Here is a 51913-nt window from a genome sequence, read left to right on the forward strand (position 1 = left end):
GGGTCCGCTCCTACGAAAAACGTCACCCGTTGCGAGGCCGTCGCGGTTTTCGCAGGAGCCGTCCCACGGTCGGCCCTGCATGGCCGACCGGCTCCACGGGCGGCGAGCCGTGCTCGCCGAAACCCCCGCTCCGCCCCTGCATGCGATCCGGTCAGCGTCCGTGCTCGAAGAAGTGCAGCAGCCGTTGCGGCAGCCAGTCGAGATGACCTTTCGGTGCACCGCTCACGTAGCCGACGTGACCCCCCTGCGCGGTGTATTCGGGCAGTACGTCTGACGACAGCATCTGCGGCGTGGCCAGCGACCAGTCGGGCACCATCGGGTCGTTCAGCGCCTGCAGCAGCAGAAGCGGCACGCGCACCTCGCGCAGCAGCGGGCGCGCCGAGCAGCGCGTCCAGTAGTCGTCGGCATCGCGGAAGCCGTGCAGTTGCGAGGTGACGGCGTCGTCGAAGGCCTTGATCGACGCGCTGGCGGCGATCGCTGCGGCATCGAGCACGCCTGGAAACAACGCGGCCTTGTGCAACGCACGCGGCTTCATCGTGCGCAGGAAATACTGCGTGTAGATGCGGTTGAAACCCTGGTCAAGCGCCCGGCCGGCGGCACCCAGATCGACCGGTGCGCAGACCGATGCCGCGCTGCGCAGCCACCGCGATGCGCCGTGGCCCTGCTCACCCAGCCACTTGCACAGCACATTGCCGCCGAGCGACACGCCGACCGCATGCACCGGCTGTCCCTGCATGCGCGGCACGACACGCGGCAGCAGCCAGTCCAGTTCGGCACTGTCGCCCGAATGATAGGCACGCACCAGCCGGTTCGGTTCGCCGGAACAGCCTCGCGCATGTACGACCACGCCGTTCCAGCCGCGCGCATCGACGGTACGCATCAGCGCCCGTGCGTAGTGGCTTTCCGAACTGCCTTCCAGCCCGTGCAGCAGCATCACCAGCGGTTGCCGCGCACGCCGCGGCAACCAGTCCAGATCGATGAAGTCGCCGTCGGGTGTGTCGATGCGCTCGCGTGCCAGCGCCGGCAGCGGTGGCAGGATGAAGCGGGGCCAGATGGTCTGCGCATGGCCGCCGGGCAGCCAGTGCGCGGGGCGAAAGCGGGGCGGCGACACGCTCAGTGGAGGATTTTCGGCGGGCCCGCCGTCTCCTGTGCTGCCGGCGCGGCGGAAGCGTGGTGCAGCACCATGTGCCAGCCGAGCGGACCTCGCAGATAGACGTTGGTCACGATGAGCAGCGGGCGCGACGCGCGGTCACCCGCAGCGCTGCACTGTTCGTTCAGGCTGTGGATGGACTGCAGCACGCCCTGCATGATCTGCGCGTTGATCACCTGTACATCGACCCGGGTACCGGCGAACACGCGCCGCCAGGCGTCGCGCACCTTTTCATAGCCGCTGGCGCGCGGGCAGCCGGCGAGCGCGCAGATGATGTCGTCCTCGTCGCCCCACACCGCCATCATGGCTTCGATGTCGCCCCGCGCGCGTGCTTCGTAAAAGGCCGCTTCGGCTTCCTGAGGCGTCGCGAAAAAAACCTTGCGGGGCATTTCCATGGGCGGGGGGTCAGTGGCCGGCGGGCGCCGGGCCGTTGTAGCGGTAGCGTGTGCCGCAGTAAGGGCAGGCGGTCTCGCCGGTCCTGGTCACGTCGAGGAAAACACGCGGATGACGCGCCCACAGCGGTGCGCCGGGCAGCGGACAGTGCAGCGGCAGATCGCTCGCACCCACTTCGACGTCGCGCGCGCGGTCGCGGCTGGAATCACTCACGGCTTGGTTCATGGCAGATGTGCTCCCGGTTCAGATCTTGGTCAGCCAGCGGTGGTACTCGGGCGCGCGGCCATTGACGATGTCGAAGAAGCGCGCCTGGATTTTCTCGGTGACCGGACCGCGCGTGCCGCTGCCGATGACGCGGTTGTCGAGTTCGCGGATCGGTGTCACTTCGGCGGCGGTGCCGGTGAAGAAAGCTTCGTCGGCGGTGTAGATGTCGTCGCGGGTCAGTCGTTTCGACACCACCTGATAACCGAATTCGGCGGCGATCTCGATCACCGACGCGCGTGTGATGCCAACCAGTGCCGAGGCGATTTCCGGTTCGTAGATCTTGTCGTCCTTCACCACGAACAGGTTTTCGCCCGCACCTTCGGCGACGAAGCCATCGACGTCGAGCAGCAGTGCCTCGTCGTAGCCGAGGTCGGTCGCTTCCATGTTGGCGAGGATGGAATTGGCGTACGTACCCGAGTACTTGGCGCGGCACATCGATACATTGACGTGGTGGCGCGAGAAGGACGAGGTTTTGACCCGGATGCCCTTCTTCAGGCCGTCCTCGCCCAGGTAGGCGCCCCAGGGCCAGGCGGCGATCGACACATGCACCGAGGCGCCGCGCGTGGAAATCCCCATCTTTTCCGAGCCGAAGAAGGCGATCGGCCGGATGTAGCAGGATTCCAGCTTGTTGGCGCGCACCACTTCAAGCTGCGCTTCCATGATTTCCTCGCGGCTGTACGGCATCTTCATCATGTAGATGTGCGCCGAGTTGAACAGCCGGTCGGTGTGTTCCTTCAGGCGGTAGATCGCGGTACCGATTTCGGTGTGGTAGGCGCGCACACCCTCGAAGACGGCCAGACCGTAATGCAGCGAGTGGGTCAGTACGTGCGTGGTGGCCTCGCGCCAGGGCACCATCTTGCCGTCGTACCAGATAAAACCGTCGCGGTCGGCCATCGACATGAGAAACACTCCAGAGGATTGCGATAAGCGCGCGATTTTAGCTGATGCGCGCAGTACGGCGACGGTCATCGCAGCGGCTCGCGTTAAAATCCACCGATGAGCGAACGCATATGGAAGCCCAATGTCACGGTGGCCGCCCTGATGGAGTACCGGGGCCGCTTCCTGATGGTGGAAGAGGAAACGTCGAAGGGGCTGATGCTGAACCAGCCGGCCGGTCATCTGGAAGAGGGCGAGTCGCTGGTCGAGGCGTGTGCCCGCGAAGCGATGGAGGAAACCGCTCATCCTTTCGTGCCGCAGGCGCTGGTCGGTGTCTATCAGTGGCGCCGGCCCGACGGCGAAGTCACCTACCTGCGCTTTGCGTTTTCCGGCGAAAGCGGCGAGCAGATCGCCGGCCGCGCGCTGGACGACGGCATCGTGCGCGCCTTCTGGATGACGCCCGAAGAGATCGAAGCGAGTCGCGAGCGCCATCGCAGCCCGCTGGTGTGGGCGTGCGTCCAGGACTGGCTGGCCGACGTGCGCCTGCCACTGGCGGTCGTACGGCACTTTTCCTGATGCGGCGAGTGCTGGCGGGTGTGCTGCTGTGCAGTGCGCTGCAGGTTCAGGCGGCGCCGGGCATGGCGCAGGGCCTCGAATTCGACATCTGCTACAACTACGGCTGCCTTGTCGTGCAGACGGTCAGTCTTGCGCCCGAACAGCGCGCCGTGCTGGTCGGTGAAATGCTCAAGGCGAGCGATGCCGCTGGCGAACGCGCGCAGCTGGAGTGGGTGATCGCGCGCATGTACCGCTGGGCCGGCGAGCAGTCGCCGATCGGCGCCGACCGTGCCGGCGACTACCTTGATCTGGGCGCCGACGGGCGCATGGACTGCATTGATCACGCGCACACCACCACCGTCATGCTCGAACTGCTGCAGGAAGCGGGCGCGCTGCGTCACCATCGGGTGCTGGAGATCGCGCGGCGCACCAGCTGGGTCATCATGCAGCACTTCACCGCGGTGATCGAAGACACCGAAAGCGGCCGACGGTACGCGGTCGATACCTGGTTTCGCGACCACGGCGAACCGCCGGTCGTGATGGACATGGAACACTGGAAGAATGGGGGATATCCGGATGACTGGAATGCACGGCGCTGAAACAACGGCCGAACCGGGTGAAACCGTGGTCGTGGGCATGTCGGGCGGCGTCGATTCGTCGGTGTCGGCGCTGCTGCTCAAGCGCGCCGGCTACAAGGTGGTCGGCCTGTTCATGAAGAACTGGGAGGACGACGACACCGACGAGTACTGTTCGACCCGGCAGGATCTGATCGACGCCGTGTCGGCGGCCGACGTGATCGGCATGGACCTTGAAGTGGTCAATTTTTCGGCCGAGTACAAGGACCGCGTGTTTTCGAGTTTCCTGCGCGAATACCAGGCCGGCCGCACACCCAACCCCGATGTGCTGTGCAACGCCGAAATCAAGTTCAGCGCCTTTCTCGACCACGCCATGCAGCTCGGCGCGAACCGCATCGCCACTGGGCATTACGCCCAGGTGCGCGAGTTCCAGGGCCGCTTCCAGCTGCTCAAGGGCGAGGACGGCAACAAGGACCAGAGCTATTTCCTGCACCGGCTCAACCAGGCGCAGCTGTCGCGCACGCTGTTCCCGGTTGGTCACCTGCCCAAGCGCGACGTGCGCCGCATCGCAGCCGACGCGGGGCTGGCCAATGCAGGCAAGAAGGATTCGACCGGCATCTGTTTCGTCGGCGAGCGGCCGTTCCGCGAATTCCTGCAGCGTTACCTGCCGGTCACGCCGGGCGACATCCGCGATCTTGATACCGACCGCGTGCTCGGCCGCCACGAAGGCCTGATGTATCACACGATCGGTCAGCGCAAGGGGCTGGGCATCGGCGGACTCAAGGGCATGGCGGACGACGCCGGTGAGCACGACGCGTGGTACGCGGTGCGCAAGGACATGGCCAGCAACGTGCTGTACGTGGTGCGCGGCCATGATCACCCGGCACTGCTGTCCGGACGGCTGGTGGCGGGCGACCTGTCATGGGTGTCGGGCGATCTGCCGCACACGCACTGGGTGTATGCGGCAAAGACCCGTTACCGGCAGGCAGATGCGCCGTGCAGCATCGACGCGGTCGATGATTCGCGCTGCGACATCGCGTTCGCCGAAGCGCAGTGGGCGGTGACGCCGGGCCAGAGTGTGGTGGTCTACGAGAGCCGGGTCTGTCTGGGCGGCGGTGTCATCACCGCTGCCGGCAAAGCGGCCTGAGCGGTTCGTAGTGGCCTGCTTGGCGCTTGCCTTTGCCTCTGCCTTATTCGACCGGTACGGTTTCGGCGAGTGACGGGCGCTGCATCAGTTTTTCCTGCAGCCTGGCCAGATTCGCGTGACGCTCGCGCCAGTCCAGTTCCGGAAAGCGGAAGTCCAGATAGCCGAGCGCCGAACCCACCGCGATGTCGGCCAGCGAAATGCTGTTGCCATGGCACCACGCGCCATCGCCCAGGTCGGCCGCCAGCGTGTTCAGTGCGCGATCAATCTTGCTGCGCTGGCGTGAAATCCAGCTCGCGTTCTGTTCGCTGACCATCCGGCGCACTTCCAGCACGATGGCCACCGCAGCATCCGTCATGCCGTCGGCCAGCGCCTCCCAGCGCTTGACCAGCGCGCGTTCGCGGGCGGTGGACGGCAGCAGCTTGTTGTTCGGCGCCACGCCGTCGAGGTACTCGACGATCACGCGCGAATCGAACAGACAGGTGTCGTCATCAAGCACCAGCACCGGAATCTTGCCCAGCGGGTTCACATCCGGGACGCCCGTGCCTTCGAGCCAGGGCGAGTCGAGCACGAATTCGCAGTCGATCTTCTTTTCTGCAAGCACCACGCGCGCCTTGCGCACATAAGGACTGGTGTAGGAACCGACGAGTTTCATGGACAGCACCGATGGAAGATCACCCGAGTATAGCGTCCGGGCCGTTCCCGCAAGGCGGGGTCCTCGTGCGGTGCATGATAAAATTCGCGCCGCGCTGCCCGGGCAGATCTACTCCGTGGCCTTCCATTCCTTCCTTCCCGCAGGTTCTTCATGAGTGCCCACACCCTCACCGCGCTGTCGCCGCTGGACGGTCGTTACGCCGCCAAACTCGATCCCTTGCGAGGTCATTTCAGTGAGTTCGGCCTGATCCGCAACCGCGTACGCGTCGAAATCGCGTGGCTGCGCGCACTGGCTGCGGATGCGCAGATCGGCGAAGTCGCCGCCTTCTCGCAGGCGACACTGGACGAACTGGACGCCGTCGTACGCGATTTCAGCGTCGAGGACGCCGCCGCGATCAAGGCGATCGAGGCGCGCACCAATCATGACGTGAAGGCGATGGAGTACTGGCTGAAGGACCGGCTGGCGAACAACGCCGAAGTGACCGGTGTATCCGAATTCATCCACTTCGCCTGCACGTCGGAAGACATCAACAACGTGTCGCATGCACTGATGCTCAACGAGGCGCGCGCCGACACGCTGCTGCCGGCGCTCGATGGCGTGATCGCGTCGTTGCGCGCCATGGCACACGAATTCGCCGCGTTGCCGATGCTGTCGCGCACGCACGGCCAGCCGGCCAGCCCGACCACGCTGGGCAAGGAAATGGCGAACATCGCCGCGCGCCTGATGCGCGCCCGCACGCGCGTCGCCGCGGTCAGCCTGACCGCCAAGTTCAATGGCGCAGTCGGCAACTACAACGCCCACCTGTCGGCTTATCCGGACGTCGACTGGTCGCAGTTCAACCGCGTGTTCATCGAATCGTTCGGGCTGGAATTCAATCCGTACACGATCCAGATCGAGCCGCACGACGCGATGGCCGAACTGTTCGACGCCATGTCCCGCGCCAACGTCATCCTGCTCGACGCGGCGCGCGACTTCTGGATGTACATCTCGCTCGGCTACTTCCGCCAGAAGCTGAAGGCCGGCGAGATCGGCAGTTCGACCATGCCGCACAAGGTGAATCCGATCGACTTCGAGAACGCCGAAGGCAATCTGGGGCTGGCCAATGCGCTACTGCGTCATTTGTCGGACAAGCTGCCGGTGTCGCGCATGCAGCGCGATCTGACCGATTCGACCGTGCTGCGCAATATGGGCGTGGCCTTCGGCTACACCGTGCTGGCGCTGGATTCGCTGGCGCGCGGGCTGGGCAAGCTGGTAGCCGAGCCCGATACGCTGGCCGCCGATCTCGACGCCTGCTGGGAAGTGCTGGCCGAGCCGGTGCAGACCGTGATGCGCCGCTACGGTGTGGCCAACCCGTACGAACAGCTGAAGGAGCTGACGCGTGGTCGGGGCATCACGCGCGAAGCGCTGCAGACGTTCATCGGCGGTCTCGATATTCCGGCGGCGGAGCGCGAACGCCTGCTTGCGCTGACGCCCGCCAGCTACATCGGCGACGCGGCCCGTCTGGCTGCCGCTATCTGAGGAACATCATGAGTTTTGCCGCAACCCTCAAAACCCTGCCCGGCGTGTCGCATCTGGCGGCGCTGCAGTTGATCGATGCCGCCGGAGAAGTGGTCGCGACAATCGAAAACAAGCCCGGCCAGGCGGGGTCGCTGGCGGTGTACAACCACCTCGCGCAGTTGCATGGCGCGATCACGCCGGATGCATCGAAGCAGGGGCTGGACCTGTATGGCGAGCACACGGTCGATGCGCGCGCCAATCCGGGCAAGCACCCGAACATCGACCGGCTGATCGTGCTGGTCGAGGGCGATCAGACCTTGCGCGTGAAGCAGGTGTTCGCACAGCCCTGAGCGGTTCTTTCGGCGGGGTGCAGCGGATGGCATTCATCCGCCGGTGCAGTCACGTGGATTTGGGTCAGTTGTTGGGCATCGCTGCGCTCACCCCAACCTACTTGACGCACCTCCGGAGCCCGCCTCGAGCGCAGCGACGCATGTGCGAGCGCCGCGATGCCCACGGCGACACCCCGTAGGTTGGGGTGAGCGCAGCGATGCCCAACAGCTCAGCACCGTACGTCAGCACGAACGCCGCGCCGCCCACCGGGCGGCACCCGCAGGTTGGGGTGAGCGCAGCGATGTCCAACAGCGCAGCACCGTACGTCGGCGCGAACGCCGCGCCGCCCACCGGGCGGCACCCCGTAGGTTGGGGTGAGCGCAGCGATGCCCAACAGCTCAGCACCGTACGTCGGCACGAGCGCCGCGCCGCCCACCGGGCGGCACCCGCAGGTTGGGGTGGGCGCAGCGATGCCCAACAGCGCAGCACCGTACGTCGGCACGAACGCCGCGCCGCCCACCGGGCGGCACCCCGCAGGTTGGGGTGAGCGCAGCGATGCCCAACAGCGCAGCACCGTACGTCAGCACGAGCGCCGCGCCGCCCACCGGGCGGCACCCCGTAGGTTGGGGTGAGCGCAGCGATGCCCAACAGCTCAGCACCGTACGTCGGCACGAGCGCCGCGCCGCCCAACATGTTCAAGATCAGGTTCACTGCGGGCCGTCATCCGCCGGAAAGGACAGTGATGTCCGGCGGGCGTTGATTCGCCGCTCATGCGGAAGGTGCTCATTCAACGCGGGCCCGAATGCGTATGTGCTCCCGCATCCATTCCCCAGCGCGGTTGTCGAATCAAGACAGCAGTGCTTGATGGCGGACGAGGTGGCGACCCCTCACGAGACCGCGCACCGTACGCACCAACCGCGCTTTTCAAGCGGCCGGGAGGCGATTCAGACTACCGCTTCGTCCTTGCGCTTCGGCGGCTTGATCAGCTGTTCGCGCTTGACACCCAGCCACATGGCCAGCGGGCAGGCGACCAGCACCGACGAGTAGATGCCGAAACAGATGCCGATGGTCAGCGCGACCGCGAAGTAGTGCAGCGCTTCGCCGCCGAACAACAGCATCGACAGCACCATCATCTGGGTCGAACCGTGCGTGATGATGGTGCGCGAGATCGTGCTGGTGATCGCGTTGTCCATGACTTCGGCGACTGACAGCGTGCGCTTGCGGGCATTGCGGAACACCTCGCGAACGCGGTCGAACACGACCACCGACTCGTTCACCGAATAGCCCAGCACGGCCAGCACGGCCGCCAGCACAGGCAGCGAGAACTCCCACTGGAAGGCGGCGAAGAACCCGAGGATGATCACTACGTCATGCAGGTTGGCGATGATGGCCGATACGGCGTAGCGCCATTCGAAGCGCATGGCCAAGTACGCCATGATGCCGCAGATGACGAACATCAGCGCCAGCGCGCCGTCTTCGGCCAGTTCCTTGCCGATCTGCGGGCCGACGTATTCGACACGTCGCAATTCAGGCTTCGGACCGTCGCCTGCGCTGAGCGTAGCGATCACCTGCTGGCTGACCTTGGCGGAATCGACGTCCTTGACCAGCGGCAGCCGGATCAGCACGTCGCGTGCTGTGCCGAAATTCTGCACCTGCGGTTCGCTGAAGCCACTGTCGGTCAGTGCCTTGCGCACGCCCTGCAGGTCGGCGGCTTCGCTGTACGAAATTTCCATCAGGGTGCCGCCGGTGAATTCCACCGACAGATGCAGGCCGCGCGTGGCCAGGAAGAACACGGCCAGCAGGAAGGTGATGAACGAAATGACGTTGAACACCAGCGCCTTGCGCATGAAGGGGATGTCGCGCCGGATGCGGAAGAATTCCATGACTGTTCAGATTTCCTTGGTGGCGGCTCAGAGGTTGGCGCCCGGTTTCCACACGGTGCCGATCGACACTTTTTCCAGCTTGCGGGCGCGCCCGTACACCATGTTGACGATGGCGCGTGACACGACGACGGCGCTGAACATCGAAGTCAGGATGCCCAGGCAGTGCACGACGGCAAAGCCGCGCACCGGTCCGGACCCGAAAACGAGCAGCGCGATGCCGGCGATCAGCGTCGTGATGTTCGAATCGAGAATGGTTGCCCAGGCGCGCTCGTAGCCGGCGGCGATCGCCGCCTGCGGCGTGACGCCGTTGCGCAGCTCTTCGCGGATGCGCTCGTTGATCAGCACGTTGGCGTCGATCGCCATGCCCAGCGTCAGCGCGATGGCGGCGATACCCGGCAGCGTCAGCGTGGCCTGCAGCAGTGACAGCAGCGCAATCAGGAACAGCAGGTTGGCCGCCAGCGCCGTGGTCGAGATGAAGCCGAACACCGCGTAATAGAAGATCATGAACACGGCGATCGCCACGAAGCCCCACAGCGTCGAATCGAAACCCTTTTCGATGTTCTCGGCGCCGAGCGAGGGGCCGATGACCCGTTCTTCGATGATTTCCATCGGTGCCGCCAGTGCGCCCGAGCGGATCAGGATGGCCAGCGTGTTCGTTTCCTGCGGCGAGAACTGGCCGGTGATCTGGAAGCGGTCGCCGAATTCGCCCTGGATGGTGGCAACCGAAATCGCCTCGCCGCGGCCCTTTTCGAACAGCAGGATGACCATCAGTTTCTTCAGGTTTTCGCGCGTGACCGTGCGCATGATGCGGCCGCCGGTCGCGTCGAGCTTCACTGCCACGGCCGGGCGGTTCGAATCGTCGAACGAGGCCTGGGCGGTTTCGAAGCGTTCGCCGGTCAGGATGACCTGCTTCTTCACCGGCACGTTCGAAACGCCGCCGCTGCGCGAATTTTCCGGATAGACCTCCAGCCCTTCCATGTTGCCGCTGGTCATCGCCTCCTGATCGACCAGCCTCACTTCCAGCGTGGCGGTGCGGCCGATCAGGTCCTTTGCCTTGGCCACGTCCTGCACGCCGGGCAACTGCACGACGATGCGGTCGGCGCCTTGCTGCTGGATGATGGGTTCGGCCACGCCCAGTTCGTTCACGCGCTTCTGCAGCGTCAGGATGTTCTGCTTGATGGCCGATTCACGCAGGTCCGTCTCGGCCAGTTCGCTCATGCGACCGGTGTACAGATAGTCGGCACCGGATTGTCCCGGCGTCCACACCATTTCGGGCAGCGCCTTTTCGGCTGCGCTGCGCGCGGCATCGCGACCGACCGCGTCGCGGAAGCGCAGAACGATGGTGTTGCCCTCACGCGAAATGCCGCCGTGGCGGATGTTCTTTTCGCGCAGCTGGGTGCGCAGGTCGGATGACATCGAATCCAGCCGCTTCACGATTGCGCCCTGCATGTCGACCTGCAGCAGGAAGTGCACGCCGCCGCGCAGGTCGAGGCCGAGATACATCGGCAGTGCGCCGACCGAACGCAGCCAGTCCGGTGACTTCGACAGCAGGTTCAGCGCCACCACGTACTTGCCGTCGGCCGGATCCGGATTGAGCGCCCGTTCAAGCACGTCGCGAGTTTTCAGCTGGGTGTCGGTGTCGGCCAGGCGCACGCGCACGCCGGTGGTGTCCAGCGTCAGACCCGTGTGTGCAATGGATGCGTCCTTCAGCGTCGATTCGACCTGCGTCATCAGGGCAGCGTCGATCTGCACGCCGGTGCGCGCGGTCGATACCTGCACGGCCGGCGCCTCGCCGAAGAAGTTCGGCAGTGTATAGACCAGGCCGAGTATCAGCGCCACGATCACCAGCGCGTTTTTCCAGATCGGATAGCGGTTCATTGCGGATTCTGAATGAGGAGTGGAAGGCCGGCAGGTCTGCCGCCGGCCGCAGCCGGACGGATCAGCACGGGATCAAAGTGCCTTCAGCGTGCCCTTGGGCAGCACCGTGGCGATCGCCTGCCGCTGCACGGCGACTTCGACGTTCGGCGCCAGCTCGACGCTGATGAAGTTGTCGCCGACCTTGGTGATGCGGCCGGCCATGCCGCCCTGGGTGACCACTTCGTCGCCCTTGGCCAGCGCTTCGATCAGCGCCTTGTGTTCCTTTGCGCGCTTCATCTGCGGGCGGATCATCAGGAACCACAGAACGACGAACATCAGCAGGATGGGCAGCAGTCCCATCAGGCCACCGGTGGGGTCGGCGGCGCCTGCAGCCTGAGCGTAAGCGGGGGAAATGAACACGTTGGACTCCGTTTGCGCGAATGGTAAAGCGCGCGAGTATATCAGCCGGGCCCGGACCGTCCCGGGCCGACAGATTTGCTCACACTCCGCGCTGCCGGTCGGCGAGGAAGGCGGCGGACCAAGGCGCGTAACGGCCGGTTTCGATCGCTTCGCGCGCCTCGCGTGTGAACTGCTGGTAGAAGTGCAGGTTGTGCAGCGTATTCAGCCGTGCGCCCAGCATTTCGTTGCAGCGGTGCAGGTGGTGCAGATAGGCACGTGTGTAGTGGGTGCACGTGTGGCACTCGCAGGACGGGTCCACCGGCCCCGTGTCGTCCTTGTAGCGCGCGTTCTTCAGCTTGATGTCGCCGTAGCGCGTGAACAGCCAGCCATTGCGCGCATTGCGGGTGGGCATGACGCAGTCGAACATGTCGATGCCGTGCGCGATCGCATTGATCAGGTCCTCCGGCGTGCCCACGCCCATCAGGTAGTGCGGTGCATGCTCGGGCAGTTTCGGCGCGGTGTGCGCGAGGATGCGCTGCATGTCGTCCTTGGGCTCGCCGACCGACAGCCCGCCGATGGCGTAGCCGTCGAAGCCGATGCTCTCGAGCGCGGCCAGCGACTCGTCGCGCAGCGTTTCATGCATGCCGCCCTGGACGATGCCGAACAGCGCGTTGTCGTTGCCCAGCGCGTCGTGTGCGTCGCGCGATCGCTGCGCCCAGCGCAGGCTGAGCCGCATCGACGCCGCCGCCTGATCGAGATCGGCCGGGTAGGGCGTGCACTCGTCGAAAATCATCACCACGTCGGAATTCAGGTCGTGCTGGATGCGCATCGACTCTTCCGGCGTCAGCAGCAGCTTGTCGCCATTGATCGGGCTGGCGAAGCGCACCCCGTCCTCGCTGATCTTGCGCAGTGCGTCGAGCGAAAAGACCTGGAATCCCCCGGAGTCGGTCAGTATCGGCCGGTCCCATCCCATGAAACGGTGCAGCCCGCCGTGCTTTCGGATGACCTCGGTGCCCGGGCGCAGCCACAGGTGGAAGGTGTTGCCGAGCACGATTTTCGCGCCCATGTCCTTCAGCTCCGCCGGGTCCATGCCCTTGACCGTGCCGTAGGTGCCGACCGGCATGAACACGGGTGTGTCGACCGTGCCGTGGGCGAGGGTCAGGCGGCCGCGCCGGGCGAGGCCGTCGCGCGCGTGCAGATCAAACTTCATCGTGGTCCTTCATGCGCGCCGGAATGAACATCGCGTCACCGTAGCTGAAGAAGCGGTAGCGCTGTGCCACCGCGTGCGCATACGCGGCGCGGACACGCTGCCGCCCGGCCAGTGCCGACACCAGCATCAGCAAGGTTGACTTCGGCAGGTGGAAATTGGTCAGCAGTCCATCGATGACGCGGAATTCGAAGCCCGGCGTGATGAACAGGCGGGTGTCACCGCTGCAGGCGGCGAGCGGCCCGGGCGCGCAGGCGGCGGCCGCCGATTCGAGGCAGCGCAGGCTGGTGGTGCCGACCGCGATCACGCGTCCGCCGGCCGATTTCGTGTCGGCGATGGCCTGTGCAGTGTCGGCCGACAACTGGAACTGTTCGCTGTGCATGCGGTGTTCCGCCAGATTGTCGGTGCGTACCGGCTGGAAGGTGCCGGCGCCGACGTGCAGCGTGACATGGGCACGCCGCACGCCGCACGCGGCGACCGCGTCAAGCAGCGCATCGTCGAAATGCAGGCCCGCAGTGGGTGCCGCCACCGAACCGGTTTCCCGTGCGTAGACGGTTTGATAGCGCTGTTCGTCCGCATCGGCGGCGGCGCGCTCGATGTAGGGTGGCAAGGGCAATCGCCCGTGGCGTTCCAGCAGTGCGGTCAGCGGTGTCTCTCCCAGGCTGCGCAGACGGAAGAATTCGCCGTCACGTCCGAGCACCTCGAAGTCAAAGGCATCTTCCATGCGCAGGCGGCTGCCGGCACGCGGCGTCTTGCTGGCGCGGACTTGCGCCAGGGCTTCGTATTCGCCGGTCAGCCGTTCGATCAGCACTTCGATGCGGCCGCCGCTGTCTTTCGTTCCGTACAGCCGGGCATGCATCACGCGGGTGTCGTTGAACACCAGCAGGTCGCCCGGCTCCAGCCACCGGGGCAACTCGCGGATGCGGCTGTCGGTCAGCGACGCCGGCCCGACGACCAGCAGGCGACTGGCGCTGCGCTCGGGCAGCGGAGCCTGGGCGATCAGGTCGTCGGGCAGGTCGTAATCGAAGTCGGACAGGGTGGGCACGGAAAGCGGCACAGGGTCGACCTGAAAGGCAAAGCCCGCGATTGTAGCGTCCGTCAGGCTTGCGCAGCGACCGGCCGGACACGCATAATCCGCCGCTCTTCCCTGCCGGGATGGCGGAATCGGTAGACGCAGCGGATTCAAAATCCGCCGCCGCAAGGTGTGGGGGTTCGAGTCCCCCTCCCGGCACCAACAAGCGCCAAGCTATAATCGCGCGATTTTTCGGGCGCTTTTCAATCCGTGCAGGTCTTTCGCGCAATCCCTTCTGCGGCCGATGCGCCGGTCGTCCTGACCATCGGTAACTTCGACGGCGTGCATCTGGGCCATCAGGCCCTGCTCGCTCAGCTCGTCACGCGTGCGCGCGAAGATCGTCTGCCGGCAGCGGTGATGACGTTCGAGCCGCATCCGCGCGAGTTTTTCACGCACGAGCGACGGCCGACCCGGCTGACCAGCCTGCGCGAGAAACTCGAACTGTTTGCCGAAGCCGGGGTGGACAGGGTGTACGTGTGTCGTTTCAATGCGCGGTTTGCGGCACTGAGCGCGCAGGCCTTCATCGACGACCTGCTGGTGCGCGGTCTTGGCGTGCGTCACCTGATCATCGGCGACGACTTCCGTTTCGGGCGGGGTCGGGAAGGGGATTTCGAGCGCCTGCGCGCGGCCGGCCAGCAGCACGGCTTTTCACTGGCGACCATGGCCACGATATCGGTCGATGGCGAGCGGGCGTCCAGTTCCGCGGTGCGCGGAGCGCTGGAACACGGTGATCTGGTGCGTGCCGAAGCACTGCTCGGGCGCCCCTATGAAATCAGCGGACGCGTCGAGCACGGGCAGCAAATTGGCCGCCAACTCGGTTTTCCGACCGCTAACGTGCAGATCAGGCAGCGTTCGCTGCCGCTGTCCGGGATATTCGCGGTCACCGTGACCGGCGCCGGTCTGCTGGGTGCGCAGGGCGCGGCCAGCGTGGGTGTGCGACCGACCATTGCCGACGGCCTGCGACCGACTTGCGAGGTCCACCTGCTGGACCGCACTGTCGACCTGTACGACCGTCGCGTGTCGGTGCGCTTCCGGCACAAGATGCGTGACGAGATGCGCTATGAAGGACTGGATGCACTGCGCGAAGCGATCGCGAAGGACGTGGCCGATATCCGCCACTGGTTTGCTGTACACACTCTCTGAAGGCTGAACATGGCTGATTACCGCTCGACGCTGAACCTCCCCGACACGCCGTTCCCGATGCGTGGCGACCTGCCGAAACGCGAGCCTGGCTGGGTGAAGCAGTGGCAGGACAGTCAGCTGTATCAGCGCATCCGCAAACAGTCGGCCGGCCGGCCGCAGTTCGTGCTGCACGACGGCCCGCCGTACGCCAATGGCGACATCCACCTCGGCCACGCGGTCAACAAGATCCTGAAGGACATCATCGTCCGCTCGATGACGCTGCATGGTTTCGACGCGTCCTTCATTCCGGGCTGGGACTGCCACGGCCTGCCGATCGAACACCAGATCGAAAAGAAGCATGGCAAGTCGTTGCCGCCGGCCGAGGTGCGCAAGCTGGCGCGCGCCTACGCGGCCGATCAGGTCGAGCTGCAGAAAAAGGGCTTCGTGCGGCTGGGCGTTCTGGCCGACTGGGATCGCCCGTACCGCACGATGGATTTCCAGAACGAGGCGGGCGAAATCCGCGCGCTGAAGGAAATGGTCACGAAGGGCTGGGTGTACCGTGGCCTGAAGCCGGTGAATTGGTGCTTCGACTGCGGTTCGGCGCTGGCCGAAGCCGAAGTCGAATACCAGGACAAGGGCAGCCCGGCGGTCGATGTGGGGTTCCAGATCGCCGACGCCTGCCGTCAAATGCTGGCGGATGCCTTCGGACTCGACGCACTGCCGGCCGGCAAGGTGCAGGCCGTGATCTGGACCACGACGCCGTGGACGATTCCGGCCAACCAGGCGCTGAACGTGAATGGCGAGCACACCTACGCACTGGTGCGGACGCCGAACGGCCACGTGATCGTCGCGCGCGATCTGGTCGATAGCTGTCTGGCTCGCTTCAAGCTCGACGGCGAGGTGGTTGCCACCGCGCAGGGCACTGCACTGGCGGATCTGCTGTTCCAGCATCCGTTCTACGTCCGCGATGTGCCGGTGCTGCTCGCCAGTTATGTCGCGCTGGACGCGGGCACCGGCATCGTGCATTGCGCGCCGGCCTACGGGGTCGAAGACTTCCAGACCTGGACGGCGCACGGGCTGGCGACCGAGGAGGTATTCGGTCCGGTGCAGGCCAACGGCGTCTACATCGATGCCCTGCCGCTGTTCGGCGGCATGCACATCTGGAAGGCCAATCCGGTCATCGTCGACACGATCGCCAAGGCGGGTGCGCTGCTGTCGCATGAACAGATCACGCACAGCTACATGCACTGCTGGCGCCACAAGACGCCAATCATCTACCGCGCGACGGCGCAGTTCTTCGTCGGCATGGACATCCGCCAGCCGGAGTCGTACACGCTGCGCGAATGCGCTGCGGCGGCGGTCGAAGCCACGGCTTTCTATCCGGAGTGGGGCAAGGAACGTCTGGCGGCGATGATCGCCAAGCGCCCGGACTGGTGCATTTCGCGCCAGCGCAACTGGGGGGTGCCGATTCCGTTCTTCCTGCACAAGGAAACCGGCCAACTGCACCCCGACACGCCGGACCTGATGGAGCAGGTGGCGCTGCGCGTCGAACGCGACGGTGTCGACGCCTGGTTCAACCTCGATCCGGCCGAGCTGCTGGGCGATGACGCGGCGCATTACGACAAGCTGACCGACACGCTCGACGTGTGGTTCGATTCCGGCACCACGCACTGGCATGTGCTGCGCGGCTCGCACCCGGACGGCCGGCGCGGTGATGGGGGACCGGTCGCCGACCTTTACCTCGAAGGCTCCGACCAGCACCGCGGCTGGTTCCAGTCGTCGCTGCTCACCGGTTGTGCGCTGGACGGCCACGCGCCGTATCGCGCGCTGCTGACGCACGGCTTCACGGTCGATGCCAGCGGCCACAAGATGAGCAAGTCGGCTGGCAACGGCATCGAGCCGCAGGAAATCGGTGACAAGCTCGGCGTGGAAATCCTCCGTCTGTGGCTCGCGTCGGCCGACTATTCGGGGGAATTGTCGATCTCGAAGGAAATCCTCGACCGCGTGGTGGAAACGTACCGCCGGCTGCGCAATACCGTGCGTTTCCTGCTGGCCAACATCGCCGACTACGATCCGGTTGCGCACAAGCTGCCGGTGGCCAAGTGGCTGACCATCGACCGCTACGCACTGGCGCTGACGCGTGACCTGCAGGAGCGTGTCGGCAACGATTACCTCGCCTTCGAATTCCACAAGATCGTGCAGGCGCTGCAGCACTTTGCTTCGGAAGATCTTGGCGGCTTCTACCTCGACATCCTGAAGGACCGGCTCTACACGACAGCGCCCGGCTCGCATGCCCGCCGCTCGGCGCAGGGTGCGCTGTGGCACATCACGCAGACCCTGGTACGCCTGATGGCTCCGATCATGCCTTTCACGGCGGAAGAAATCTGGACCGTGCTGGCCGAAGCAGGCAAGAACGGCCCGTACGCGGCAGATCTCGACAGCGTCATGCTGACCACGTGGAATGCGCTGCCGATGCAGGCGGATGAAGCCGCCCTGATGGAGAGCTGGGGGCGCATCCGCGCACTGCGTGCAGAATCGGCGCGTGTGCTCGAAACGCTGCGTGCCGAAGGCGGCATCGGTTCTTCGCTTCAGGCCGAAGTCGAAGTGCGCGCTGCTGGCGCGGTCTACGACGATCTCGCGGCGCTGGGCGACGATCTGCGCTTCGTGCTCATCACCTCCGGGGCGACGCTGGTCAAGGTCGAATCGGACGCGGAGCAGGGCGTCAGCGCGGTGGCGAGCGCGCAGGTCAAGTGCGGGCGCTGCTGGCACTATCGCGCCGATGTCGGCAGCAACCCCGAGCACCCCGAACTGTGCGGCCGTTGCGACAGCAATCTGCATGGCGACGGGGAAATGCGCAGCCACGCCTGACCACCATGACTGCGCGTTTTGCCGGTTGGCTGGCCGTCGCCCTGTTTGTCGTGGGGGCGGATCAGCTGACCAAATACCTGATCACGGGGTGGTTGTCCTACGGCCAGCGCTGGTCCGTGACGTCCTACTTCGATCTGGTGCTGGTGTACAACCCGGGCGCCGCATTCAGCTTTCTGGCCGACCATTCCGGCTGGCAGCGCTGGTTTTTCATCGTGCTGACGTCGGCGGTGTCCATCTGGCTCATTGCGCTGATGCGCCGCCATGTCACCCAGACCGTGCTGCCGCTGGGGCTCGCCTTGATACTGGGTGGCGCCATCGGCAACCTGATCGACCGCGTGGTGCTGGGAGCGGTCGTCGATTTTCTGTATTTTCATGCCGGGAGCCACGGCTTCCCGGCGTTCAACGTGGCCGATTCGGCCATCACTGCGGGTGTCGTACTGATGCTGATCGATCAGTTCTGGCTGGTGTCGCGCGCCGCCCGTGCGGAGAAGCAAGCATGACTGACAAGATCAAACCGGACAGCCTGGTGACCCTGCATTACCGCATGGCCGTGCCGGAAACCGAAAGGGCCGTGGTACGCGTGAGCACCTTCGATTCCCGGCCTGCGACCCTGCAGCTGGGGCGCGGCGAGCTGGCGCCGGCACTCGAAATCTGCCTGGTCGGCCTGGCGGTCGGCGATCACGAGGTGTTCGAACTGGAAGCCGGCGACGTGTTCGGTGATCATAGGGAAGATCTGGTCGAGCGTTTTGCGCGCGCCGACCTGCCGGACGATGTCGCACTGGCGGTGAATTCCATCGTCGAATTCATGGGCGAAGACGGCAACAAGTTTCCCGGCCTGGTGAAGGAAGTGGATGACAAGTCGGCGCTGATCGATTTCAATCATCCGCTGGCAGGGCGGGCAGTAAGCTTCGAGGTGCAGATCATCGGCATCCTCTGACGGAGGAAACATGGAAATACTGCTGGCCAATCCGCGCGGCTTCTGTGCCGGCGTCGAGCGGGCGATTGCGATCGTCGAGCGGGCGCTCGAGCAGTACGGTGCGCCGATCTACGTGCGGCACGAAGTGGTGCACAACAAGTTTGTGGTCGACAGCCTGCGTGCCAAGGGCGCGATCTTCATCGACGACCTCGAACTCGTGCCCGAGGGCGCCACGCTGATCTTCAGCGCACACGGTGTGCCGCGGGCGGTGCGCCACGACGCGGCGTCGCGCGGCCTGCGGGTGTTCGACGCAACCTGCCCGCTGGTGACCAAGGTGCACGTTGAAGTGGCCAAGATGCGGGATGCCGGCCGTGAAATCGTCATGATCGGGCACAAGGGGCATCCTGAAGTCGAAGGGACGATGGGTCAGACGGACGGTGGCATGTATCTGGTCGAAACCGCTGCGGACGTCGCCTTTCTGAACGTCAAGGACGCCGGCAAGCTTGCCTACGTCACGCAGACCACATTGTCGGTGGACGACGCGCAAGTCATCGTCGAGGCGCTGCGGGCCCGCTTCCCGGACATCGTCGGTCCGAAGCGCGACGATATCTGCTACGCGACGCAGAACCGGCAGGACGCTGTGAAATTCATGGCACCGCGCAGCGAACTGGTACTGGTCGTCGGGTCACCGAACAGCTCAAATTCGAATCGCTTGCGCGAGGTCGCGGAACAGTTCGCCGTGCCGGCCTATCTGATCGACAACGCGGCGCAGATCGATCCGTCCTGGCTGGCCGGTCTCAAGCGCATTGGTGTGACCGCCGGGGCGTCGGCACCGGAAGTGCTGGTCGATGAAGTGGTGGCGCGTTTGCGCGAACTGGGCGCCGCCTCGGTTCGCATGCTCGAAGGCGCGCCGGAAAACGTGAACTTTCCGCTTCCGAGAGAACTGGTGCAGGGCTGACCGACCTGTTGATTGGCGCGGACGGGCCCGCTTACATATACTGGAACCATGAAAACCACGTTGAACCGCGAACAAACGATAGATCTGCTGCGCAAGCACGGGGTCAATCTGACGCAGCCGCGTGTAGACATCGCCTGCGTACTGTTTTCCCGCATGGAGCATCTTTCGGCGGACCAGATCCTTGGGATGGTGAACGAAACCTCTTCGTCAGCCTCGAAGGCAACTGTCTACAACACGCTGAAGCTGCTGCGTGATTCCGGGCTCATCCGCGAGGTCATCGTCGACCCGACCAAGGTGTTCTTCGATCCGAACACCGAGCCGCACCACCACCTCTATGACATCGTGACCGGCTGCCTGACCGACATTCCGCAGCACGTGCTGCGCGTTGATGGCATGCCGTCGCTGCCGCCGGGCATGGTCGCCGATGGCATGGATATCGTCGTCCGCATGCGCCCGTCAGCCGCTGCCGTGTGACCGCTGCACCGATCCGTGCATTCTTCCCCGTTGCGTGCAGGTTCTCATTGATTTGAGTCGTGCCAACGGCTAACATGCGCGCTCTTTTTCGCCGCTGTAGCTCAGTTGGTAGAGCAGCGCATTCGTAATGCGAAGGTCGCCAGTTCGATTCCGGCCAGCGGCACCAGTAGAATCAAGCAGACAGGCCAGTTCCCCGGAACTGGCCTTTTTGTTTTGTGTCACGCGAATACTCGGCAGACACGTTGGAGCACAAAATCAGGCTGTCTGCCTTCCATCGAACCCAAGAAAAAAGGTGGTCGCGGCTATCGGCCACGACCACCTTTGTCTGACTGTGCATGGAGTGCGACCGCGGATGGTCGCGGGAGGCGATTCCGGCGTCAGGCGCGGAGCTCTTCGCGGATCATGGTGGTGCCGGAGATGGGCTGGTTGTTGCTGCGTACCGATGCCGTGACGTAGTGCATCGGCGCAATTTCATGGCGGAACAGATAGGACAGCACGCGACCGGGGTTCCAGGTATCGGGCAGCGCGATCAACACGGAATGTGCAGCATCGACATCGAGCGCGTTGTGCACCAGCCAGGCGCCGATCTGTTCGCGCAGCAGGAAGCGGGTTTTCAGCGGACTGGTCGCCAGCGTCATGCCCGGCGTCTCGGCCAGGCGTATGGCGAGCGAACGAGCGAGCGGAATCCAGTCGGTTTCGACGCGTTGTCCGTGGCAGGCTGCCAGCGCGGCATGTTCACGCTTGAGCACTTCGCACAACAGGGCCGCCAGCTCGCCGGCTGTCCAGTTGCGCAGACCTGCCGCTGCAACGGGCTGACCGTTGGCCCCGATTTCGGAGTGGCGCGACGCATTGGCCGAAAATCTCGGCCATGCCGCGTTTTCCCGCGCGGAGCGCAAAGCCGGCTCGTCACGCTGTTGGCGCGACGCCGACGCGCCTTCGTTCAAAATTGCACCCATGGCATACCTTTTGAGTTGTTGGTTCGATGGTAATGCTGCGATGTGTCATTCTTCAGAACTTAGGTCACCCGGACTAAGGGTTAACCCGGCCTGCTTCTTCAGTGCCAAAAACCCTGTCAGCGCCTTTTGCCCGGTCACAGGATCTTCGGCTCAGCCGCATGCAGACTGACTTTGCCGCGATGTTCAATCGTTGCGAACCCTTGTTCAAGGCAGTGTTCGAACGACTGCCCTTGCTGTTATCGACACGGAAGTTAACAAATGAAGAACTCTTTTTCGCGCGCCATCCATCTGCGTGACTACAGCGCGCCCGCCTGGTGGGTGGATACCATCGACCTTGACGTGTCGATCACCGACAACGGCGACACGATGGTTGGCGCAGTCATGCTTGTGCGGCGCAACGAAAACGCACCCCGGGCCGATCTGGAACTCGACGGCGAGGCGCTCGAGTTGATCGACGTCCGCGTTGACGACGTCACGCTGGACAACCCGGTCAGCCTGCTGAAGGACGGCCGGCTCGTGCTGACCGGTCTGCCGGACAGTTGCCGGCTGACCACCCGGGTGCGCATCCGGCCGGACGTCAATACGACGCTGTCCGGCCTGTTCCGCTCGAAGGACGGTTACTTCACGCAGTGCGAAGCCGAAGGCTTCCGCCGCATCACGTATTTTCCGGATCGGCCCGACGTGATGTCGCGCTACACGGTGACCCTGCATGCCAGCCGCGAACGTTTCCCCGATCTGCTGGCCAACGGCAATCTGGAAGCCAGCGGCGACGAGGCCGGAGGCCGTCACTGGGCGCGCTGGGTCGATCCGTTTCCCAAGCCGTGCTACCTGTTCGCCATGGTCGCTGCGAAACTCGACCGGCTGGACGACCGCTATACGACCGCCTCCGGGCGCGAGGTCGATCTGGCGATCTATGTCGAACCGGGCAAGCTCGACCAGTGCGATTTCGCGATGCACGCGCTGAAGAAGTCGATGCGCTGGGACGAGGAGCGTTTCGGCCTCGAACTGGATCTCGACCGCTACATGATCGTCGCCGTCGGCGACTTCAACATGGGCGCGATGGAAAACAAGGGTCTCAACATCTTCAATACGAAGTACGTGCTGGCGCGGCCCGACATCGCCACGGATGTCGATTACATGAACATCGACCGCGTGGTCGCGCACGAGTATTTCCACAACTGGACCGGCAACCGCGTGACCTGCCGCGACTGGTTCCAGCTGTCGCTGAAGGAAGGCCTGACTGTGTTCCGCGACCAGGAGTACGGCTCCGACATGTATTCGCGCGCCGTGCAGCGCATCCAGGAGGTACGCGGCCTGCGCGCGGCGCAGTTTCCGGAGGATGCCGGCCCGATGGCGCACCCGGTGCGTCCGGCCAGCTACGAGGAAATCAACAACTTCTACACCGCCACGGTCTACGAGAAGGGGGCCGAGGTGGTGCGGATGATCCACACGCTGCTCGGCGAAGACGGTTTCCAGCGCGGCATGAAGCTTTATTTCGAGCGCCATGACGGGCAGGCGGTCACCTGCGACGCCTTCGTATCGGCCATGCAGGACGCGAGCGGCGTCGATCTGTCCCGATTCCGTCGCTGGTACGAGCAGGCGGGCACGCCGACGCTGAAGGCCGCCGCCGACTTCGATGTCGCATCCGGCCGCTATCGCCTCACTCTGGCCCAGGACAATCCGCCCACCGCCTACGAGAAGCGTCTGGCGCAGGAAGGCATTTCGCTCGAGCGGGGCCCGCTGCACATTCCGGTTGCCGTCGGCCTGCTGTCGCCGGATGGCCGCGAAATCCTGCCGACGACGGTGCTGTCCCTGACCGAAACGTCGCAGACCTTCGACTTCGACCTGTCGACGCATCGCCTGACTCAAGCGCCGCTGCCGTCGCTGCTGCGCAATTTCTCGGCGCCGGTGACCTTGCTGTTCGACTGCCCGGACAGCACGCTGGCCACGCTGATGGCGCATGACAGCGATGAGTTCAACCGCTGGGAAGCCGGCCAGCGGCTGGCCACGAGGCTCATGCTCGCCGGTGTGGCGACCGTGCAGTCGGGCGGCGTGCCGGAGGTGCCAGCGGTGCCAGCGGTGTTCGTCGACGCCTTCACCGCCACCCTGGGCAAGGCGGAGCACGATCCGGCCTTCGCCGCCGAGGCGCTGGCGCTGCCGTCGGAAATCTGGCTCGGCGACCAGATGACGGTGATCGATCCGGATGCCGCACACCGGGTACGCCGGCTGTTCCGCCGTACGCTGGCGCAGGCCTTGCGCCCGCAGTTCGAGGCGCTGCTCGATTCGCTTGCCGTGACCGGACCGTATGTGCCCGACGCCGCGGCGATGGGCCGGCGTGCGCTGCGCAATCTTGCGCTGGGCTATCTGATGGAACTGGACGATCCGGCGCTGCAGTTGCGCGCGCTCACGCAGTTCCGCGACGCCGACAACATGACCGACCAGTCCGCGGCGCTGACCCTGCTGGCGCACAGCGAAACGCCGCTGCGCGAGATCGCGCTGGCCGAGTTCCTTGCGCGCTGGAAGCACGAAGCGCTGGTGGTGGACAAGTGGCTTACTGTGCAGGCGACGTCGCCGGCGGTCGGCACGACGGCACGCGTGCGCGAACTGATGGCGCATGAGGCATTCGACCTGAAGAATCCGAACAAGGTGTATGCGCTGGTGCGCACCTTCTGCGCCGCCAATCCGCTGCATTTCCATGCGGCGGATGGCTCGGGCTACAGCTATGCAGCCGGCGTCATCCGCGAGCTCGACCCGGTGAACCCACAGGTCGCCTCGCGCGTGGCGCGCGCCTTCGACCGCTGGCGCCGCTTCGATGACGGCCGCCAGGCGCATGCCCGAGCCGCGCTGGAAAGCATCGCCGCGCAGCCGGGTCTGTCGCCGGACGTCGCCGAGGTCGTCAGCCGGGCTCTGGCTTGAGCGCAGACGAAAGATTCAAGGGACATTACGCTGTTGGCGCTTCACCCGGCACCCTGAATCCTGCTGCCTGCATCGGCCTCAATCCGTAGCGATCATCGCCTCGAAGGCCAGCGCAGCCGGGCTGAGCGGACGGCGTGGCAGGCGCAGGCGATAGAGCTGGCGGCTCAACTGCACGCCGGGCAGCGTCAAGGTGGCGACCTTTCCGAGCGCGATCTGGTCGGCCGAACTGACCCGTGGCACCATCGAAACGCCGCCGCCGGCGGCCACGGTCTGGATGACGGCTTCCGTGCTGCCGGCTTCGATCAGTCGGGCAGGGCGGATGCCCAGCTTGTCCAGCCAGCGATTCACGACTTCGCGCGTACCTGAGCCGGGTTCGCGCACCACCCATGTGGCTTGCGACAGCGCCTCGACCGTGACCTCGCCGGCTTTCGCCAGCGGGCCGTCGGGCGGCGCGACGATCAACAGCGCCTCTTCGCGCCAGGGGCGTGATTCGATGCGCTCGTCTTCGACCGGGCCTTCCACCAGCGCGATATCGACCTCGCAGGCGAGCAGGCTTTCGGCAATGGTCTGGGTGTTGGCGCTGGTCAGGCTCAGCGACACGCCCGGATGCGCCTGGGCGAAGTCGGCCACGTAGCCGGGCAGCCAGTAGGCCGCCACGGTCATGCTGGCGCCGATACGCAGGCGGCCACGCTCCAGATCGGAATAGGCCTGCAGCGCTTCGAGCGCTTCGCGCTCCATCGCGAAGATGCCCACCGCGTACTCGAACAGCACCTGGCCTGCTTCGGTCAGCGAGACCACGCGCGCGCCACGTTCGATCAGCACCACGTCGAGCTGGTCTTCCAGCTCGCGCAGCGCCTTGGAGACCGCCGGCTGGCTGACGCCCAGATGTTCGGCTGCGCGGGAAAAGCTGGTGTGCTCGCCGACAGCGTGGAAGATGCGCAGAAGGTGCAGGTTCATTGCGGGACAGTCGATGGACAAGCCCGCATTGTTTCACATCGGTGCACGCGAAAAGGCCCGCGTGACGCGGGCCTCGGAAGGTCGCTGCAGACCGGCGGCGGTTCAGCCGGCCATCTGAACCGGAATGTGCCCGCGCTGGTTCACGATGCGGTTCTTGCCATCGACGTACACCAGCTTCGGTTCGAAGCGGGCCAGTTCGACTTCGGTGTATTGCGCGAAACAGGCAATGATCAGCAGGTCACCGGCTGCCGCCTTGCGGGCCGCCGCACCATTGACCGAAATGATGCCGGTGCCGCGTTCCGCGCTGATCGCATACGTCGAGAAGCGCTCGCCGTTGGTCACGTTGTAGATATCGATCGCCTGATATTCGCGGATGTCTGCCGCGTCGAGCAGGTTCTGGTCGATCGCACACGAACCTTCGTAGTGCAGTTCGGAATGGGTGGTCGTGACACGGTGCAGCTTGGACTGAAGCATGGTGCGTTGCATGGGCGCTCCTTCGATATCGCGCTGTTTCAACCACTGCACGTGCCGCAGCACGCACAACAGAGCGCTGCTGGAACACCACCGGCCCGGTGTCCATGGACTCCGGAGCGCATTGTGGCGACCTACACTTCCAGGTTGTCGATCAGGCGCGTCGACCCGAGCAGGGCGGCGGCCACGATCACCAGACTGGATTCGTGAGCGGACGGCGATTGTAGGTCGGCTTGTCGTCGCACTGCAACATATTGTGGAGACCAGCCACGGGCCTCAAGAAACGATGAGGCGTCATGCTCTATCCGGGCGAATTCCCGGTCTCCGGCGCGCAGTGCATCACGCGCCGACGACAGCGCTTCGTACAGTTGCACCGATTGCGCGCGCTCGGCCGCCGACAGATAGCCGTTGCGTGACGACAGCGCGAGTCCGTCGTCGGCGCGCAGCGTCTCACCGCCCACGATGGCGATCGGCAACGCCATCTGGCGCACCAGCTGGCGGATCACCATGAGCTGCTGGTAGTCCTTCTTGCCGAACACCGCCACCTGCGGCTGCACGATGTTGAACAGCTTGGCGACGACGGTGGCGACGCCGGTGAAGAAGCCTGGCCGGAAAGCGCCTTCGAGCAGGTCGGCCAGCACCGGGTCGGGCACGACGCGCAGGGTCTGCGGCTGCGGATACAGCTCGGATTCGGATGGCGCGAACACGTGCGCCACGCCCGCCGCCTGCATGCGGGCGCAGTCGGCATCCAGCGTACGCGGGTAGCGATCGAAATCTTCGTGCGGGGCGAACTGCAGGCGATTGACGAACACACTGGCCACGACGATGTCGGCCAGCGTGCCGGCCTGCCGCATCAGCGAGGCGTGGCCTTCGTGGAGATTCCCCATCGTGGGCACGAAGGCAATGCGCGCGCCTTGCGTGCGCAGTGGGTCAAGCGCGGCGCGCAGGCCGTCTATCGTCGGGTGTATCTGCATGGCGGTCCGGCGTGGCGAGGAGGAGTGCGAAGGCGGTCTCGGCAGGCGTGCTCAGTAGGCGTGCTCGGGGCCGGGGAAGCTGCGCTCCTTGACCGCGGCGATGTAGCGGCCGAGCGCGTCCTGCACGTCGTCCGCGCCCGGCATGAAGTTGCGCACGAAACGCGGGCGCCGGCCGGGGAACAGGCCGAGCACGTCATGCAGCACGAGCACCTGGCCGTGGCAGTCCAGCCCGGCGCCGATGCCGATCGTGATGAAGCGGCGCGCCGCCGTGACTTCCGTCGCCAGCCGGGCCGGCACCATTTCCATCACCAGCATCGAGGCGCCGGCGTCGTCGAGCAGCGCGGCGTCGGCCTTCAGTCGTTCGGCCGATTCGGTGGTCACGCCCTGCGCGCGGTAGCCGCCGAGTTGATGCACCGACTGCGGCGTCAGGCCGAGGTGGGCGCATACCGGCACGCCGCGCTCGACCAGGAAGCGCACGGTGTCGACCATGTGCGCGCCGCCTTCCAGCTTCACCATCTGTGCGCCTGCCGTCAGCAGCTTCACGGCATTGCGCATCGCCTGCTCGCGGCTTTCCTGATAGCTGCCGAACGGCATGTCGCCGATCAGGAAGGCGCGACCTTCGACATTGCGCAGTCCGCGTGCCACGCAGCCCGTGTGGTAGGCCATCTCGTCGATGGTGACCGGAAGAGTCGTGTCGTGGCCCTGCAGCACATTGCCGAGCGAGTCGCCGACCAGCAGCACGTCGGCACCGACGGCGTCGCACACCGCTGCGAAGGTGGAGTCGTAGCAGGTGAGCATGGCGATCGGTTCGCCGGCGGTGCGCATGCGGGCGAGGGTATTCAGCGTGACCGGGCGGCGGGCCGGGTCGGTATCGCGGACATAGGTCATGTGGCGTATCCGAAAAATTCGCGGAAGGAGCGCATCTGGGTCAGTCGTTCGACCAGCAACGCGAAATCGTCATCGTTGTCGACCGGATTGAGCTCCTCCGCATTGACGATGAACAGCGGACTCGCATCGTACTGGTAGAAGAAGCGCGCGTAACGCTCCACCACGCGAGCCAGGTAGCTTTCGCTGATGCGCCGCTCGGCGTCGATGCCGCGCCGGCGCACCCGTTCGGCCAGCGTATCGGCGTCGGCCTGCAGGTAGATGACCAGATCCGGCGCCGGCGCCTGCAGCTTCAGCGCGGTGAAGATCTGCCGGTACAGCGCGTACTCGTCATCGGTCAGGTTCATCGACGCGAACAACGGGTCCTTGTCGATCAGGAAATCGGCCACCAGTCGGCCGGAAAACAGGTCGTCCTGCGCCACCTCCCGCAGCTGTTCCATGCGCTGGAACAGAAAGAACAGCTGGGTCTGCAGCGCGTAGCGCTCCATGTTCTGGTAGAAGCGGCCGAGGAAGGGATTTTCTTCCGGCTTTTCGAACAGCGTCGGCGCCTGCAGGTGTTCGGCGAGGCGCCGGGCGAGCGAAGTCTTGCCAACGCCGATGGGCCCTTCGACGACGATGTAGCGTGCTTTTTCCAGCATCGGTGCGGTATTCCGGTCGGAAGGTCGGGTCAGCGGAAGATGAAATACACCGCGCCCAGCATACACAGCGCGGCCCACAGGTAGTCAAGCTTGAACGGCTCGTGCATGTAGAAGATCGCGAACGGCACGAACACCGACAGCGTGATCACTTCCTGCATGATTTTCAGCTGCCCGAGCGTCAGCTGGGTATGGCCGATGCGGTTGGCCGGCACCTGCAGCAGGTACTCGAACAGCGCGATGCCCCATGAAAACAGTGCCGCAATCCACCATGGCCGATGATTCAGGTCGCGCAGGTGGGCATACCAGGCGAAGGTCATGAAAATGTTCGACAGCACGAGCAGACCGCCGGTCTGCAACCAGACAGGCAGCTGCGGCATCGTCATTCAGGCGCGACCTGGCTGCTGCCGTTCGGCTTGCGACGGACGCGACGACGCTTCTTGACCGCCTCTTCCGGCCTCAGCATGGCTTCCCGCGTCGGGCCGTCGGCGTCGGCAAATGCGGTCCACCAGTCGGCCAGTTCCTGCGGCACCTCGCCGGAGCCGGCGCGCAACAGCAGGAAGTCGTAGGCAGCGCGGTAGCGCGGCAGTTCGAGCAGACGGAATGGCCGCTTTCCGGCGCGCGCGTCAAAGCGCGGCTGCAGCGACCAGATGTCCTTGATATCGGTGGCGATGCGCCGCGTGATGGCGAGCTTTTCCGCCTGCTGATCGAGCACCACGGTCATCGCCTCGAACATCGCCGGAATCGACGATTCGCCGGCGGCCTTGCGTTTTTCCCAGTCGGCCAGCACCTCGTGCCACAACAGGGTGGCGAACAGGAAGCCGGGCGAGATCGATTTGCCTTCGCGTACCCGCTCGTCGGTGCGCTCCAGCGCCAGCATGACGAAACGCTCGCCCATCGGCTGTTCGAGGATGACGTCGAGCAGCGGCAGCAGGCCGTGATGCAGGCCATCCTCGCGCAGCTGGCGCACACAGCGCACGGCGTGACCGCTGGTGAGCAGCTTGAGCATTTCATCGAACAGGCGCGCCGGCGGTACGTTTTCGAGCAGGCTGGCCATCGAACGTATCGGATCGCGCGCGTCCGGGTCGATCACCAGCCCGAGCTTGGCCGCGAGGCGCACCGCGCGCAGCATGCGGATCGGGTCTTCGCGATAGCGGCGTGGCGCTTCGCCGATCATGCGCAGCGTCTTCTGCTTGAGGTCGGCCACACCGTGGTGGAAGTCGATGACGGTTTCGGTCGCCGGATCGTAATACAGCGCATTCACCGTGAAGTCGCGCCGCGCCGCGTCTTCTTCCATGGTGCCGAACACGTTGTCGTGCAGGATGCGACCGTGTTCGTCGGTCACCGCTTCGGAATCGCCGCGGAACGTGGTCACCTCGATCGTGTCGCGGCCGAACATGACATGCACGATCTTGAACCGGCGCCCGATCATGCGCGCCCGGCGGAACACCGCCGTCACCTGTTCCGGTGTCGCGCTGGTGGCGACGTCGAAGTCTTTCGGCACGATGCCGGCGATGAGGTCGCGTACCGCACCGCCCACCACATAGGCCTGATAGCCCTCGGCCTGCAGCCCGTCGCACACCCGGCGCGCGGCCGGCAACAGTGCGTCGCGCGAAATTCCGTGCTGGGCAATCGGGATGCTGACCGGGCCGCTCGGGCGCTTGGCATGCGGGCCGGTGGGGTCTTCGGGGCGCCGGAATATCCGGCGCAGCAACTTTCGGATCATCAGTAGTGGGACTTTCTGGCGCGGCCCGCGCCGGGCGCTTGGATAATCGACGCGCCATGTTAACGCAAGCCGGCACGCGTCAGTCCGCCGTGTTGCATGTCGATCGACAGGCGCGCTACCATCCGCGCCGATGAACGCCACTCGCTCCAATTTCCGCCTGACCCTGCTGATCGCGATCTTCGCGGTCTGCGCGCAGGCACTGCTGCCGACGCTGATGCGCTGGCAGCAGTCGGTCGACCCGACCGCGATGACGGAAATCTGCACCGTGTTCGGTGTTCAGGCGCTGGCCGAGGATGGCACGCCGCAACCGGTCAAACCGGGGCACTGTCCCTGGTGCATGGCGCAAACCGCTTTCGCGCTGCCGGTGCACGCCTTCGACGCGGTGTTCGCACGCCACGCAGAATCCGAGCCGCCACCGGCGCGGCTCGCTCCCGAATTTCCGACCTTCACGCCGCTTGCGGCGTCTCCGCGCGCGCCGCCCCGGCACGCCTGATCCCCGCCTGATCTGCCGGTGACGCGCGGCCCTGCCGCCGCGCGCACTGTCTTCCGACCTTGTCGCGCCCCTGTCGCGCGACCGCATCACGGAACATCCTTCATGCAATCGACCTTCGTGGCCGCTGCGCGCCTGTTCGCGTTGTCGCCCCTCGCCATTGCCGTCAGCAGCCTTGCGATGGCGTCCGACACCACGGTTCAGCTGCCGGAGCAGCGCATCGAGGCCCGGCGCATCCTGTCCACGACGCTGGCCGACCTCGAATCCGCCCGGGCCGCGATGGCGCTGACGCCCGGCGGTGCGAACGTGATCGATGCAGAATCCTTTCGCGATGCTCGCGTGTCGACCTTGCAGGACGCGCTCGGCTACAGCGCGGGCGTGTTCGTGCAGCCGCGTTTTGGTTCGGAAGAGTCGCGCCTGTCGATCCGCGGCTCCGGCCTGCAGCGCACTTTCCACCTGCGCGGGATCAAGCTGATGCAGGACGGTGTGCCGATCAATCAGGCCGATGGCGGCGGCGACTTCCAGGTGCTGGAGCCGCTCGCCACGCGTTACATCGAGGTGTGGCGCGGCGGCAATGCGCTGCAGTACGGTGCGAGCAGCCTGGGCGGTGCGATCAATTACGTATCACCCACCGGGCACGACGCACCCCGCCTGACCGTGCGCGCGGAAACCGGCGCCTTCGGCTATCTGCGCAGCCAGCTCGCCACCGGCTTCGTCGCCGGCGACATCGATGGCTATCTCAGCCTGTCCAGCTTCACGCAGGACGGCTTTCGCGATCATGCGCGGCAGGACACGCAGCGCGTCGTCGGCAATATCGGGCTGCGCATCGCCCCGTCACTGGAAACCCGCTTCTTCATGCAGGCCGCGAAAAGTGATTCGGAACTGCCGGGCAATCTGACGCGCGCGCAGCTCAAGGCCAATCCGCGCCAGGCGGCGCCGGGCAATCTCACCGGCGACCAGAAGCGCGACATCGACCTGTGGCGCGTGTCGAACCGCACCGTGTGGCTGGCCGGTGACGGCCTGCGGGTCGAACTGTCGGCCTACTACGCCGACAAGGACCTGTTCCACCCCATCTTCCAGGTGCTCGACCAGCGTAGCAAGGACTTCGGCGCCGAGCTGCGCGTCGTGTCCGAAGCGACGCTGGCCGGTCTGCCGCATCGTCTGGTTGCCGGTGTCGGCGCGGCGCGTGGCGACACCGACGATGATCGCTTCGTGAACGTCGCGGGCCGTCGCGGCGGGCGCACCAACAAGCTCGATACCAGCGCGCGCAATCTCGAAAGCTACGTCGAAAGCCAGCTCACCTTCGCGCCGGCATGGACGGCGGTGGTCGGCACGCAATACACACATGCGCGCCGCAAGAGCCGCGACCTGTGTTTCGCCGGCGGACCGCTGACCTGCGCCGGCGGCGACGAAAGCTTCGCGCGCACCTTCGACGGCTGGAGCCCGAAGCTCGGCGTGCGCCACGACGTGTCGCCCTCGATGCAGGTGTTCGCCAACGTGTCGCGCAGCTTCGAGCCGCCGTCATTCGGTGAGCTGACCGGCGGTGCGACGGTGATCGACTCGCTGCGCGCACAGCGTGCGACCACCTGGGAAGCGGGCAGCCGCGGCGAATTCGCATGGGGGCGCTACGACGTCGCGATCTACCACGCGCGGGTGACCGACGAGTTGCTGGCCTACACGCTCAACCTGGGCGGCGCACCGGTCAGCACCACGCTGAACGTGCCGAAGGCGATCCATCGCGGCATCGAGTTCGCGGCCGACGGCCGTTTCGGCGCCGGCTTCGAATGGCGCCAGGCGCTTCTGTACAACGACTTCCGCTTCGACAACGACCCGCTGTTCGGCGACAACCGGCTGCCCGGTGTGCCGCGCACGCTGTTCCGCGGCGAGCTGGGCTACCGCTTCCACGCGGCGCCCGGCGGTCCGCTGAAGATCGCCGCCAGCACCGAGTGGTCGCCGCAGCGCTACGCGGTCGACATGGCCAATACCGAATTCGCCGACGACTACGCCCTCTTCGGCCTGCGCGTCCAGCAGCAGGTCGGCAAACAGCTTTCGTGGTTCATCGAAGGCCGCAACCTGTCCGACCGCCGCTATGCCGCGACCACCAGTGTCGTGCGCGACTTCAGTGCGCTGGCAGCCGGGGCACGCAATGTCTATCTGCCGGGCGACGGCCGCGCCGTCTATGCCGGCATCGAATGGAAGATGTGACATGAATCGATATCTGAACGGCCTGGCATTCGCGCTGCTCGGTCTGCCGGTCGTGGCCGCGGCGCATGTCGTGCTGGAGCAGCAGACGGCGCCTGCCGGCAGCTACTACAAGGGCACCTTCCGCGTCGGGCACGGCTGCGAAGGCTCGCCGACCACCGCCATCACGATACGTCTGCCCGAGCCGATGGCCAGCGTGAAACCCATGGTGAAGCCTGGCTGGACAGTCGTCGTGCGCACCGAAAAGCTGGCGCAGCCGCTGATGCATCACGGCAAGCCGGTCGGCGAGGCGGTGGTCGAAGTCAGTTGGACCGGTGGCCCGCTTGCCGATGCGCACTACGACGAGTTCGCGCTGATGATGAAGCTGCCGGACGCGCCCGGACGGCGCTGGTTCAAGGTGATGCAGCAGTGCGAGCATGGCGCGAACGACTGGTCGCAGATTCCCGCCGAAGGCCAGGGCATGCGTGATGTGAAGATGCCGGCGGCGCTTCTCGACCTGCTGCCTGCGGAAGCCCGTCCGCATCACTGAGCCGATGCACCGATACGCGCGCCCACCTCGCACCGCACGCCTGCTCAGGCTGGCGTGGGTGCTGCTGTGCGCGTTCGTTCTGCAGTTCGTCATGTCATCGCTGGGTGGCGCCCTGCGCGTCGCCACGCCATTCGACGAAATATGCAGCGTGTCTGCAGCGGACGCCGGCGACATCCGGGGCGGCCCGGACAACATGGTGTCGCACGGACAGCATTGCGCGCTGTGCGTCTCGGCTTTCGCGCTGTCACCCTCGCCGCTGCCATTTCCGCTCACCGAATCCGGTCAGTCCGACGCGCCGATCGCGCGTGCCATCGATACCGGGCACCGGATCGAAACCGGTGCGCACTGGCAGCCGCGCGCGCCACCACCGCTCTCCTGATTCACCTGCCAAATCGTCCGGCACCGACCTCCGGCTACTGCCTGAGGATGGATGTCGTGCGCTTCCGTGCGCTGAAGCCAGCACTGCGCAGCGCACCTGCAATCATCAAGGAGAGTACTTTTCATGAAGAACAGAATCATCGTGGCCGCGCTCGCCGGCCTGTTTTCCGCTTCGGCCTTCGCCCATGTCAGCTACAGCACGCGCGACTTCCTCGCCAATGGCGTGCAGGCGGGCAATACCTGGACGCTGTCGAACCAGCGCGTCACGTCCGATTTCGGCTGGGCCGATGGCGCCGACGCCGACTGGGGTGACAGCCACCGCCTGCGCTGGGCGAAGTTCACGCTCACCGAAGCATCGGTCGTCACGCTGACGGTCAGCGCATCGAGCTTCGACTACCTCAGCGGCGGCAACACGCTGATTGCCCTGGGTGACCTGACTCCGGGCTTTTCGCTGTACAGCGGGCTGGCACCTGCTGCGGCCTTCGAAGGCGGCGACCATCCGGACTACCTCGCCAATCATCCGGGCTTCCTGCCCACGCTGAATCCGAACTACCTCGGCGCCGGCATCACCGGAACGCGTGAAGGCGCATTCAATGCCAGCGGCGATTTCTGGCTCGGCAACAAGCTGGCCGAAGTGGGCGCGTCCGGCTGGGCGTCGGCCCGGCTGGGCTATATCGGTCAGGCCGTGGATGGCGCTGGCGTCGACGTCAACGGTGACAAGGTGATCGACATCACCGGCGACGGCAGCGCAGACGGCACCGTCTCGGCCACCTTCACGCTGGCCGCCGGCAGCTACAGCCTGATCGTGGGCGGCGCGCGCTATGCCAGCCCGTATATCGACTTCGACGCCGGTACGGCGCAGCGCGGCTTTTCGGCAGCGCTGTCGGTCACCGCCGTGCCCGAGCCCGAAGGCTGGGCGCTGATGCTCGCCGGCCTCGGCCTGATCGGGCTGATCGCGCGCCGCCGCACCACGCTGATCTGAGTTGATTCGCACTGCCGGTTCAAGCACGCGGATCGGGCTGACCGATCCGCCTCATACATTCGAACGAAAGGAATACCCATCATGAGAAATGCACTTTCACGCAGTTTCGTCGCCGGCATCGCAGTTGCCGCTGCATTCGCGCCTTCGGCCGCGAGTGCTCACGCCAGTTTCGAAGACCATGCCGTCACCGTCCAGTACGGTCTCGACCTCGGACTCGGTGCGGGCTTCCAGGCACTGCAGACCTTCGTGGTCAGCGTCAGCGATGCCGTCGAAATACCGAAGATCAGCCTCAATTCGGCCGGTACGTCTTCGTGGAGCGTTGACATCTTCGACAGCGGTCTGGCTTTCACTTACACCGGCAGCATCGATTTCATGAATTTCGGTTCGCCCGAATTCATCGGCTTTCGCGTGTTCGACGCCGCCAACGTGCTCGAACCGATCGAATCCGCCACGATCAGCAACACCGGCTACGTCAGTGGCCAGAGCGGCAACCTGATCGAGGGCTTCGAGCCGTCGCTGCATTTTTCGCATGACGAAAACAGCCTCTGGCTGAACCTGAACGGGTCGATGTATCACCACGTCGCAATGCCCGGCATGGGTGATCCGTTGCGCAACCAGATCCGCGTCGCCGTGGCGTTCGAACATGAAGTGAGCCCCCCGCCGGTACCGGAGCCCCAGACCTGGGCGCTGCTGCTGGGCGGTCTCGGCCTGACGGCTTTCGCGGCGCGCCGCGCGGCCCGACGCAGCTGACAAGAAGCCGCTCTCCGGAGCGCCATTCGGCGTGCCGGAGAGCGACCCATATCGATGACATCCAACCTTTCCCTGCGGGCGCGCGGCCTGTGCCTGCTGCTGTGGTCGACTGCTGCCGCTTCGCAGACGGTCGCGCCGACGGTCAGCATCACCGCCACGCGCTCCGATGGCGCGCCCGACACCGTGGTCGACCTGCGTGAAGTGCCGCGTTCGCACAGCGATGCATCGGAGCTGCTGCGCGACATCACCGGCTTCAACATCAGCCGGGTCGGCGGCACGGCCGGCAGCGCCTTCCTGCGCGGACTCGGCGGCGCGCGCCTGCCCATCGTCGTGAACGACGCCGTTGCCGATGCCGCCTGCAATCACGGCATGGACCCGGCGACCTCCTACCTGCAGCCCGACAGCTATGACGTGCTGACCGTGGTCAAGGGGCCGAACACCGTGCAGTTCGGCCCGGCGCTGTCCGGTCAGATACGCGTGCAGCGCCTGCCGCCCGAGCCGGGGCAGGGCAGCCGGCTGAGGGCGGCGGTCGGCCGCAGCGGTTTCGACCGGCTTGACCTGTCGGCGGAATACAGCTGGTCGGGCGAGCAGTTCTGGCTGCGGGCCGGTGCCGTACGCAACGATTCCGATGATTACCGCGATGGCGCGGGACGCCGCTTCCAGTCGTTCTACACACGGTATTCGACAACGCTTGCGGCGGGTGCGCGGCTCGGCCCGGACACCGACGTCGAAGTCGATATCGAAAATGGCGACGCGATCGCCGGCTTTCCGGCTTTCCACATGGATGGCACGCGCTTCAAGCGCTCGGTCTGGGGCGCGAAACTCACCCATCGCAGACCCGGCCGCACGCTGTCGGCGCTGGAGTTTTCGGTGCGCTGGCAGCACGTGAATCATTTGATGGACGATTACACCTATCGCCCGATCAAGCCAGTCGAACTGGTGCCCGGCTTTCTCGACCAGTTCCCGACGCTGCTGATGCGTCAGGACTACACCGGACGTACGGCCCGCCTGAGTGCTCGCTTTGATCTCGATGCGGCCACCGATGTGCTGGCGGGCGCCGATGTGCGCGAAGACGAGCATGAAGGCGACAACTTCCGCACCACGCGTACCTGTTTCACCGGCACCGACAACTGTCCGCTGTCGACCGCATCACTGACTTCGTTCTACCGCCTCGATGCGCGCACGCAGGGCGCGTTCGCCGAAATGACCCATCGTCGCGACACCGTCACGCTGCGTGCCGGCCTGCGCGTCGATCGTCTGCACACGCAGGCGGGTGAGCTGCGCAACTTCCTGGGTACCCAGCTGTTGCCGGGCAGTGGCGAGGAACGTACCGAAACGCTGCGCTCCGGCTTCCTGCGGCTGCAGTGGCAGATCGATCCGTCGCTCGACGGCTTCATCGCCTTCGGTGTCGCACAGCGCGCCGCGTCGAACCTGGAGCGGGCAAGTTTCTCCGCCTTCCACATCGACGCCGAAACCAACCGCGAAATCAACGCCGGGCTGAACTGGCGCGCCGGCGACACACATGTCGCCGTGAATGCCTTCCACAGCCGGATCGGCGATTTCATCCTGGCCGAGCAGGGCATCACCGCACGCAATGTGGACGCGCGTCGTGTCGGTGCCGAGCTGGACGCGCGACTGCGCGTCGTCGGCGATCTGCACGCTGTGGGTTCAGTGGCATGGACTCGGGCGGACAACCTGACGCAGGACGTTCCGCTCGCCCAGACCTCGCCGGCGGAGGTGCGGCTCGGACTCGAATATCTGCGTCCCACGTTCAGCGTGAGCGGCGGTGTCCGACTGGTGCAACGGCAGGACCGTATCCATGCAGGCTTCGGCAATGCGCTCGGTACCGACCTCGGCGAGACGCCGGGCTTTGCCACGATGCGCCTGATGGCGAGCTGGCAGGCAATGAAGGGCGTGGTGCTGAGCGCCGGCGTCGACAACCTGTTCGACCGCAACTACGCCGAACACATCAGCCGCACCGGCGGCTTTCAGCCGGCCGGGCTGGTGCTGACCGAAAGGGTGAACGAGCCGGGGCGGCTGGCGTGGCTGCGTGCGCGCGTCGACTTCTGAGCGGCGAGCGGTGGGTGGTTTGCCCGGTTCTCGAACCCTTGAACACGCCGCTTTGGTTGTGGAATCGGCAGCGGTACTGACACCTGGAACTGGGGCGGGGCACCGGTCAGGTCGGCGATTACCTATGTACGGTATCGAACGGTCATAACTACAGATTTTTGGGATATTCGGGGAGCTAAGCACGACGAGTAAGTCATGTTTTGCAGAACGACACTCCGGGGGATCGAGACATGTTCGCACTTGACTACGCGCACGAGAACCAACTGCTGGCCTCTCTGCCCGATGAAGAATTACAGCTTTTGACGCCGCATCTCGAGTGGGTGGATCTGCCGCTGGGCAAGGTCATCCACGAGTCCGGAATTCCCCGCAAGTTCGTCTATTTCCCGACCAGCGCCATCGTCTCGTTGCTCTACACGACGGAAGGCGGCGCGTCGTCGGAGATCGCGGTCGTGGGCCGTGAAGGTGCGGTGGGGATCTGCGTCTTCCTGGGGGCGAATCCATGCCCATCCGCGACGAGGTGTGCAGCGCAGGCAGCGGCTACCGGCTTCGCGCAGAGGCCGTCAATGCCGCATTCGAACGCTCCGATCGTGTCCAGTACCTGATGCTTTGCTACACACAGGCACTGCTCACGCAGATCAGCCACACGGCAATGTGCAACCGCTACCATTCGGTGGATCAGCTCCTTTGCCGCTGGCTTCTGCAAAGCCTGGACCGCCAGCACGGCAACGAGCTGTTGATGACTCAGGAATTGATTGCCAACATGCTGGGCGTGCGCCGGGAGGGTGTCACCGAAGCGGCGCTCAGGCTGCAGGCTGCCGGCATCATCCACTACGCGCGCGGCCATATCTGGGTGCTGGACCGCGCCGGTCTCGAGGCCCGCGCATGCGATTGCTATCGCGTGGTGAAGCGCGAATACGATCGCCTTCTGCCAGCCGTCCAGGCGGCCTGATTGCTTCAGGGTTTCTTCGCTGGCATACGCTGGCAGCCCGCCCTGTGCATCAGAGTGATGCCGGGATCCTCGGGCGCGCTTGTGCGACCCTCATGCGTGCGCACCGGGCAGGTCCTCCTGTCGGCAGACATCGTGACGAACACCGACAGCCGCTTCGTCGAATACCCGTCAGACGAGGCTCTGCAACACGTTCCACAGCGCCGGGACCCGGGTTGTGCGTTCCGCGGTTCGACTTCCCGGGGCGTTCCCGACACCGACAACATCATTCCGGCGCTTGCCGCGACAGCCGAAGGACCCAGATGGCGAACCCCTGGCTGAAGCAGAACCCGGTCATGAGCCTGTGGCTGAGTACGGCGCATCGCGTCGCAGGCACCTTGCGCGGCCAGGCGACCGCACAGGCTCGGCGACGGGTGAAGGCTGCGGCCGACGCGCTTGCGCCGGCGGCGCCGAAAGCCAAATGCGGGCGCAGGCGCTGACCCGCCGGTCAGTCGCAGACAGATGCGTCACATGCCCCGCTGGATTCCCGCCGCCGTTGTCGTGGCCGGCCTGAGCGGAATCGCCGGCTTGCTGGTCGCCAATTTCGTCGGCGGCGAAACGAAGATCGAGCGCCGTATCGAACGTCTTTACACGCTTGATGATCCCCGATTCATGCAGGAGCTCGGCGTGCTTCTCGGGCCGCCTTTCGTGCAGGGAACACAGGTGCGCGCGCTGCTCAACGGCGACGAGATATTTCCGCCGATGCTGGCGGCGATCCGCGGCGCCCGGGCATCCATCACCTTCGAGACTTACATCTACTGGTCGGGCGACATCGGCCGCGCGTTTGCCGACGCGCTGGCCGAGCGTGCGCGCAGTGGCGTGAAGGTTCATGTGCTGCTCGACTGGGTCGGCAGCGCGAAGATGGACGACAGCCTGATGACCGTGATGGAGCAGGCCGGTGTCCAGGTCAGGCGGTTTCATCCCCCGCACTGGTCGCATCTCGGGCGCATGAACAACCGGACACACCGCAAGCTGCTGGTCATCGACGGTCGCATCGGCTTCACGGGCGGGGTGGGTATCGCGCCGCAATGGACAGGTCGCGCGCAGGACGCCGAGCACTGGCGCGACACGCATTTCGAAGTCGAAGGTCCTGTCGTGGCGCAGATGCAGTCGGTCTTCATCGACAACTGGATCAAGGTCACCGGCGACGTCCTGCACGGACCGGACTACTTTCCGGCGCTGACACCCGCGGGCTCCGCATCGGCACAGATGTTCAGCAGTTCGCCCAGCGGTGGCAGCGAAAGCATGCAACTGATGTACCTGCTCGCCATCACCGCGGCATCGCGTTCGATCGATCTGTCTGCTGCGTACTTCGTGCCGGACGCGCTGACGCTGCAAGCGCTCGCCGAGGCATTGAAGCGTGGCGTCAGGCTGCGCATCGTGGTGCCCGGCGAGCACATCGACAGCGACACCGTGCGCAGCGCGTCGCGGGCCACCTGGGGGCCACTGCTCAAAGCCGGCGCCACCATCGCCGAGTACGCACCGACGATGTACCACTGCAAGCTGATGATCATCGACGGTCTGCTCACTTCGGTCGGTTCGACCAATTTCGACAACCGGTCGTTTCGCCTCAACGACGAAGCGACACTCAACATCGTCGACAGCGCATTCGCCCGCGCCCAGACCGCGGCTTTCGAAGCCGATCTCGCGCAGGCCCGCCCTGTGACCTACGCACAGTGGGAGGCCAGACCCGTACGCGAGAGGGTGGGCGAGTGGCTGGCCACGGTCATCGGCACCCAGCTCTGACCATGTGGGCGGTCGCACAGACCTTTTCGAGCAGCGGGCCGAACATGGCTCACCCGGTTGCTGACTTGCCGGGGACCGTGCCAGGCGTGAGGCGCGCGATGCGCGGGACCGGAACAACGGCACCGCCTGACCGGGACCGCCCGCGCAGGCGGCGTGCGACCTGCAGCGTGTGCACGCCGCCGCTCGACAAAGTCCATGAACATTCACACAGCACCTGCCGGGCACTTCGCCGAACCGACCTGACCTGCCCGATGATCGACCGCCAGAACGAGGTTGCATATGCCCGGAAGCTCAAGCACGAGACGTCCTGTCGGACGGCAGGTGGCCACGCCACCGCGTACCCCCAGAACCCATGCACCCGCCAGCGGCCTTGCGTTGCCACACGAACGGGATGCGTCGCCCGACGCCATCGCCGAGGAGCCTGATCCTGTGATGGTCCAGGCCAAGCGCGACCTGGATGCCGGCATGGTCGATACCGACATGCATGCGTCGTCCGGCCTGGATGCCGAACTCCGCGCCCGTCTGGTGCCGGCATCGAAGACACGGGTCCGGAGGAAATGATTGACGTGGGAATTCTTGCCGGTGCAGCAGAGATAACCGGGGCGCGAAGACAGGTTTTGCAGTCGAGCTTCGAACATCCGGTACTGACGACTGAATGGGCCGAATGCGATGCGCTGATCCTTCTAGTCAACCTGACCGGGGCGTGTTGTGTATGAGGACCGATCCACCTCAGGATTTCAGCCGGCCGGACAGGTGCGGACCGAAGGGTGAGTCAGCCGGGGCAATCGGTATGGTTGTGCGCCCGCCGCGACGCCTGTCCGACAAGTCAGCGCAGGGCTTCGAGCAGTTCGGCCACGCGGTCGAATTCGCTCGATTTGTCCAGGAAGTGATGAGCGCCGAGCGCCAGGCTGCGCGCGCGCATGGCGGGTGTGTTGCTGTTGGTGAGTACAACCGCGAGCAAGTCGGGGTAGTGGCGCTTCAGATGCTGCAGCACACCGAATCCGCTGCCTTCCCGCAGTTGCAGATCAACGACGGCGGCATCGAAGGTGTTGTTGTCGAGCGCCGAGATCGCCGCCGCTTCGGTGTCGACCTCGTCGCTCACGCTGATCCCTGCGCTGTCTTCAAGCAGGGCAACCAGATGCTTGCGGATGAGCGGCGAATCTTCGATCAGCAGCACCCGGATCGGGCGCTGCCGTGCGGCTTCAGAGGGAGAACGGGGCCATTCCACGGCGGCGTCCTGCGTCAGGGGACAAAGCCCGGGAGCGCGAGTTTCGCATGAACGCTCCCGGTGAACTGTAGGTCGGGGCCGACAGACGGCGTCACTCGATCAATCCATTCTTGAGCGCGTAATAGGTCAGTTCGGCATTGCTCTTCAGGTTCAGCTTGGTCAACAGACGGCTGCGGTAGGTGCTGACGCTTTTGACGCTGATGAACAGTTCTTCGGCGATTTCGGTGACCGATTTGCCGGTTGCCAGTTTGTGCAGCACCTGGAATTCGCGCTCCGACAGCTGCTGGTGCGCTGGCGCGTCGTTGTCACCATTGAGCCGCTGCGTCAGAAGGTCGGCCACGACATCGCTGACATAGCGGCGGCCGCGCAACACCGTGCGGATGGCGGTCAGGATGTCTTCCACGTCGGCGTCCTTGCGGATGTAGCCATTGGCACCGGCACGCAGCATGTTCAGCGCGTATTGTTCTTCCGCGTAGGCGCTGATGATGAGTACCGGCAGGTCGGCGCGGTGGGTGCGCAGCAGGCGCAGCGTATCCATGCCGTCGCGGTCGGGCATCGATATGTCGAGCAGCAGCAGATCGAAATCCTGCTGTCGCAGCAACGTCAGCGTTTCCGCACTCGTCGCCGCTTCGGCGCAGACTTCGAGATCGGCTTCGCCATTGATGAGCTGGCGCAGGCCGTTGCGGACGATCTGATGATCGTCCGCGAGCAGGATGCGTCGTTTGTTCATGATCGATTTCCTTCAGTGGGTGCCACGGGCCGCAGACGCTCAGCGTCTGAACAGCTCGAGTACGAAGGATGCCAGCGTCAGCGCCAGAAAGACGAAAAACAGTATTTTTGCTATACCCGCTGCACTGGCGGCGATCCCACCGAAACCGAACAGGGCGGCAATGAGGGCAACGATGAAGAAGATAAGGGCATAGTGCAGCATGGCAGCCTCCTGGGTGAATGACTCACTTTTCTTGCCCGACGCCCGCGTCGGAGCTCATGGGTTGACGATAGGGCCTTGCCTTGTCGGCAGCTGTCGTCCGCCTCATCGACAGGGCGTCGGACATGTCTGACGTCGAGCGCCGTACGACACCCGGCGCGGAACGTCGTCGCGTCATCACCGAAGGTCTGTCGCGTGCGGCGCGCAGGGCCGAATCGGCCACCGGTGGTGCCGAGCGCCTGACTGACAGCGTACTGATGCGGCTGGCGCGCTTCCGCTGGGGCGCCTTGCTGGTCGTCGCGGTGGGCATCGCCTTCACGGTGATTTCCGAAACCACCTTCCAGTCGATGCAGCGCGCGCGCGAGGAAATCGATGCCTCACGTCTGTCGCTGGCCGCGCTGAATGATCTGGTGTTCGACAACGCGCAGGTCACGATGACCGAAGCCCGCTATATAGAAGAGCCCTCCATCGATCATCTGCAGCAGCACCTTATCGCGGCGCAGCGTCTGGCCAGCGCGGCCGACGAGGTGGTCGGCTGGGCGATGCGCCGCCAGATCGATCCGGAGCGCATCGCCCTGGTGCGCAGCGTAGGCGTCGCCGAAGCCGAAGAACTCAAGCGAATGCGTGCGCTGCCGGTCGGTGCAAGTCCGGTCGAGGTGATGGATGTGTTCCTGCCGTCGGTGGTCGCGCAGGAGCCGCTGCGCGAAGCGCTTGAACCGCTGGTGAAGACAGAACGCGCGTACCTGGAAGAGCAGATGGCGCTGCTGGGCGAGGAGATCGAACATCAGCGCAGCGTGGCCATCGCAGTCGTGGCCATCGGGGTGCTGCTGCTCATCCTGCTGCTGCGTGCCTACTCGATGCGCAGTCAGGTCGAACTGGCCACGGCTAACCGTCTGCGCGAGGCGCGCGACGAGCTTGATGCGCTGGTGCGCGTGCGCACCGAGGAACTGTCGGAACTGGCGAGTCATCTGCAGACTGAAGCCGAGCGGCAGAAGTCGTCGCTGGCTCGTGAATTGCACGACGAGCTTGGCTCCATCCTGACGGCCAGCCGGATGGAAGCGTCGATGCTGCTGCGCCGCGCGCGCAAGCAGGGCAGCCCGGACGTCGATTCGCTGGCCCGCGTGTGCGACATCCTGGAGCAGGGCGTACAGATCAAGCGACGCGTCATCGAAGGTCTGGTGCCGACCGTGCTGACGCATCTGGGCCTGCTGCCGGCCCTCGAAGCGCTGGCCGATGAAACCCGCGCGTCGGCGCCATTCAAGCTGGTGCTGCAGTTGCCCGACGAGCTTGAACTCGACCGCGACCGCGGAATTGCGATCTATCGCGTCGTGCAGGAGGCGCTGACCAATATCCGCAAGCACGCGCAGGCAAGTCGCGTGACAATCACGTTGTCGGTTGCGGAGGGAAAGATCGCGCTGGAGATTGCTGACGACGGCGTTGGCATCGCCACCGGGGCGCGCGGCAAGACCGGGTCGCATGGTCTGCTCGGCATGAAGTACCGCGCCGACGCGCTGGGGGGGAGCTTCCGCATCGGCCCCGCACCGGAACGCGGCACGTTGCTGTCGCTCAGCCTGCCGCTGCCGGCAGGCGAATGACCAGCGCGATCAGGCGAGCACCATGTTGTCGCGGTGGATCAGCTCTTCGGTGTCGATATAGCCAAGCAGCGCCTCGATTTCCGACGAGGCGCGGCGTGCGATGCGGCGTGTTTCCGACGCCGAATAATTGATCAGCCCGCGTGCCAGCTCGTTGCCCTGGGCATCGCGGCACGCCACGACGGCACCGCGCTCGAACTGGCCCTGCACGTCGATCACGCCCACTGGCAGCAAACTCTTGCCCTGGCGCAGCGCGTGCGCGGCGCCCTCGTCGAGGGTGACCGTGCCGACCATCTGCAGATGATCGGCCAGCCACTGCTTGCGTGCGGCCAGCGGCGAACTGCCGGCCTTCAGATACGACCCCAGTGCTTCGCCGCGCACCAGCCGCAGCAGTACGTCCTGTTCGCGGCCGCTGGCGATCACCGTATCGGCGCCGCTGCGCGCGGCGCGCCGTGCTGCGCGCACCTTGGTGATCATGCCGCCGCGCGAAATGCCGCTGCCCGCGCCGCCGGCCATGGCCTCGAATCGCGCATCGTCGGCATCGCCCTCGCTGATCAGTGTGGCGGCCGGGTCCTTGCGTGGATCGGCGGTGTACAGGCCGTTCTGGTCGGTCAGGATGATCAGGCAGTCGGCCTCGGTCAGATTGGCGACCAGTGCACCCAGCGTGTCGTTGTCGCCGAACTTGATTTCCTCGTAGACGACGGTGTCGTTTTCGTTGATGACCGGCACCACCCCCAGTTCCATCAGCGTGGACAAGGTCGAGCGGGCGTTCAGGTAGCGTGTGCGGTCGGCCAGGTCTTCGTGCGTCAGCAATACCTGCGCGCACACCAGACCGTAGCCGGAGAAGGCCCCTTCATAGGCCTGCGCCAGACCCATCTGGCCGACGGCGGCGGCGGCCTGCAATTCATGCATCGCGTGCGGCCGTGTGGCCCAGCCCAGGCGCTGCATGCCGGCCGCGATGGCACCGGACGATACCAGCAGCACCTCACGGCCATCAGCGCGCAATGTGGCGATCTGGCGCGCCCACTCCTGCAGTGCGCCGAGGTCGAGCCCGGCGCCGTTGTTCGTGACCAGCGCGCTGCCGACCTTGACGATCAGCCGTTTCGCCCGCTCAAGTCGCGCTCTCATCGCCGCTCTCATCGCCGGGTTCAGTGATTTCGCGATCGCGCACGTCAGGTTCCGGTTCGGGCGGCGGGCGGGTCGCTTCGACATGGTCCATCACGGCGTAGCACAGGCCGTCGCAGCCGATGCGCGTCAGCGCCGAAATGGAGAAGACGCGTTCAGCGCCGAAGGCGTCGACGAAAGCCTTCACGCGCGCCGCACGTTCGTCTTCGGGGATCAGGTCGATCTTGTTCAGCACCAGCCAGCGCGGCTTCTGGTACAGCGCGTCGTCATAACGGCGCAGTTCCTCGACGATGGCTCGTGCGTCGTGCAGCGGGTCAGCCGCCTCGTCGAACGGGGCGATGTCGACCAGATGGAGCAGCAGGCGCGTGCGCTGCAGGTGACGCAGAAACTGGTGACCCAGGCCGGCGCCTTCCGCGGCGCCTTCGATCAGGCCGGGAATGTCGGCCAGCACGAAACTGCGCGACTCATCGACGCGCACCACGCCGAGGTTCGGAGCCAGTGTGGTGAACGGATAATCGGCTACCTTGGGACGCGCCGCGGAAACGGCACGGATGAAGGTCGACTTGCCGGCGTTCGGCATGCCGAGCAGACCGACGTCCGCGAGCACCTTCAGCTCCAGCTTCAGTTCGCGCCGCTCGCCTTCCTCACCCGGTGTGGTCTGCTTCGGCGATCGGTTGGTGCTCGATTTGAAATGCAGGTTGCCCAGCCCGCCGCGACCGCCCTTGGCGATCAGCGCGCGTGCGCCGTCGCGGTCGAGGTCGGCGATGACTTCGCCGGTCGCCAGATCGGTAATCGTCGTGCCGACCGGCATGCGCAGCTCGCGGTCTTCGCCGCCGCGGCCGTAACAATCAGCCCCTCGCCCGTTCGCACCGCTGTCGGCCTTGAACATGCGCGTGTAGCGAAAATCGATCAGCGTGTTCAGGTTGCGATCGGCGATGGCCCAGATACTGCCGCCTCGACCACCGTCACCGCCGTCGGGCCCGCCGAACGGAATGAATTTTTCGCGCCGGAACGAGGCAGAGCCATTTCCACCGTCACCGGCGATGACTTCTATCTTCGCTTCGTCAAAGAACTTCATTTCGCTTCACACCTGACTGGATCAATGCGGGATACAACGAAAACGCCACCTCAGTGCCGTACGGTGCCGTACCGTGCCTTGCCGGCGCCACAAACAAAAAGCCCTGCCTCGGGGGCAGGGCCTCGGTTCCGTCGAGCCTGAATCAGGCTGCAGCCGGAACGATGGTCACCATGCGACGGCGGCTGGCGCCCTTGACGGAGAACTGTACGACGCCCTCGATCTTCGCAAACAGCGTGTGGTCCTTGCCCATGCCGACATTGTCGCCCGGGTGGAATTCGGTACCGCGCTGACGCACGATGATGCTGCCTGCCGAAATCAGTTGACCGCCGTAGCTCTTGACGCCAAGACGCTTCGACTCTGAATCGCGACCGTTACGCGTACTGCCGCCGCCTTTTTTGTGTGCCATTTCATGCTCTCCTGAATACGCTCAGTGCGATCAACGCACTGTAAACACTCTCAGCCGTTGATGGCTTCGATGCGCAGCTCGGTGTAATTCTGACGATGCCCCTGATGTTTCTGGAAGTGCTTGCGGCGGCGCATCTTGAAAATCGTCACCTTCTTGTGGCGCCCTTGTGTGAGCACCGTTGCACGAACGCTGGCACCGGCAACCAGGGGCGCACCGATCTTGACCGATTCGCCCTCGCCGACCATCAGAACCTGGTCGATCACGATTTCCGAGCCCACATCCGCAGGTATCTGTTCTACCTTGATTTTTTCGCCGCTGGCAACGCGATACTGCTTGCCACCGGTTTTTATGACCGCGTACATGTGTAACCCCAATAAGGTTTAAGGGAATCGATAAGTATATCCGAGCCCGGACGCCGAAGTCAAAGGGTGCTGGATGCACGAACTTGACGGGCGGGCGTGCGCTGCTACCATCCGCGTTTTTCGCGTCGGCTGCCTGCCTTGCCATCCCTGAACCGCTTCTACAGCCTGATCGCCGACGACATGAACCAGCTCGATGTGGTCATCCGCGAGCGGCTGCATTCCGATGTCGTGCTGGTGCGTCAGGTGGCCGAGTACATCATCGGAGCCGGCGGAAAGCGCATGCGCCCGGCGCTGGTGCTGCTGACCTCGGGCGCCTGCGGCTACACCGGCGCGCATCGGACCGAACTGGCAGCGGTCGTCGAGTTCATCCATACCGCGACGCTGCTGCACGACGACGTGGTCGACGAATCCGAGCTGCGCCGCGGCGCGAAGACGGCCAACGCGCTGTTCGGCAATGCCGCGTCGGTGCTGGTCGGCGATTTCCTTTACTCGCGCGCCTTCCAGATGATGGTGGGCGTGGGCAGCATGCGGGTGCAGGCGGTGCTGGCCGAAGCCACCAATGTGATCGCCGAAGGCGAAGTGCTGCAGTTGCTCAATTGCCACGACGCCGACGTCGACGAACAGCGCTACCTGCAGGTGATCCGCTACAAGACGGCCAAGCTGTTCGAAGCGGCCAGCCGGCTGGGCGCGTTGCTGGCAGGCTCGACGCCCGAGGTCGAAGATCGTTTCGCGCGCTTCGGCATGCATCTGGGTACCGCGTTTCAACTGATCGACGACGTGCTTGATTACTCCGGCGACGAACAATCCATCGGCAAGAATCTCGGCGACGATCTTGCCGAAGGTAAACCGACGCTGCCCTTGATCCACGTCATGAAGAACGGTACGCCGCCACAGGTCGCCGCGGTGCGGCATGCGATCGAAGAGGGCGGGCGCGATGACTGGGCAGCCGTGCTCGAAGCGGTTGTCGCGAGTGGTGCGATCGATGCGGCACGCAGTCACGCACGCGCCGAAGCCGCGCTGGCAAGCGCTGCGCTGCAGGGTTTGCCGTCCAACGAATACATGCAGAGTCTGTTCGACCTCGCAGCGTTTGCAGTTGAGCGCGAGTTCTAGCATAATGCGCGCCTCGTTGCCGCAGGGTGACGGAACAGCAGTGCTGCACGGGTTACCGGCCGTGCAGATCGGGGAATAGCTCAGCCTGGTAGAGCACTGCGTTCGGGACGCAGGGGCCGGAGGTTCGAATCCTCTTTCCCCGACCAAGAATCCCGCGAAAAAGCCACCTTCCGAGGTGGCTTTTTTGTTTTTTCGCGTCGTTACGTCGAAAGCGGCGCGCCGAAGACGCTGGCCGATGACGAATCCCCCGCCGACCGCCGACGAGCCCGCAGGGCTCGCGCAAAACGCGGCTGCGCCGTAAGCTTGCCGGGCGGTTCAGGCAATGCGGCAGTACCGCGTTGCCGTGGCATTCGCCGAACCCGACCTTTTCGCGCAACGATGACCCGAATCCTCTTTTTTGCACTGCTGGTACTGGTCGCCTGGCTGTGGTTCTTCAAGAAGACACGCAAACCCGATCCGGTCGAACGCAAGCCCGAGACCAAGGCGATCGAGCAGATCGTCCAGTGCGCGCACTGTGGCCTGCGTCTGCCGGAAGGCGAGGCGCTGGCAGCTGGCGAGCGACATTACTGTTCCATCGAGCACCGGGACGCGCATGCGGATGCGCACGACGACGGCCACTGACGCGGCGACGGTGGCGCCCGACGACGACAGCGTCAGCCTGTCGTCCCTGACGCCACTGCGCTACTTCAGCCTGTACCGGCTGCTGATGACGTCGGCGCTGCTGGCCATCGTGCTCGGCTTCGCTGGCGACATCAGCTTCGGCCGCTACAACGAAGTGCTGTTCTCGCGCACTGCGCTTGCGTACTGGGCCTTCGCGCTGGTGACGATGCTCGGCGCGGACCGCGCGTTGCCGACATCCGGCGGTCGCCTCACGCTGGGCGTGCTGGCGGACATCTTCTTTCTCACGTTGCTCACCTACGCCAGCGGCGGCGCGAGCAGCGGTTTGCCCTTCATGCACGTGGTCGTGCTGGCCTTCGCCGCGCTGGTCGGGCAGGGCCGGCTGGCGGTGTTCTATGCTGCGGTGGCCAGTCTGGCCATGCTGTTCGAGCAGTCGATACAGGCGATCACCACGGTCGATGACGCGACCACTTTCGTGCAGGTCGGTACCATCAGCATCGGCTTCTTCGCCACGGCGATTGCGGTGCGCCTGCTGGCGCGGCGCGTCATCGCCAACGAGTTGCTGGCGCGCGAGCGCGGGCGTGATCTGGCCGAGCAGGTGCGGGTGAACGAGCGCGTCATCCGCGACATGGAAGACGGCGTGCTGGTGGTCGATCCCGATGGTCGCGTGACGCAGGCGAATCCGCAGGCACATCGCCTGCTCGACCCCACCATGCCGCGCCCGGTCACGCTGGCCGACTTTTCGCCCGCGCTCGACGACCTGCTGTCAGGCATCGCGTCGGCCGACCGCGAACGCGTCATGGTGCTCGACTTGCCGGCGCGGCCGGCCGCGGTGCGCGTGCGCTGCGTGCCGGCGGGCGGGCAGGGCGGTCACCTCCTGTTCATCGAAGATCTGGCGCGGCTGCGCGAACAGGCGCGCCAGATCAAGCTGGCCGCGCTCGGCCGGCTGACTGCAAGCATGGCGCATGAAATCCGCAATCCGCTGTCGGCCATCACGCAGGCGGCCGAACTGCTGCAGGAAGAGCGCCGTGCCGAAACGCAGGCCCGACTCACCCGCATCATCTGCGACAACAGCCTGCGGCTTGACCGGCTGGTCAGCGACGTGCTCGAACTCGGTCGCCGCGACCGGGCCGAACCCGAGTTGCTCGACTTGGCCGTCTATGCGCGCAACTTTGTCGAAGAACTGGCGATGCGCGATGCATCGGTACGCAGCCGCGTGCGCGTCGATGCGCCGGCCGCGGGCGTGATCTGGTTCGACCGCGGCCATCTGCATCAGGTGTTGTGGAATCTGGTGGTCAATGCGCTGCGCTACGCCAGTCAGGGCCTGGAATCAGTCCGCATCATCGTGCGTAGCGAAGACGACGCGACGCTGATCGAAGTGCTCGACGACGGCCCGGGCATCGACATCGCGGTGCGTACGCACCTGTTCGAGCCCTTCTTCACCACGCACAGCAAGGGCACCGGCCTCGGCCTCTACATCGCGCGCGAACTGTGCGAAGCCAACGGGGCGCGGCTGGACTTCGTGGATAATTCGCCCGGGGCGCACTTTCGCGTACGCGGCATGAACAGAAGCTGGGACGGTGCATGGAACGTCGGCGATCACAACGTGAGCTGAAGGTGCTGGTGGTCGACGACGAAGACGATCTGCGCGAGCTGATCGACATGTCGCTGGCCCGCATGGGCCTGCACGCTTCGCTGGCCGGCTCCGTCGAACAGGCGCGTGACTTCCTCGCGCGCGAACAGTTCGCGCTGTGCCTGACCGACATGCGTCTGCCCGACGGCGAAGGCATGGATCTGGTGCGCCACATCGCCGAACACCACCGCGACCTGCCGGTGGCCGTCATCACCGCTTACGGCAGCATGGACAACGCGGTGGCCGCGCTGAAGGCGGGCGCCTTCGACTACCTCGCCAAGCCGGTGTCGATCGAACAGCTGCGCGCGCTGGTGCGCTCGGCGCTTGACCTGCCGGGCCGCAACGCCGCCTCGCCGGCACAGGGCGCCGACGCGCTGGTCGGCGACGCACCGGCGCTGGTGCACGTGCGCGACATGATCACCAAGCTGGCGCGCAGCAGTGCGCCGGTCAACATCCAGGGCGAATCGGGCAGCGGCAAGGAGCGCGCTGCACGGCTCATCCACGAACTGGGTGCGCGCCGCGCCGGGCCGTTCATCGCCGTCAATTGCGGCGCCATTCCCGAAACCCTGGTCGAGTCGGAGTTCTTCGGCTACACCAAGGGCGCCTTCACGGGAGCGGATGCCGACCGCGAAGGCTATTTCCAGGCGGCGAAGGGCGGCACGCTGTTTCTCGACGAAGTCGGCGATCTGCCGCTTTCGATGCAGGTGAAGCTGCTGCGCGCCATTCAGGAAAAGTCGGTGCGCCGGGTCGGCGCGCGCAGCGAAGAGCCGACCGACATCCGGCTGATCAGCGCTACGCACCGTAATCTGAAGCAGATGGTCGATGACGGGCGCTTCCGGCAGGACCTGTTCTACCGCCTCAATGTGCTCGAACTGCGCATGCCCAGCCTGCGCGAATGCCGCGAATCCATTCCACAGCTCGCGCAGACCTTGCTCGAGCGCATCGCTGCACCGGACAACGCGCACCCGGTACTGACGCGCGCCGCGATCGACGCGCTGTGCGCCTACCCCTTCCCGGGCAACGTGCGCGAGCTCGAGAACGTGCTCGAACGCGCCTACGCGCTGAGTGCCGACTCACAGATCGACGCCGCCGACCTCGGCCTGATGCCGCCCGATGCCGACGCCCCCGCCGACCAGGCCGGCGAATTGCCGCTGCAGGACTACCTCGACCGCATGGAGCGCGCCGCCATCGAAGAGGCGCTGCGCAAGACCCGCTACAACCGCACCGCTGCCGCCCGTCTGCTCGGCGTCACCTTCCGCTCGCTGCGCTACCGCCTGCAGCGGCTGGGCATCAATGAGTGAAGGTCGTATCTCGGGCGTCGCGGTGCGAATCGCCTGCGGGGCAGGCTCCTACGAAAGACCTCGCACTTTTCGCAGGAGCCTGCCCCGCAGGCGATCCGGTGCGTCGAACACGTGTTGTCGCGTGATCCGCGTGGCGATCGCGGGCCGGGCCCGCCCCAGCGAGAAGCGTGGTGTTTTTCGCAGGAGCCTGCCCCGCAGGCGATCCCGCGCGCCGAACACGTGTTGTCGCGTGATCAGCGTGGCGATCGCGGGCCGGGCCCGCCCCAGCGAAAAGAGTCGTGTTTTTCGCAGGAGCCTGCCCCGCAGGCGATCCCGCGCGCCGAACACGTGTTGTCGCGTGATCAGCATGGCGATCACAGGCCGGGCCCGCCCCAGCAAAAAGCGTGATGTCTTTCGTAGGAGCCTGCCCCGCAGGCGATCCGGCGCGTCGAACACGTGGTGTCGCGTGATCCGCGTGATCCGCGTGGCGATCGCGGGCCGGGCCCGCCCCAGCGAAAAGAGTCGTGTTTTTCGCAGGAGCCTGCCCCGCAGGCGATCCCGCGCGTCGAACACGTGTTGTCGCGTGATCAGCATGGCGATCACAGGCCGGGCCCGCCCCAGCGAAAAGAGTCGTGTTTTTCGCAGGAGCCTGCCCCGCAGGCGATCCCGCGCGCCGAACACGTGTTGTCGCGTGATCCGCGTGGCG

General features: G+C 65.3%; 55 protein-coding genes and 3 tRNA genes. 32 read left to right on the forward strand and 26 right to left on the reverse strand.

Translation table 11 applies throughout. The annotated features are described in order from the left end of the window. Nucleotides 1-151: 151 nt before the first annotated feature. Genes Q8Q80_RS11540 through Q8Q80_RS11555 form a run of 4 tightly spaced genes read right to left on the reverse strand, consistent with a single transcriptional unit; the run spans nucleotide 152 to nucleotide 2707 of the window. Nucleotides 152-1111: a hydrolase gene (locus Q8Q80_RS11540; protein ID WP_371132751.1), complete on the reverse strand. Its 960-nt coding sequence runs from the start codon at nucleotides 1109-1111 to the stop codon at nucleotides 152-154. 2 nt (nucleotides 1112-1113) lie between these two features. Then, nucleotides 1114-1545, reverse strand: a complete 432-nt coding sequence (locus tag Q8Q80_RS11545; RefSeq protein WP_305633052.1) for a nuclear transport factor 2 family protein — start codon at nucleotides 1543-1545, stop codon at nucleotides 1114-1116. 10 nt (nucleotides 1546-1555) lie between these two features. Then, complete coding sequence (locus Q8Q80_RS11550; RefSeq protein WP_305633053.1) at nucleotides 1556-1768, reverse strand: zinc-finger domain-containing protein; 213 nt, start codon at nucleotides 1766-1768, stop codon at nucleotides 1556-1558. An 18-nt stretch (nucleotides 1769-1786) separates the two neighbouring features. Continuing rightward, nucleotides 1787-2707: a branched-chain amino acid transaminase gene (locus Q8Q80_RS11555; RefSeq protein ID WP_305633054.1), complete on the reverse strand. Its 921-nt coding sequence runs from the start codon at nucleotides 2705-2707 to the stop codon at nucleotides 1787-1789. A 96-nt stretch (nucleotides 2708-2803) separates the two neighbouring features. Here Q8Q80_RS11555 and Q8Q80_RS11560 point away from each other — a divergent pair, with 96 nt between their 5' ends. Genes Q8Q80_RS11560 through mnmA form a run of 3 tightly spaced genes read left to right on the forward strand, consistent with a single transcriptional unit; the run spans nucleotide 2804 to nucleotide 4960 of the window. Next, nucleotides 2804-3259, forward strand: a complete 456-nt coding sequence (locus tag Q8Q80_RS11560; protein WP_257079488.1) for an NUDIX hydrolase — start codon at nucleotides 2804-2806, stop codon at nucleotides 3257-3259. Continuing rightward, complete coding sequence (locus Q8Q80_RS11565; protein ID WP_305633055.1) at nucleotides 3259-3837, forward strand: hypothetical protein; 579 nt, start codon at nucleotides 3259-3261, stop codon at nucleotides 3835-3837. The genes Q8Q80_RS11560 and Q8Q80_RS11565 overlap by 1 nt, the downstream gene beginning before the upstream one ends. Beyond that, nucleotides 3824-4960 carry a tRNA 2-thiouridine(34) synthase MnmA gene (gene mnmA / locus Q8Q80_RS11570; protein WP_305633098.1) on the forward strand — a complete coding sequence of 379 codons (1137 nt, stop codon included), beginning with the start codon at nucleotides 3824-3826 and terminating at the stop codon, nucleotides 4958-4960. Before Q8Q80_RS11565 ends, mnmA begins: the two co-directional genes overlap by 14 nt. Before the next feature lie 43 nt (nucleotides 4961-5003). Here the strand turns inward: mnmA and Q8Q80_RS11575 are convergent, their stop codons facing one another. Beyond that, nucleotides 5004-5612 carry a glutathione S-transferase gene (locus Q8Q80_RS11575; protein ID WP_305633056.1) on the reverse strand — a complete coding sequence of 203 codons (609 nt, stop codon included), beginning with the start codon at nucleotides 5610-5612 and terminating at the stop codon, nucleotides 5004-5006. A 150-nt stretch (nucleotides 5613-5762) separates the two neighbouring features. Here Q8Q80_RS11575 and purB point away from each other — a divergent pair, with 150 nt between their 5' ends. Together purB and Q8Q80_RS11585 are read left to right on the forward strand one after the other, a co-directional pair. Continuing rightward, nucleotides 5763-7130, forward strand: coding sequence for an adenylosuccinate lyase (gene purB / locus Q8Q80_RS11580; RefSeq protein WP_305633057.1), 1368 nt, complete (start codon nucleotides 5763-5765; stop codon nucleotides 7128-7130). A gap of 8 nt (nucleotides 7131-7138) precedes the next feature. After that, entirely contained in the window at nucleotides 7139-7459 is a 321-nt protein-coding gene (locus Q8Q80_RS11585; RefSeq protein WP_305633058.1) for a DUF2322 family protein, read from the forward strand. 924 nt (nucleotides 7460-8383) lie between these two features. Here Q8Q80_RS11585 and secF read toward each other — a convergent pair. From secF to queA, 5 genes are all read right to left on the reverse strand, one after another. After that, a complete protein-coding gene (secF, locus tag Q8Q80_RS11590) occupies nucleotides 8384-9322 on the reverse strand; it encodes a protein translocase subunit SecF (RefSeq protein ID WP_305633059.1) in 939 nt (312 codons plus the stop codon). Between the two features lie 27 nt (nucleotides 9323-9349). Further along, nucleotides 9350-11200, reverse strand: coding sequence for a protein translocase subunit SecD (gene secD, locus Q8Q80_RS11595; RefSeq protein WP_305633060.1), 1851 nt, complete (start codon nucleotides 11198-11200; stop codon nucleotides 9350-9352). Between the two features lie 72 nt (nucleotides 11201-11272). After that, a complete protein-coding gene (yajC, locus tag Q8Q80_RS11600; RefSeq protein ID WP_305633061.1) occupies nucleotides 11273-11599 on the reverse strand; it encodes a preprotein translocase subunit YajC in 327 nt (108 codons plus the stop codon). A gap of 79 nt (nucleotides 11600-11678) precedes the next feature. After that, complete coding sequence (gene tgt / locus Q8Q80_RS11605) at nucleotides 11679-12788, reverse strand: tRNA guanosine(34) transglycosylase Tgt (protein WP_305633062.1); 1110 nt, start codon at nucleotides 12786-12788, stop codon at nucleotides 11679-11681. After that, nucleotides 12778-13830 (reverse strand): tRNA preQ1(34) S-adenosylmethionine ribosyltransferase-isomerase QueA, encoded by a 1053-nt coding sequence (gene queA / locus Q8Q80_RS11610; RefSeq protein WP_305633063.1) that lies wholly within the window; start codon nucleotides 13828-13830, stop codon nucleotides 12778-12780. The genes tgt and queA overlap by 11 nt, the downstream gene beginning before the upstream one ends. 104 nt (nucleotides 13831-13934) lie before the next feature. Between queA and Q8Q80_RS11615 the strand changes: the two genes are divergently transcribed. From Q8Q80_RS11615 to Q8Q80_RS11650, 8 genes are all read left to right on the forward strand, one after another. Continuing rightward, nucleotides 13935-14019 (forward strand) — tRNA-Leu (locus Q8Q80_RS11615). A 48-nt stretch (nucleotides 14020-14067) separates the two neighbouring features. Continuing rightward, complete coding sequence (locus tag Q8Q80_RS11620; RefSeq protein WP_305633064.1) at nucleotides 14068-15000, forward strand: bifunctional riboflavin kinase/FAD synthetase; 933 nt, start codon at nucleotides 14068-14070, stop codon at nucleotides 14998-15000. Nucleotides 15001-15009: 9 nt separating this feature from the next. Then, a complete protein-coding gene (gene ileS / locus Q8Q80_RS11625; RefSeq protein WP_305633065.1) occupies nucleotides 15010-17847 on the forward strand; it encodes an isoleucine--tRNA ligase in 2838 nt (945 codons plus the stop codon). A gap of 5 nt (nucleotides 17848-17852) precedes the next feature. Then, nucleotides 17853-18347, forward strand: a complete 495-nt coding sequence (lspA, locus tag Q8Q80_RS11630) for a signal peptidase II (protein WP_305633066.1) — start codon at nucleotides 17853-17855, stop codon at nucleotides 18345-18347. Next, on the forward strand, nucleotides 18344-18784 hold the full coding sequence (locus tag Q8Q80_RS11635) for a peptidylprolyl isomerase (protein WP_305633067.1): 441 nt from the start codon (nucleotides 18344-18346) through the stop codon (nucleotides 18782-18784). Before lspA ends, Q8Q80_RS11635 begins: the two co-directional genes overlap by 4 nt. A gap of 10 nt (nucleotides 18785-18794) precedes the next feature. Then, a complete protein-coding gene (gene ispH / locus Q8Q80_RS11640) occupies nucleotides 18795-19721 on the forward strand; it encodes a 4-hydroxy-3-methylbut-2-enyl diphosphate reductase (protein ID WP_305633068.1) in 927 nt (308 codons plus the stop codon). 48 nt (nucleotides 19722-19769) lie between these two features. After that, the gene (locus tag Q8Q80_RS11645) at nucleotides 19770-20195 is read left to right on the forward strand and encodes a Fur family transcriptional regulator (protein WP_305633069.1); all 426 of its coding nucleotides are present in this window, start codon (nucleotides 19770-19772) and stop codon (nucleotides 20193-20195) included. Nucleotides 20196-20285: 90 nt separating this feature from the next. Further along, nucleotides 20286-20361, forward strand: a tRNA-Thr gene (locus Q8Q80_RS11650). Between the two features lie 211 nt (nucleotides 20362-20572). Here Q8Q80_RS11650 and Q8Q80_RS11655 read toward each other — a convergent pair. Continuing rightward, nucleotides 20573-21151, reverse strand: coding sequence for a hypothetical protein (locus Q8Q80_RS11655; RefSeq protein ID WP_305633070.1), 579 nt, complete (start codon nucleotides 21149-21151; stop codon nucleotides 20573-20575). Nucleotides 21152-21409: 258 nt separating this feature from the next. Here Q8Q80_RS11655 and pepN point away from each other — a divergent pair, with 258 nt between their 5' ends. Then, nucleotides 21410-24067: an aminopeptidase N gene (pepN, locus tag Q8Q80_RS11660; protein WP_305633071.1), complete on the forward strand. Its 2658-nt coding sequence runs from the start codon at nucleotides 21410-21412 to the stop codon at nucleotides 24065-24067. A gap of 78 nt (nucleotides 24068-24145) precedes the next feature. On the opposite strand, the gene Q8Q80_RS11665 is transcribed toward pepN, so the two are convergent. From Q8Q80_RS11665 to pcnB, 7 genes are all read right to left on the reverse strand, one after another. Continuing rightward, on the reverse strand, nucleotides 24146-25024 hold the full coding sequence (locus tag Q8Q80_RS11665) for a LysR family transcriptional regulator (RefSeq protein WP_305633072.1): 879 nt from the start codon (nucleotides 25022-25024) through the stop codon (nucleotides 24146-24148). Between the two features lie 102 nt (nucleotides 25025-25126). After that, nucleotides 25127-25510: an aspartate 1-decarboxylase gene (gene panD / locus Q8Q80_RS11670; protein ID WP_069040451.1), complete on the reverse strand. Its 384-nt coding sequence runs from the start codon at nucleotides 25508-25510 to the stop codon at nucleotides 25127-25129. A 119-nt stretch (nucleotides 25511-25629) separates the two neighbouring features. Then, complete coding sequence (gene panC, locus Q8Q80_RS11675; RefSeq protein ID WP_305633073.1) at nucleotides 25630-26469, reverse strand: pantoate--beta-alanine ligase; 840 nt, start codon at nucleotides 26467-26469, stop codon at nucleotides 25630-25632. Nucleotides 26470-26520: 51 nt separating this feature from the next. Continuing rightward, entirely contained in the window at nucleotides 26521-27357 is an 837-nt protein-coding gene (gene panB / locus Q8Q80_RS11680; RefSeq protein WP_305633074.1) for a 3-methyl-2-oxobutanoate hydroxymethyltransferase, read from the reverse strand. Further along, a complete protein-coding gene (locus Q8Q80_RS11685; protein ID WP_305633075.1) occupies nucleotides 27354-27992 on the reverse strand; it encodes a deoxynucleoside kinase in 639 nt (212 codons plus the stop codon). Before Q8Q80_RS11685 ends, panB begins: the two co-directional genes overlap by 4 nt. A 29-nt stretch (nucleotides 27993-28021) precedes the next feature. Continuing rightward, on the reverse strand, nucleotides 28022-28375 hold the full coding sequence (locus Q8Q80_RS11690) for a DMT family protein (protein WP_305633076.1): 354 nt from the start codon (nucleotides 28373-28375) through the stop codon (nucleotides 28022-28024). Beyond that, nucleotides 28372-29715, reverse strand: coding sequence for a polynucleotide adenylyltransferase PcnB (gene pcnB / locus Q8Q80_RS11695; protein WP_305633077.1), 1344 nt, complete (start codon nucleotides 29713-29715; stop codon nucleotides 28372-28374). The genes Q8Q80_RS11690 and pcnB overlap by 4 nt, the downstream gene beginning before the upstream one ends. 130 nt (nucleotides 29716-29845) lie before the next feature. Between pcnB and Q8Q80_RS11700 the strand changes: the two genes are divergently transcribed. The 12 genes from Q8Q80_RS11700 to Q8Q80_RS11750 all read left to right on the forward strand — a co-directional run bounded on the left by Q8Q80_RS11700 (nucleotide 29846) and on the right by Q8Q80_RS11750 (nucleotide 40408). Next, entirely contained in the window at nucleotides 29846-30208 is a 363-nt protein-coding gene (locus tag Q8Q80_RS11700; protein WP_305633078.1) for a DUF2946 family protein, read from the forward strand. Nucleotides 30209-30310: 102 nt separating this feature from the next. After that, complete coding sequence (locus Q8Q80_RS11705) at nucleotides 30311-32410, forward strand: TonB-dependent receptor (protein ID WP_305633079.1); 2100 nt, start codon at nucleotides 30311-30313, stop codon at nucleotides 32408-32410. A 1-nt stretch (nucleotide 32411) separates the two neighbouring features. Continuing rightward, on the forward strand, nucleotides 32412-32936 hold the full coding sequence (locus tag Q8Q80_RS11710; RefSeq protein WP_305633080.1) for a YcnI family protein: 525 nt from the start codon (nucleotides 32412-32414) through the stop codon (nucleotides 32934-32936). Nucleotides 32937-32940: 4 nt separating this feature from the next. Continuing rightward, a complete protein-coding gene (locus Q8Q80_RS11715) occupies nucleotides 32941-33315 on the forward strand; it encodes a DUF2946 family protein (protein WP_305633081.1) in 375 nt (124 codons plus the stop codon). A 123-nt stretch (nucleotides 33316-33438) separates the two neighbouring features. Further along, on the forward strand, nucleotides 33439-34296 hold the full coding sequence (locus tag Q8Q80_RS11720) for an FxDxF family PEP-CTERM protein (RefSeq protein ID WP_305633082.1): 858 nt from the start codon (nucleotides 33439-33441) through the stop codon (nucleotides 34294-34296). Between the two features lie 81 nt (nucleotides 34297-34377). Beyond that, nucleotides 34378-35046, forward strand: coding sequence for a PEP-CTERM sorting domain-containing protein (locus Q8Q80_RS11725; RefSeq protein WP_305633083.1), 669 nt, complete (start codon nucleotides 34378-34380; stop codon nucleotides 35044-35046). A gap of 54 nt (nucleotides 35047-35100) precedes the next feature. Beyond that, nucleotides 35101-37116 carry a TonB-dependent receptor domain-containing protein gene (locus Q8Q80_RS11730; RefSeq protein WP_305633084.1) on the forward strand — a complete coding sequence of 672 codons (2016 nt, stop codon included), beginning with the start codon at nucleotides 35101-35103 and terminating at the stop codon, nucleotides 37114-37116. A gap of 230 nt (nucleotides 37117-37346) precedes the next feature. After that, nucleotides 37347-37718 (forward strand): Crp/Fnr family transcriptional regulator, encoded by a 372-nt coding sequence (locus tag Q8Q80_RS19815; protein ID WP_371132753.1) that lies wholly within the window; start codon nucleotides 37347-37349, stop codon nucleotides 37716-37718. Next, nucleotides 37616-38065, forward strand: coding sequence for a Crp/Fnr family transcriptional regulator (locus Q8Q80_RS19820; RefSeq protein WP_371132754.1), 450 nt, complete (start codon nucleotides 37616-37618; stop codon nucleotides 38063-38065). The genes Q8Q80_RS19815 and Q8Q80_RS19820 overlap by 103 nt, the downstream gene beginning before the upstream one ends. A gap of 299 nt (nucleotides 38066-38364) precedes the next feature. Continuing rightward, a complete protein-coding gene (locus Q8Q80_RS11740; RefSeq protein WP_305633085.1) occupies nucleotides 38365-38541 on the forward strand; it encodes a hypothetical protein in 177 nt (58 codons plus the stop codon). 31 nt (nucleotides 38542-38572) lie between these two features. After that, nucleotides 38573-39847, forward strand: coding sequence for a phosphatidylserine/phosphatidylglycerophosphate/cardiolipin synthase family protein (locus Q8Q80_RS11745; RefSeq protein WP_305633086.1), 1275 nt, complete (start codon nucleotides 38573-38575; stop codon nucleotides 39845-39847). 432 nt (nucleotides 39848-40279) lie between these two features. After that, the gene (locus Q8Q80_RS11750) at nucleotides 40280-40408 is read left to right on the forward strand and encodes a hypothetical protein (RefSeq protein ID WP_305633087.1); all 129 of its coding nucleotides are present in this window, start codon (nucleotides 40280-40282) and stop codon (nucleotides 40406-40408) included. A 265-nt stretch (nucleotides 40409-40673) separates the two neighbouring features. Here Q8Q80_RS11750 and Q8Q80_RS11755 read toward each other — a convergent pair whose 3' ends face one another. The 3 genes from Q8Q80_RS11755 to Q8Q80_RS11765 form a co-directional block, all read right to left on the reverse strand. Next, complete coding sequence (locus Q8Q80_RS11755; protein ID WP_305633088.1) at nucleotides 40674-41075, reverse strand: response regulator; 402 nt, start codon at nucleotides 41073-41075, stop codon at nucleotides 40674-40676. A gap of 91 nt (nucleotides 41076-41166) precedes the next feature. Continuing rightward, a complete protein-coding gene (locus tag Q8Q80_RS11760) occupies nucleotides 41167-41805 on the reverse strand; it encodes a response regulator transcription factor (protein WP_305615283.1) in 639 nt (212 codons plus the stop codon). A 39-nt stretch (nucleotides 41806-41844) separates the two neighbouring features. Beyond that, nucleotides 41845-42006 (reverse strand): DUF1328 domain-containing protein, encoded by a 162-nt coding sequence (locus Q8Q80_RS11765; protein ID WP_305633089.1) that lies wholly within the window; start codon nucleotides 42004-42006, stop codon nucleotides 41845-41847. Between the two features lie 122 nt (nucleotides 42007-42128). Between Q8Q80_RS11765 and Q8Q80_RS11770 the strand changes: the two genes are divergently transcribed. After that, nucleotides 42129-43598 carry a sensor histidine kinase gene (locus tag Q8Q80_RS11770; protein WP_305633090.1) on the forward strand — a complete coding sequence of 490 codons (1470 nt, stop codon included), beginning with the start codon at nucleotides 42129-42131 and terminating at the stop codon, nucleotides 43596-43598. Nucleotides 43599-43607: 9 nt separating this feature from the next. Here the strand turns inward: Q8Q80_RS11770 and proB are convergent, their stop codons facing one another. From proB to rplU, 4 genes are all read right to left on the reverse strand, one after another. Then, nucleotides 43608-44723 carry a glutamate 5-kinase gene (proB, locus tag Q8Q80_RS11775; protein ID WP_305633091.1) on the reverse strand — a complete coding sequence of 372 codons (1116 nt, stop codon included), beginning with the start codon at nucleotides 44721-44723 and terminating at the stop codon, nucleotides 43608-43610. After that, on the reverse strand, nucleotides 44707-45798 hold the full coding sequence (gene cgtA / locus Q8Q80_RS11780; protein ID WP_305633092.1) for an Obg family GTPase CgtA: 1092 nt from the start codon (nucleotides 45796-45798) through the stop codon (nucleotides 44707-44709). The genes proB and cgtA overlap by 17 nt, the downstream gene beginning before the upstream one ends. A 142-nt stretch (nucleotides 45799-45940) precedes the next feature. Further along, entirely contained in the window at nucleotides 45941-46204 is a 264-nt protein-coding gene (gene rpmA / locus Q8Q80_RS11785) for a 50S ribosomal protein L27 (RefSeq protein ID WP_305615270.1), read from the reverse strand. A 50-nt stretch (nucleotides 46205-46254) separates the two neighbouring features. Beyond that, the gene (gene rplU, locus Q8Q80_RS11790; protein ID WP_069038061.1) at nucleotides 46255-46566 is read right to left on the reverse strand and encodes a 50S ribosomal protein L21; all 312 of its coding nucleotides are present in this window, start codon (nucleotides 46564-46566) and stop codon (nucleotides 46255-46257) included. A 180-nt stretch (nucleotides 46567-46746) separates the two neighbouring features. On the opposite strand from rplU, the gene Q8Q80_RS11795 reads away from it, so the two are divergent. The 5 genes from Q8Q80_RS11795 to Q8Q80_RS11815 all read left to right on the forward strand — a co-directional run bounded on the left by Q8Q80_RS11795 (nucleotide 46747) and on the right by Q8Q80_RS11815 (nucleotide 51228). Continuing rightward, nucleotides 46747-47676, forward strand: coding sequence for a polyprenyl synthetase family protein (locus Q8Q80_RS11795; RefSeq protein WP_305633099.1), 930 nt, complete (start codon nucleotides 46747-46749; stop codon nucleotides 47674-47676). 69 nt (nucleotides 47677-47745) lie between these two features. Then, nucleotides 47746-47822: transfer RNA gene (locus Q8Q80_RS11800), tRNA-Pro, on the forward strand. Between the two features lie 232 nt (nucleotides 47823-48054). After that, nucleotides 48055-48297, forward strand: a complete 243-nt coding sequence (locus Q8Q80_RS11805; protein WP_305633093.1) for a PP0621 family protein — start codon at nucleotides 48055-48057, stop codon at nucleotides 48295-48297. Further along, nucleotides 48275-49909: a PAS domain-containing sensor histidine kinase gene (locus Q8Q80_RS11810; protein WP_305633094.1), complete on the forward strand. Its 1635-nt coding sequence runs from the start codon at nucleotides 48275-48277 to the stop codon at nucleotides 49907-49909. Before Q8Q80_RS11805 ends, Q8Q80_RS11810 begins: the two co-directional genes overlap by 23 nt. Beyond that, nucleotides 49879-51228 carry a sigma-54 dependent transcriptional regulator gene (locus Q8Q80_RS11815; RefSeq protein WP_305633095.1) on the forward strand — a complete coding sequence of 450 codons (1350 nt, stop codon included), beginning with the start codon at nucleotides 49879-49881 and terminating at the stop codon, nucleotides 51226-51228. Before Q8Q80_RS11810 ends, Q8Q80_RS11815 begins: the two co-directional genes overlap by 31 nt. A 48-nt stretch (nucleotides 51229-51276) precedes the next feature. Here Q8Q80_RS11815 and Q8Q80_RS11820 read toward each other — a convergent pair. Next, nucleotides 51277-51913, reverse strand: a 637-nt coding sequence (locus Q8Q80_RS11820; protein ID WP_305633096.1) for a hypothetical protein, incomplete at its 5' end; no start/stop codon positions are given.

It is taken from the genome of Methyloversatilis sp. (genome assembly GCF_030698125.1).
Taxonomy (GTDB): Bacteria; Pseudomonadota; Gammaproteobacteria; order Burkholderiales; family Rhodocyclaceae; genus Methyloversatilis.

Coding starts and splice junctions, on each gene's coding strand:
- Q8Q80_RS11635 (WP_305633067.1), top strand. CDS start 18,344: ATGACTGACAAGATCAAACCGGACAGCCTGGTGACCCTGCATTACCGC.
- secD (WP_305633060.1), bottom strand. CDS start 11,200: ATGAACCGCTATCCGATCTGGAAAAACGCGCTGGTGATCGTGGCGCTG.
- ispH (WP_305633068.1), top strand. CDS start 18,795: ATGGAAATACTGCTGGCCAATCCGCGCGGCTTCTGTGCCGGCGTCGAG.
- Q8Q80_RS11555 (WP_305633054.1), bottom strand. CDS start 2,707: ATGTCGATGGCCGACCGCGACGGTTTTATCTGGTACGACGGCAAGATG.
- secF (WP_305633059.1), bottom strand. CDS start 9,322: ATGGAATTCTTCCGCATCCGGCGCGACATCCCCTTCATGCGCAAGGCG.
- Q8Q80_RS11720 (WP_305633082.1), top strand. CDS start 33,439: ATGAAGAACAGAATCATCGTGGCCGCGCTCGCCGGCCTGTTTTCCGCT.
- Q8Q80_RS11760 (WP_305615283.1), bottom strand. CDS start 41,805: ATGAACAAACGACGCATCCTGCTCGCGGACGATCATCAGATCGTCCGC.
- rpmA (WP_305615270.1), bottom strand. CDS start 46,204: ATGGCACACAAAAAAGGCGGCGGCAGTACGCGTAACGGTCGCGATTCA.
- Q8Q80_RS11665 (WP_305633072.1), bottom strand. CDS start 25,024: ATGAACCTGCACCTTCTGCGCATCTTCCACGCTGTCGGCGAGCACACC.
- Q8Q80_RS11565 (WP_305633055.1), top strand. CDS start 3,259: ATGCGGCGAGTGCTGGCGGGTGTGCTGCTGTGCAGTGCGCTGCAGGTT.
- Q8Q80_RS11805 (WP_305633093.1), top strand. CDS start 48,055: ATGACCCGAATCCTCTTTTTTGCACTGCTGGTACTGGTCGCCTGGCTG.
- cgtA (WP_305633092.1), bottom strand. CDS start 45,798: ATGAAGTTCTTTGACGAAGCGAAGATAGAAGTCATCGCCGGTGACGGT.
- Q8Q80_RS11710 (WP_305633080.1), top strand. CDS start 32,412: ATGAATCGATATCTGAACGGCCTGGCATTCGCGCTGCTCGGTCTGCCG.
- Q8Q80_RS11795 (WP_305633099.1), top strand. CDS start 46,747: ATGAACCAGCTCGATGTGGTCATCCGCGAGCGGCTGCATTCCGATGTC.
- Q8Q80_RS19820 (WP_371132754.1), top strand. CDS start 37,616: ATGCCCATCCGCGACGAGGTGTGCAGCGCAGGCAGCGGCTACCGGCTT.
- lspA (WP_305633066.1), top strand. CDS start 17,853: ATGACTGCGCGTTTTGCCGGTTGGCTGGCCGTCGCCCTGTTTGTCGTG.
- panB (WP_305633074.1), bottom strand. CDS start 27,357: ATGACCTATGTCCGCGATACCGACCCGGCCCGCCGCCCGGTCACGCTG.
- Q8Q80_RS11685 (WP_305633075.1), bottom strand. CDS start 27,992: ATGCTGGAAAAAGCACGCTACATCGTCGTCGAAGGGCCCATCGGCGTT.
- Q8Q80_RS11715 (WP_305633081.1), top strand. CDS start 32,941: ATGCACCGATACGCGCGCCCACCTCGCACCGCACGCCTGCTCAGGCTG.
- Q8Q80_RS11655 (WP_305633070.1), bottom strand. CDS start 21,151: ATGGGTGCAATTTTGAACGAAGGCGCGTCGGCGTCGCGCCAACAGCGT.
- purB (WP_305633057.1), top strand. CDS start 5,763: ATGAGTGCCCACACCCTCACCGCGCTGTCGCCGCTGGACGGTCGTTAC.
- Q8Q80_RS11725 (WP_305633083.1), top strand. CDS start 34,378: ATGAGAAATGCACTTTCACGCAGTTTCGTCGCCGGCATCGCAGTTGCC.
- Q8Q80_RS11560 (WP_257079488.1), top strand. CDS start 2,804: ATGAGCGAACGCATATGGAAGCCCAATGTCACGGTGGCCGCCCTGATG.
- panD (WP_069040451.1), bottom strand. CDS start 25,510: ATGCAACGCACCATGCTTCAGTCCAAGCTGCACCGTGTCACGACCACC.
- Q8Q80_RS11705 (WP_305633079.1), top strand. CDS start 30,311: ATGCAATCGACCTTCGTGGCCGCTGCGCGCCTGTTCGCGTTGTCGCCC.
- Q8Q80_RS19815 (WP_371132753.1), top strand. CDS start 37,347: ATGTTCGCACTTGACTACGCGCACGAGAACCAACTGCTGGCCTCTCTG.
- Q8Q80_RS11740 (WP_305633085.1), top strand. CDS start 38,365: ATGGCGAACCCCTGGCTGAAGCAGAACCCGGTCATGAGCCTGTGGCTG.
- tgt (WP_305633062.1), bottom strand. CDS start 12,788: ATGAAGTTTGATCTGCACGCGCGCGACGGCCTCGCCCGGCGCGGCCGC.
- proB (WP_305633091.1), bottom strand. CDS start 44,723: ATGAGAGCGCGACTTGAGCGGGCGAAACGGCTGATCGTCAAGGTCGGC.
- mnmA (WP_305633098.1), top strand. CDS start 3,824: ATGCACGGCGCTGAAACAACGGCCGAACCGGGTGAAACCGTGGTCGTG.
- Q8Q80_RS11770 (WP_305633090.1), top strand. CDS start 42,129: ATGTCTGACGTCGAGCGCCGTACGACACCCGGCGCGGAACGTCGTCGC.
- Q8Q80_RS11585 (WP_305633058.1), top strand. CDS start 7,139: ATGAGTTTTGCCGCAACCCTCAAAACCCTGCCCGGCGTGTCGCATCTG.
- Q8Q80_RS11575 (WP_305633056.1), bottom strand. CDS start 5,612: ATGAAACTCGTCGGTTCCTACACCAGTCCTTATGTGCGCAAGGCGCGC.
- Q8Q80_RS11745 (WP_305633086.1), top strand. CDS start 38,573: ATGCCCCGCTGGATTCCCGCCGCCGTTGTCGTGGCCGGCCTGAGCGGA.
- pepN (WP_305633071.1), top strand. CDS start 21,410: ATGAAGAACTCTTTTTCGCGCGCCATCCATCTGCGTGACTACAGCGCG.
- Q8Q80_RS11815 (WP_305633095.1), top strand. CDS start 49,879: ATGGAACGTCGGCGATCACAACGTGAGCTGAAGGTGCTGGTGGTCGAC.
- Q8Q80_RS11690 (WP_305633076.1), bottom strand. CDS start 28,375: ATGACGATGCCGCAGCTGCCTGTCTGGTTGCAGACCGGCGGTCTGCTC.
- Q8Q80_RS11550 (WP_305633053.1), bottom strand. CDS start 1,768: ATGAACCAAGCCGTGAGTGATTCCAGCCGCGACCGCGCGCGCGACGTC.
- Q8Q80_RS11730 (WP_305633084.1), top strand. CDS start 35,101: ATGACATCCAACCTTTCCCTGCGGGCGCGCGGCCTGTGCCTGCTGCTG.
- Q8Q80_RS11645 (WP_305633069.1), top strand. CDS start 19,770: ATGAAAACCACGTTGAACCGCGAACAAACGATAGATCTGCTGCGCAAG.
- ileS (WP_305633065.1), top strand. CDS start 15,010: ATGGCTGATTACCGCTCGACGCTGAACCTCCCCGACACGCCGTTCCCG.
- pcnB (WP_305633077.1), bottom strand. CDS start 29,715: ATGATCCGAAAGTTGCTGCGCCGGATATTCCGGCGCCCCGAAGACCCC.
- rplU (WP_069038061.1), bottom strand. CDS start 46,566: ATGTACGCGGTCATAAAAACCGGTGGCAAGCAGTATCGCGTTGCCAGC.
- Q8Q80_RS11750 (WP_305633087.1), top strand. CDS start 40,280: ATGGTCCAGGCCAAGCGCGACCTGGATGCCGGCATGGTCGATACCGAC.
- Q8Q80_RS11810 (WP_305633094.1), top strand. CDS start 48,275: ATGCGCACGACGACGGCCACTGACGCGGCGACGGTGGCGCCCGACGAC.
- Q8Q80_RS11700 (WP_305633078.1), top strand. CDS start 29,846: ATGAACGCCACTCGCTCCAATTTCCGCCTGACCCTGCTGATCGCGATC.
- Q8Q80_RS11545 (WP_305633052.1), bottom strand. CDS start 1,545: ATGGAAATGCCCCGCAAGGTTTTTTTCGCGACGCCTCAGGAAGCCGAA.
- Q8Q80_RS11765 (WP_305633089.1), bottom strand. CDS start 42,006: ATGCTGCACTATGCCCTTATCTTCTTCATCGTTGCCCTCATTGCCGCC.
- panC (WP_305633073.1), bottom strand. CDS start 26,469: ATGCAGATACACCCGACGATAGACGGCCTGCGCGCCGCGCTTGACCCA.